The 56,809-nt window shown below is 68.7% G+C and carries 54 protein-coding genes (1 of these 54 cut by a window edge); 27 read left to right on the top strand and 27 right to left on the bottom strand.

The features are described from left to right. Nucleotides 1-123: the end of a D-alanyl-D-alanine carboxypeptidase family protein gene (locus tag ACZ6DT_RS05305; protein WP_465589022.1), read on the top strand. The gene continues 465 nt to the left of window position 1, outside the view; the window shows 123 of its 588 coding nt (coding positions 466-588); the start codon falls outside the window, past its left edge; its stop codon occupies nt 121-123. Nucleotides 124-244: 121 nt separating this feature from the next. On the opposite strand, the gene bla is transcribed toward ACZ6DT_RS05305, so the two are convergent. After that, nucleotides 245-1,162, bottom strand: a complete 918-nt coding sequence (bla, locus tag ACZ6DT_RS05300) for a class A beta-lactamase (RefSeq protein ID WP_465589019.1) — start codon at nt 1,160-1,162, stop codon at nt 245-247. 185 nt (nt 1,163-1,347) lie between these two features. Between bla and ACZ6DT_RS05295 the strand changes: the two genes are divergently transcribed. After that, entirely contained in the window at nt 1,348-2,589 is a 1,242-nt protein-coding gene (locus ACZ6DT_RS05295; RefSeq protein WP_465589016.1) for a thiolase family protein, read from the top strand. Next, entirely contained in the window at nt 2,589-4,700 is a 2,112-nt protein-coding gene (locus tag ACZ6DT_RS05290; RefSeq protein WP_465589013.1) for a 3-hydroxyacyl-CoA dehydrogenase NAD-binding domain-containing protein, read from the top strand. The genes ACZ6DT_RS05295 and ACZ6DT_RS05290 overlap by 1 nt, the downstream gene beginning before the upstream one ends. Nucleotides 4,701-4,859: 159 nt before the next feature. Here ACZ6DT_RS05290 and ACZ6DT_RS05285 read toward each other — a convergent pair whose 3' ends face one another. Then, entirely contained in the window at nt 4,860-5,405 is a 546-nt protein-coding gene (locus ACZ6DT_RS05285; RefSeq protein WP_465589011.1) for a permease-like cell division protein FtsX, read from the bottom strand. A 78-nt stretch (nt 5,406-5,483) separates the two neighbouring features. Here ACZ6DT_RS05285 and ACZ6DT_RS05280 point away from each other — a divergent pair, with 78 nt between their 5' ends. Beyond that, the gene (locus ACZ6DT_RS05280) at nt 5,484-7,085 is read left to right on the top strand and encodes a twin-arginine translocation signal domain-containing protein (protein ID WP_465589008.1); all 1,602 of its coding nucleotides are present in this window, start codon (nt 5,484-5,486) and stop codon (nt 7,083-7,085) included. A gap of 81 nt (nt 7,086-7,166) precedes the next feature. On the opposite strand, the gene ACZ6DT_RS05275 is transcribed toward ACZ6DT_RS05280, so the two are convergent. From ACZ6DT_RS05275 to ACZ6DT_RS05260, 4 genes are all read right to left on the bottom strand, one after another. Further along, the gene (locus tag ACZ6DT_RS05275; RefSeq protein WP_465589005.1) at nt 7,167-7,991 is read right to left on the bottom strand and encodes an aldo/keto reductase; all 825 of its coding nucleotides are present in this window, start codon (nt 7,989-7,991) and stop codon (nt 7,167-7,169) included. 26 nt (nt 7,992-8,017) lie between these two features. Continuing rightward, nucleotides 8,018-9,136 carry a sensor histidine kinase gene (locus ACZ6DT_RS05270; RefSeq protein WP_465589002.1) on the bottom strand — a complete coding sequence of 373 codons (1,119 nt, stop codon included), beginning with the start codon at nt 9,134-9,136 and terminating at the stop codon, nt 8,018-8,020. Beyond that, on the bottom strand, nt 9,133-9,810 hold the full coding sequence (locus tag ACZ6DT_RS05265; RefSeq protein ID WP_007033550.1) for a response regulator transcription factor: 678 nt from the start codon (nt 9,808-9,810) through the stop codon (nt 9,133-9,135). Before ACZ6DT_RS05265 ends, ACZ6DT_RS05270 begins: the two co-directional genes overlap by 4 nt. Before the next feature lie 65 nt (nt 9,811-9,875). Then, entirely contained in the window at nt 9,876-11,360 is a 1,485-nt protein-coding gene (locus ACZ6DT_RS05260; protein WP_465590503.1) for a PucR family transcriptional regulator, read from the bottom strand. Between the two features lie 111 nt (nt 11,361-11,471). On the opposite strand from ACZ6DT_RS05260, the gene ACZ6DT_RS05255 reads away from it, so the two are divergent. The 5 genes from ACZ6DT_RS05255 to ACZ6DT_RS05235 all read left to right on the top strand — a co-directional run bounded on the left by ACZ6DT_RS05255 (nt 11,472) and on the right by ACZ6DT_RS05235 (nt 18,622). Further along, the gene (locus ACZ6DT_RS05255) at nt 11,472-12,941 is read left to right on the top strand and encodes a sodium:solute symporter family protein (RefSeq protein ID WP_465588999.1); all 1,470 of its coding nucleotides are present in this window, start codon (nt 11,472-11,474) and stop codon (nt 12,939-12,941) included. 143 nt (nt 12,942-13,084) lie between these two features. After that, on the top strand, nt 13,085-14,038 hold the full coding sequence (gene speB, locus ACZ6DT_RS05250) for an agmatinase (RefSeq protein WP_465588996.1): 954 nt from the start codon (nt 13,085-13,087) through the stop codon (nt 14,036-14,038). Then, complete coding sequence (locus tag ACZ6DT_RS05245) at nt 14,035-15,684, top strand: thiamine pyrophosphate-binding protein (RefSeq protein WP_465588993.1); 1,650 nt, start codon at nt 14,035-14,037, stop codon at nt 15,682-15,684. The genes speB and ACZ6DT_RS05245 overlap by 4 nt, the downstream gene beginning before the upstream one ends. After that, nucleotides 15,681-17,087: an aminobutyraldehyde dehydrogenase gene (locus tag ACZ6DT_RS05240; protein WP_465588990.1), complete on the top strand. Its 1,407-nt coding sequence runs from the start codon at nt 15,681-15,683 to the stop codon at nt 17,085-17,087. Before ACZ6DT_RS05245 ends, ACZ6DT_RS05240 begins: the two co-directional genes overlap by 4 nt. 80 nt (nt 17,088-17,167) lie before the next feature. Beyond that, nucleotides 17,168-18,622, top strand: a complete 1,455-nt coding sequence (locus ACZ6DT_RS05235) for a purine-cytosine permease family protein (RefSeq protein WP_465588987.1) — start codon at nt 17,168-17,170, stop codon at nt 18,620-18,622. A gap of 670 nt (nt 18,623-19,292) precedes the next feature. On the opposite strand, the gene dxs is transcribed toward ACZ6DT_RS05235, so the two are convergent. After that, complete coding sequence (dxs, locus tag ACZ6DT_RS05230; RefSeq protein WP_465588984.1) at nt 19,293-21,197, bottom strand: 1-deoxy-D-xylulose-5-phosphate synthase; 1,905 nt, start codon at nt 21,195-21,197, stop codon at nt 19,293-19,295. Between the two features lie 217 nt (nt 21,198-21,414). Between dxs and ACZ6DT_RS05225 the strand changes: the two genes are divergently transcribed. The 4 genes from ACZ6DT_RS05225 to ACZ6DT_RS05210 all read left to right on the top strand — a co-directional run bounded on the left by ACZ6DT_RS05225 (nt 21,415) and on the right by ACZ6DT_RS05210 (nt 26,756). Further along, nucleotides 21,415-22,899 (top strand): aldehyde dehydrogenase family protein, encoded by a 1,485-nt coding sequence (locus ACZ6DT_RS05225; RefSeq protein ID WP_465588981.1) that lies wholly within the window; start codon nt 21,415-21,417, stop codon nt 22,897-22,899. Nucleotides 22,900-22,916: 17 nt separating this feature from the next. Next, the gene (locus tag ACZ6DT_RS05220; protein ID WP_465588978.1) at nt 22,917-24,428 is read left to right on the top strand and encodes an APC family permease; all 1,512 of its coding nucleotides are present in this window, start codon (nt 22,917-22,919) and stop codon (nt 24,426-24,428) included. Then, the gene (locus ACZ6DT_RS05215) at nt 24,425-25,978 is read left to right on the top strand and encodes a GMC family oxidoreductase (RefSeq protein ID WP_465588975.1); all 1,554 of its coding nucleotides are present in this window, start codon (nt 24,425-24,427) and stop codon (nt 25,976-25,978) included. Before ACZ6DT_RS05220 ends, ACZ6DT_RS05215 begins: the two co-directional genes overlap by 4 nt. Before the next feature lie 235 nt (nt 25,979-26,213). Continuing rightward, complete coding sequence (locus ACZ6DT_RS05210; RefSeq protein ID WP_465588972.1) at nt 26,214-26,756, top strand: DUF1062 domain-containing protein; 543 nt, start codon at nt 26,214-26,216, stop codon at nt 26,754-26,756. Nucleotides 26,757-26,840: 84 nt separating this feature from the next. Here the strand turns inward: ACZ6DT_RS05210 and ACZ6DT_RS05205 are convergent, their stop codons facing one another. From ACZ6DT_RS05205 to ACZ6DT_RS05195, 3 genes are all read right to left on the bottom strand, one after another. Continuing rightward, nucleotides 26,841-27,197 (bottom strand): hypothetical protein, encoded by a 357-nt coding sequence (locus tag ACZ6DT_RS05205; protein WP_465588969.1) that lies wholly within the window; start codon nt 27,195-27,197, stop codon nt 26,841-26,843. Nucleotides 27,198-27,314: 117 nt separating this feature from the next. Beyond that, entirely contained in the window at nt 27,315-28,520 is a 1,206-nt protein-coding gene (locus ACZ6DT_RS05200; protein ID WP_465588966.1) for a class I SAM-dependent RNA methyltransferase, read from the bottom strand. Then, a complete protein-coding gene (locus ACZ6DT_RS05195; RefSeq protein ID WP_465588963.1) occupies nt 28,517-30,592 on the bottom strand; it encodes an APC family permease in 2,076 nt (691 codons plus the stop codon). Before ACZ6DT_RS05195 ends, ACZ6DT_RS05200 begins: the two co-directional genes overlap by 4 nt. 145 nt (nt 30,593-30,737) lie before the next feature. On the opposite strand from ACZ6DT_RS05195, the gene ACZ6DT_RS05190 reads away from it, so the two are divergent. Further along, nucleotides 30,738-31,403 (top strand): potassium channel family protein, encoded by a 666-nt coding sequence (locus tag ACZ6DT_RS05190; protein ID WP_465588960.1) that lies wholly within the window; start codon nt 30,738-30,740, stop codon nt 31,401-31,403. Then, nucleotides 31,403-32,059, top strand: coding sequence for a potassium channel family protein (locus ACZ6DT_RS05185; protein WP_465588957.1), 657 nt, complete (start codon nt 31,403-31,405; stop codon nt 32,057-32,059). Before ACZ6DT_RS05190 ends, ACZ6DT_RS05185 begins: the two co-directional genes overlap by 1 nt. Before the next feature lie 147 nt (nt 32,060-32,206). Here the strand turns inward: ACZ6DT_RS05185 and ACZ6DT_RS05180 are convergent, their stop codons facing one another. Further along, nucleotides 32,207-32,935, bottom strand: a complete 729-nt coding sequence (locus tag ACZ6DT_RS05180; protein WP_465588954.1) for a DUF3159 domain-containing protein — start codon at nt 32,933-32,935, stop codon at nt 32,207-32,209. Nucleotides 32,936-32,944: 9 nt separating this feature from the next. Beyond that, nucleotides 32,945-33,325, bottom strand: coding sequence for an OB-fold nucleic acid binding domain-containing protein (locus ACZ6DT_RS05175; protein ID WP_465588951.1), 381 nt, complete (start codon nt 33,323-33,325; stop codon nt 32,945-32,947). A 103-nt stretch (nt 33,326-33,428) separates the two neighbouring features. Here ACZ6DT_RS05175 and ACZ6DT_RS05170 point away from each other — a divergent pair, with 103 nt between their 5' ends. Beyond that, complete coding sequence (locus ACZ6DT_RS05170) at nt 33,429-34,142, top strand: alpha/beta fold hydrolase (protein WP_465588948.1); 714 nt, start codon at nt 33,429-33,431, stop codon at nt 34,140-34,142. A 217-nt stretch (nt 34,143-34,359) separates the two neighbouring features. Here the strand turns inward: ACZ6DT_RS05170 and ACZ6DT_RS05165 are convergent, their stop codons facing one another. Both ACZ6DT_RS05165 and dut read right to left on the bottom strand, forming a co-directional pair. Next, nucleotides 34,360-35,013: a DUF3710 domain-containing protein gene (locus tag ACZ6DT_RS05165; protein ID WP_465588945.1), complete on the bottom strand. Its 654-nt coding sequence runs from the start codon at nt 35,011-35,013 to the stop codon at nt 34,360-34,362. Then, nucleotides 35,013-35,495 carry a dUTP diphosphatase gene (gene dut / locus ACZ6DT_RS05160; protein WP_465588942.1) on the bottom strand — a complete coding sequence of 161 codons (483 nt, stop codon included), beginning with the start codon at nt 35,493-35,495 and terminating at the stop codon, nt 35,013-35,015. The genes ACZ6DT_RS05165 and dut overlap by 1 nt, the downstream gene beginning before the upstream one ends. A 24-nt stretch (nt 35,496-35,519) precedes the next feature. Here dut and ACZ6DT_RS05155 point away from each other — a divergent pair, with 24 nt between their 5' ends. Further along, the gene (locus tag ACZ6DT_RS05155; RefSeq protein WP_465588939.1) at nt 35,520-36,014 is read left to right on the top strand and encodes a DUF3093 domain-containing protein; all 495 of its coding nucleotides are present in this window, start codon (nt 35,520-35,522) and stop codon (nt 36,012-36,014) included. Nucleotides 36,015-36,139: 125 nt separating this feature from the next. Here ACZ6DT_RS05155 and ACZ6DT_RS05150 read toward each other — a convergent pair whose 3' ends face one another. Beyond that, nucleotides 36,140-36,448: a DUF4193 domain-containing protein gene (locus ACZ6DT_RS05150; protein ID WP_005164528.1), complete on the bottom strand. Its 309-nt coding sequence runs from the start codon at nt 36,446-36,448 to the stop codon at nt 36,140-36,142. Nucleotides 36,449-36,901: 453 nt separating this feature from the next. On the opposite strand from ACZ6DT_RS05150, the gene cei reads away from it, so the two are divergent. Continuing rightward, the gene (gene cei / locus ACZ6DT_RS05145) at nt 36,902-37,585 is read left to right on the top strand and encodes an envelope integrity protein Cei (protein WP_465588936.1); all 684 of its coding nucleotides are present in this window, start codon (nt 36,902-36,904) and stop codon (nt 37,583-37,585) included. Between the two features lie 96 nt (nt 37,586-37,681). On the opposite strand, the gene ACZ6DT_RS05140 is transcribed toward cei, so the two are convergent. Then, nucleotides 37,682-38,500, bottom strand: a complete 819-nt coding sequence (locus tag ACZ6DT_RS05140) for an inositol monophosphatase family protein (RefSeq protein WP_465588933.1) — start codon at nt 38,498-38,500, stop codon at nt 37,682-37,684. 67 nt (nt 38,501-38,567) lie between these two features. Between ACZ6DT_RS05140 and ppgK the strand changes: the two genes are divergently transcribed. From ppgK to ACZ6DT_RS05125, 3 genes are all read left to right on the top strand, one after another. After that, the gene (gene ppgK / locus ACZ6DT_RS05135) at nt 38,568-39,329 is read left to right on the top strand and encodes a polyphosphate--glucose phosphotransferase (protein ID WP_465590500.1); all 762 of its coding nucleotides are present in this window, start codon (nt 38,568-38,570) and stop codon (nt 39,327-39,329) included. Nucleotides 39,330-39,575: 246 nt separating this feature from the next. Beyond that, nucleotides 39,576-40,976: an RNA polymerase sigma factor gene (locus tag ACZ6DT_RS05130; protein WP_465588930.1), complete on the top strand. Its 1,401-nt coding sequence runs from the start codon at nt 39,576-39,578 to the stop codon at nt 40,974-40,976. A gap of 92 nt (nt 40,977-41,068) precedes the next feature. Continuing rightward, the gene (locus tag ACZ6DT_RS05125; protein WP_465588928.1) at nt 41,069-41,590 is read left to right on the top strand and encodes a pyridoxamine 5'-phosphate oxidase family protein; all 522 of its coding nucleotides are present in this window, start codon (nt 41,069-41,071) and stop codon (nt 41,588-41,590) included. 169 nt (nt 41,591-41,759) lie between these two features. Here the strand turns inward: ACZ6DT_RS05125 and ACZ6DT_RS05120 are convergent, their stop codons facing one another. Genes ACZ6DT_RS05120 through ACZ6DT_RS05105 form a run of 4 tightly spaced genes read right to left on the bottom strand, consistent with a single transcriptional unit; the run spans nt 41,760 to nt 44,224 of the window. Then, the gene (locus tag ACZ6DT_RS05120) at nt 41,760-42,959 is read right to left on the bottom strand and encodes a hypothetical protein (protein WP_465588925.1); all 1,200 of its coding nucleotides are present in this window, start codon (nt 42,957-42,959) and stop codon (nt 41,760-41,762) included. 46 nt (nt 42,960-43,005) lie between these two features. Then, complete coding sequence (locus ACZ6DT_RS05115; protein ID WP_465588922.1) at nt 43,006-43,383, bottom strand: hypothetical protein; 378 nt, start codon at nt 43,381-43,383, stop codon at nt 43,006-43,008. Nucleotides 43,384-43,430: 47 nt separating this feature from the next. Then, the gene (locus tag ACZ6DT_RS05110; protein ID WP_465588920.1) at nt 43,431-43,637 is read right to left on the bottom strand and encodes a hypothetical protein; all 207 of its coding nucleotides are present in this window, start codon (nt 43,635-43,637) and stop codon (nt 43,431-43,433) included. Next, the gene (locus ACZ6DT_RS05105; protein ID WP_465588918.1) at nt 43,634-44,224 is read right to left on the bottom strand and encodes a hypothetical protein; all 591 of its coding nucleotides are present in this window, start codon (nt 44,222-44,224) and stop codon (nt 43,634-43,636) included. The genes ACZ6DT_RS05110 and ACZ6DT_RS05105 overlap by 4 nt, the downstream gene beginning before the upstream one ends. Nucleotides 44,225-44,334: 110 nt before the next feature. Between ACZ6DT_RS05105 and ACZ6DT_RS05100 the strand changes: the two genes are divergently transcribed. The 3 genes from ACZ6DT_RS05100 (at nt 44,335) to ACZ6DT_RS05090 (ending at nt 47,670) form a co-directional block, all read left to right on the top strand. Then, nucleotides 44,335-45,513 carry a sensor histidine kinase gene (locus tag ACZ6DT_RS05100; RefSeq protein WP_465588915.1) on the top strand — a complete coding sequence of 393 codons (1,179 nt, stop codon included), beginning with the start codon at nt 44,335-44,337 and terminating at the stop codon, nt 45,511-45,513. Continuing rightward, entirely contained in the window at nt 45,510-46,163 is a 654-nt protein-coding gene (locus ACZ6DT_RS05095; protein WP_465588912.1) for a response regulator, read from the top strand. The genes ACZ6DT_RS05100 and ACZ6DT_RS05095 overlap by 4 nt, the downstream gene beginning before the upstream one ends. Before the next feature lie 67 nt (nt 46,164-46,230). Continuing rightward, a complete protein-coding gene (locus ACZ6DT_RS05090; RefSeq protein WP_465590497.1) occupies nt 46,231-47,670 on the top strand; it encodes an APC family permease in 1,440 nt (479 codons plus the stop codon). Here ACZ6DT_RS05090 and ACZ6DT_RS05085 read toward each other — a convergent pair. From ACZ6DT_RS05085 to ACZ6DT_RS05075, 3 genes are read right to left on the bottom strand one after another with little or no spacing between them, the layout of a single operon-like run. Then, nucleotides 47,645-48,316: a DUF6885 family protein gene (locus tag ACZ6DT_RS05085; protein WP_465588909.1), complete on the bottom strand. Its 672-nt coding sequence runs from the start codon at nt 48,314-48,316 to the stop codon at nt 47,645-47,647. The two genes, ACZ6DT_RS05090 and ACZ6DT_RS05085, sit on opposite strands and share 26 nt — an antisense overlap. Next, nucleotides 48,313-48,729 carry a GNAT family N-acetyltransferase gene (locus ACZ6DT_RS05080; RefSeq protein WP_465588906.1) on the bottom strand — a complete coding sequence of 139 codons (417 nt, stop codon included), beginning with the start codon at nt 48,727-48,729 and terminating at the stop codon, nt 48,313-48,315. The genes ACZ6DT_RS05085 and ACZ6DT_RS05080 overlap by 4 nt, the downstream gene beginning before the upstream one ends. Before the next feature lie 46 nt (nt 48,730-48,775). Next, nucleotides 48,776-49,570 carry an EamA family transporter gene (locus ACZ6DT_RS05075; RefSeq protein WP_465588903.1) on the bottom strand — a complete coding sequence of 265 codons (795 nt, stop codon included), beginning with the start codon at nt 49,568-49,570 and terminating at the stop codon, nt 48,776-48,778. A 339-nt stretch (nt 49,571-49,909) separates the two neighbouring features. On the opposite strand from ACZ6DT_RS05075, the gene ACZ6DT_RS05070 reads away from it, so the two are divergent. The 3 genes from ACZ6DT_RS05070 (at nt 49,910) to ACZ6DT_RS05060 (ending at nt 51,675) form a co-directional block, all read left to right on the top strand. Then, nucleotides 49,910-50,089, top strand: a complete 180-nt coding sequence (locus ACZ6DT_RS05070; protein ID WP_016332937.1) for a DUF7455 domain-containing protein — start codon at nt 49,910-49,912, stop codon at nt 50,087-50,089. A 136-nt stretch (nt 50,090-50,225) separates the two neighbouring features. Next, nucleotides 50,226-51,089, top strand: a complete 864-nt coding sequence (locus ACZ6DT_RS05065; protein WP_465588900.1) for an alpha/beta fold hydrolase — start codon at nt 50,226-50,228, stop codon at nt 51,087-51,089. Continuing rightward, entirely contained in the window at nt 51,070-51,675 is a 606-nt protein-coding gene (locus tag ACZ6DT_RS05060; RefSeq protein ID WP_465588897.1) for a TetR/AcrR family transcriptional regulator, read from the top strand. Before ACZ6DT_RS05065 ends, ACZ6DT_RS05060 begins: the two co-directional genes overlap by 20 nt. A 57-nt stretch (nt 51,676-51,732) precedes the next feature. On the opposite strand, the gene ACZ6DT_RS05055 is transcribed toward ACZ6DT_RS05060, so the two are convergent. From ACZ6DT_RS05055 to ACZ6DT_RS05040, 4 genes are all read right to left on the bottom strand, one after another. Continuing rightward, nucleotides 51,733-52,914 carry an ROK family protein gene (locus tag ACZ6DT_RS05055; RefSeq protein ID WP_465588894.1) on the bottom strand — a complete coding sequence of 394 codons (1,182 nt, stop codon included), beginning with the start codon at nt 52,912-52,914 and terminating at the stop codon, nt 51,733-51,735. An 11-nt stretch (nt 52,915-52,925) separates the two neighbouring features. Continuing rightward, nucleotides 52,926-54,386 carry a sugar ABC transporter permease gene (locus ACZ6DT_RS05050; protein WP_465588891.1) on the bottom strand — a complete coding sequence of 487 codons (1,461 nt, stop codon included), beginning with the start codon at nt 54,384-54,386 and terminating at the stop codon, nt 52,926-52,928. Nucleotides 54,387-54,409: 23 nt separating this feature from the next. Next, on the bottom strand, nt 54,410-55,183 hold the full coding sequence (locus ACZ6DT_RS05045; RefSeq protein WP_409493228.1) for an ATP-binding cassette domain-containing protein: 774 nt from the start codon (nt 55,181-55,183) through the stop codon (nt 54,410-54,412). Between the two features lie 88 nt (nt 55,184-55,271). Next, the gene (locus ACZ6DT_RS05040; RefSeq protein WP_465588887.1) at nt 55,272-56,405 is read right to left on the bottom strand and encodes a sugar ABC transporter substrate-binding protein; all 1,134 of its coding nucleotides are present in this window, start codon (nt 56,403-56,405) and stop codon (nt 55,272-55,274) included. Between the last annotated feature and the right edge of the window lie 404 nt (nt 56,406-56,809).

The raw sequence follows: 56,809 nt of genomic DNA, 5'->3' as shown, positions 1-56,809 counted from the left end.
AAGCACGGCGGCGCACTCGGCTGGTGCCGCCGCTACGACAACGAGAAGTGGCACTTCGAGTACGACCCCGCCTATAAGGCCGGCGGCTGCCCAGCCCTGCTCCCCAGCGCCACCGGCAACTAACGCGTAACTCGCGTGATTGGACCCGTAACTCGCGTGATTGAAGGCGGAACTCCTCCAATCACGCGAGTTACGCCTTCAATCACGCGAGTTACGTCTTCAGACACGCGAGTTCCGGATTCCTTCACGTGAGGGTTTCGGCCACGTACTTCGCGGCCTCGGCGAGCAGCGCCTGGTCGTAAGGGGCGTCCTTGGTCGCCTTGCTGGACATGATCGCCAGGACGATCGGCGCCTTGTCCGGCGGCCACACGACGGCGATGTCGTTCAACGTGCCGTAGTCGCCCGTCCCGGTCTTGTCGGCCACGGTCCAGCCGGACGGCAGGCCCGCCCGGATCCGCTCGGCGCCGGTGGCGTTGCGCTGGAGCAGGTCGCGGAGGAAGTCGCGTTTGTCGGCCGTCAGCGTGTCGCCCAGCACGATCTCGCGGTAGTCGGCGGCGAAAGCGCGCGGAGTCGTGGTGTCGCGAAGGTCGCCCGGGGTGGCCTCGGTGATGGCCGGTTCGACCCGGTCCATCCGTGTGACGGTGTCGCCGAGGCTGCGCGTGAACGCGGTGAGTTCGGCGGGACCGCCGAGGTCCCGCAGCAGCAGGTTGCCCGCGGTGCCGTCGCTGAACCGGACGGCGGCGTCGCACAGCTGGCGGATCGTCATGCCGGTGGCCACGTGCTGCCCGGTGACCGGCGCGTGTTTCATCAGGTCGTCCCGGGAGTAGCTGACCCGGGTTTCCAGATGCGACAACGGATTGCGCTGCAGGACGGCGGCCGCCGCGACCCCTTTGAACGTCGAGCAGAACGCGAACCGCTCGTCCGCGCGATGCTCGACCGTGCCGCCGCCTCCGGTGTCGAGCGCGTACACGCCGAGCCTGGCGTCGAACTTCTTCTCCAGCTCCATCAACCGGTCGTGGAATTGCCGGGAGGGAGAAGGCGGGGGCGGCGCAGGAGACGAAGGGCTCGGAGGCGGTGTCCCGCGAGTGCAGGCGGCCAGCGATACGACGACCGCCATCCCCAGCAACGCACGACGGGTGACGGCCGGCCCCGGCGATGTCATCGTGATCCCTCCCCCTGATCACTTCGAACATAGCAACTTCCCCACCACCCCCGGATCGGCCAAGCGGCCGACCCGAGCGCACCCGAGAGTGTGCCTTCCCCCACTCGACCGGGCCACCATCCTGGTTACCGACGGGTAACCGGGGCTAGGGTGCGGACAGGACTACCTCTACTTCAGGAGCATTCGTGGCCGCAGGAGCAACACCGCTCGCGCCGAACGCGCGGTCGGTACGCAATGTCGCCTTCGTCGAAGGGGTGCGAACGCCCTTCGGCAAGGCAGGCGAAAAAGGCATGTACGCCGGCACCCGTGCCGACGACCTCGTCGTCAACGCCATCCGTGAACTGCTGCGGCGGCATCCCGGGCTGCCGCCCGAACGCGTCGACGAGGTGGCGATCGCCGCCACCACCCAGATCGGGGACCAGGGCCTGACCATCGGCCGCACCGCCGCGCTGCTGGCGGGCCTGCCCAAGTCGGTGCCCGGCTTCGCGCTGGACCGCATGTGCGCGGGCGCGATGACCGCGGTCACCACGACCGCGAGCGGCATCGGCTTCGGTGCCTACGACATCGCCATCGCCGGCGGCGTCGAGCACATGGGCCGCCATCCGATGGGCGAGGGCGTCGACCCGAACCCGCGCATCATCGCCGACAAGCTCGTCGACCCGACCGCGCTCGTGATGGGCCAGACCGCGGAGAACCTGCACGACCGGTTCCCCGAGATCACCAAGCAGCGCACCGACGCCTTCGCCGCGCGCAGCCAGGAGAAGTACGCCGAAGCCGTGAAGACCGGCAAGATCGGGCCCGAGCTGGTCCCGGTCGCCACCCGTTCGAAGGAACTGGGCTGGGGTCTCGCGACCGAGGACGAGCCGCCGCGTCCGGGCACCACGGTCGAGCAGCTCGCCGGGTTGAAGACGCCGTTCCGCCCGCACGGCCGGATCACCGCGGGCAACGCGGCCGGTCTCAACGACGGCGCCACCGCGGCGCTGCTCGCCGACGAGGACACCGCCCGCGAACTCGGCCTGCCGATCGGCATGCGCCTGGTCGGTTACTCCTTCGCCGGCGTCGAGCCGGAGGTCATGGGCATCGGCCCGGTGCCGGCCACCGAGAAGCTGTTCAAGCGCACCGGCCTGTCGATCGACGACATCGGCCTGTTCGAGATCAACGAGGCGTTCGCCGTCCAGGTGCTCGCGTTCCTCGACCACTTCGGCGTCGCCGACGACGACCCGCGCGTCAACCAGTGGGGTGGCGCGATCGCCTGCGGCCACCCGCTCGCGTCGTCCGGTGTCCGGCTGATGACGCAGCTTTCACGTCAGTTCGCCGAGCGCCCCGACGTGCGCTACGGCCTGACCACCATGTGCATCGGCATCGGCATGGGCGGCACCGTGATCTGGGAGAACCCGGGCTACAACGGCTCCGAGGGGGCGAAGTAATGACTTTCACCGCTGAGCGAGCGAAAGCCGCTTTCCCCGACGAGGTCGTCACGAACGCGGTCACGCGTCTGGTGAAGGTGCCCGGTCTCGACAAGCCGGTCGCCCTGATCACCCTGGACAACGGCCACGACCACACCCGGCCGAACACCTTCGGCCCTCAGGGCCTGGTGAGCCTCAACGCCGCGATCGACACCGCCTTCGCCGCGGAACCCGCCGCGATCGCGGTCACCGGCAAGCCGTTCATCTTCGCGGTCGGCGCCGACCTTTCCGGTATCGAAGCGGTCGCTGATCCGGCGCTGGCGCGGGAAATCGCGCAGACCGGGCACGACGTGTTCCGGCGGCTCACCGAATCCGAGATCCCGACCTTCGGGTTCGTCAACGGCGCGGTGATGGGCGGCGGGCTCGAACTCGCGCTCTCCTGCCACTACCGCACGCTTTCGGAGAACACCGCCGCGATCGCGTTCCCCGAGGTCTTCCTCGGCCTGTTCCCGGGCTGGGGCGGCACGCAACTGCTGCCGAACCTGATCGGGCCGGACGCCGCGGTCACCGTGATCATCGAGAACGCCCTGGCGCAGAACAAGATGCTCAAGGTCGCGCAGGCGGCGGAGCTCGGCATCGTCGACGAGGTCTTCGGTTCGGCCGATTACCTCGAGCAGTCTCTGCTGTGGCTGGCGAAGGTCGTCAACGGCGAGATCACCCCCGCCCGCCGCGAGATCGACCGCGGCGCCGGCTGGGACGCCGCGATCGCCCGCGCCAGGGCCCTTGTGGACGGACGCACCAAGGGCGCTTCGCCCGGCGCGACCAAGGCCGTCGAGCTGCTGGAGCTGGCCCGCGAGAACGATCTGGACCGCGGCTACGCGGCCGAGACCGACGGGCTCGCCGAACTGCTCATGGACGACACGCTGCGTGCCGGGCTGTACTCGTTCAACCTGGTCAACAAACGAGCCAAGCGGCCGGCCGGCGCGCCGGACAAGTCGCTGGCGCGCAAGGTGAACAAGGTCGGCATCGTCGGTGCGGGCCTGATGGCCAGCCAGATGGCGCTGCTGTTCGTCCGCCGTCTCAAGGTGCCGGTGGTGCTCACCGACGTCGACCAGGAACGCGTCGACAAGGGTGTGTCCTATGTGCACGATGAGATCGACAAGCTGCTGGCCAAGAAGCGGGTTTCGCCGGACGGCGCCAACCGGCTGAAGGCACTCGTCACCGGCTCGCTCGACAAGACCGCCTTCGCCGACGCCGACTTCGTGATCGAAGCGGTGTTCGAGGAGCTGGGCGTCAAGCAGAAGGTCTTCGCCGACCTGGAGCAGTACGTCTCCCCCGAGGCGATCCTGGCGACGAACACCTCGTCGCTGTCGATCACCGCGATGGCGTCGCAGCTCAAGCATCCGGAACGGGTGGTCGGGTTCCACTTCTTCAACCCGGTCGCGGTGATGCCGCTGCTGGAGATCGTCCGCGCGGAGAAGACCGACGACGCCGCGCTGGCCACCGCGTTCGCTCTCGGCAAGCAGCTCAAGAAGTCGAGCGTGCTGGTCAAGGACGCGCCCGCGTTCGTGGTCAACCGGTTGCTGCTGCGGTTCCTCGGCGAGGTGCTGGTGACCGTCGACGAAGGCACGCCGTTCGAGGTCGCGGACAAGGCGCTCGAGCCGCTGGGCCTGCCGATGACGCCGCTGACGCTGATGCAGCTGGTCGGCCCGGCGATCGCCCTGCACGTCGGGGAAACCCTGCACGAGGCGTTCCCGGACCGGTTCACCGTCAGCGAGAACCTCGACCGCTTCGTCAAGGCGGGCAAGAAGGGCGTCTGGCAGTGGGACGCTCACGGCAACGCCACCGTCGACCCCGAGGTGGCCGAACTCTGGCAGCGCGGTGACTCCCCGTCGACCTCCGAGCAGGTGCGTGACCGCGCGCTGGCGGCGATCGCCGAGGAGGTCCGGATCATGCTCGACGAGGGCGTGGTCGCCGAGGCCCACGACATCGACCTGTGCCTGATCCTCGGCGCGGGCTGGCCGTTCTGGCTGGGCGGCATCACGCCGTACTTGGACCGGGCCGGAGTGTCCGAGAAGGTCAACGGCAAGCCGTTCCTGGCGCCGGGTGTGGCGAGTGTGCCGCTCTCCTGAGCGTGAGTGAAAGGCCACCGTCGGCGATCTCTTGATCGCCGACGGTGGCCTTTTGCGTTTTTCGTGGGTTTTCTGGCGAACGACTGCGTTTTCGTGAACACTTCGAGGCGGTCAAGGACATCCCCTGTCTCCCCGCCATCCCCCGGGGAGACAGGGGTGTCAGCGTTCTCCGGAAGGCGGGCAGGGCGGAGGCGTGACCTTCATCCGCGCGGCGATCGGCGCGGGATCGAGCACGTCGACTTTGTTCGCGTCGGGGAACCGCTGCCGCAGCTCGTTCGCCCACGCTTCGGGGTCGGTTCCGGCGACGGGGACCAGATGCACGACCGCCGGCAGGGCATCCGGCGTCGTGTTCTCCAGCAGCTCCGGCTTGCTCGCGAAAAGCTCCTTGAACCGCTCATAGGCCTGCTGTTTGTTCTCGGTCAGCACGCGGCGCGCATTCGGATCCTCCCGGAGCTTCTCCGCCGCGGAGGTCATGTCCTGGTCGGTCTCGACGTAAATGACCAGCTGGAGGCCGCACAGTTCCCGCTTCCCCAGCGGGACGGGTGCGGTGTCCCGCGGCAACGCCGCCGGGGCGGGCGGCTCGGAGACCCGGTTCAGGACGACGACGGCCGTCGTCACGACAGCGGCGAGGACGAGGATCGCGACGGCTCCGAGTACCCAGAGCGATCGGCGGGACGCTCTGGGTCTCTTTCTCTCTTCTTCCACAGGGACGATCATCACACGGCGCCGCGCGTTGGCCGTCCGGACACCGCGCGTTCAGCGAGGCTCTTTAGCGTGCCGCCGGTGAACAGTGAAAAGCCCGGCGTCGACCGCCGCGGATTCCTCAAGCGTGCGGGCCTCGTGTCCGCGGCGGCCGCGGGTGCGCCGCTCGCGGCCACCACCCCGGCGGAAGCCCTCGACCTGGATCTCGACATCGATGTCGACCTGCTCTTCGGCCGGGACCGCTACCGGTGGCTGGTGGGCGATCACCACATCCACACGCAGTACTCCTACGACGCGATGTACACAGTGGACGGAATCGCCGATTCGGCTCTCCGGCACGGGGCGGACTGGGCGGTGATCACCGATCACGGCCACGCGACGCACGAGAAGTCCTCGGTGGAGCGGACGAACGCCGCGATCCGGGCAGCACAGCGCGAACACCGCGATCTCCTGCTGTGGCAAGGCATGGAGTGGAACGTGCCGGGCGCCGAGCACGCGACACTGTTCTTCCAGGCGGGCGCGGACCAGGCCGCGAAGCTGCGCGAGTTCGAACGCGCCTTCGACTGGCGGCTGACCGGGACCGAACCGGGCACGCCGGACAACGAGGCGCTGGCGGTCAAGGCCATCCGCTGGCTCGCCGCCGAAGAGCGGGCCCGCCGGATCCACGCGCCGGTGGTGGTCATCAACCATCCGCTGCGCAACGGCCGGATCGCCCCGCACGAGATCCGCGCGCTGCGCGACGCCGCGCCCGGCATCGTCATCGGCATGGAAGGCGCGCCGGGCGCGCAGGCCGACGGCTTTCCGAAACCGCTCGGGAGCGGCGGTGGCGCGCGCGGCGGTTACGGCAACTCCCCCGGTTCGAACTCATGGCCGGGCTTCCCGGAGTCGGCTTACCGCACCTACGGCGGCTTCGACTGGAGCACCGCGACCGTCGGCGGACTCTGGGATTCGCTGCTGGCCGAAGGAAAGCCGTGGTGGATCACCAGCAACTCCGACTCGCACTACAACCGCGGCGATACCCACGTCCGGCCCGGCGTTCCGGACGGGTACTACGACGAGCATGGCGCTTACCCCGACCCGATCGACACCGGTGTCCCGCAGACTCTGCCCCCGTACGCGGACTTCGCTCCCGCCGAGTTCAGCCGGACCGTCGTCGGCGTGTCCCGCCGAAGCCACGAAGGCGTGCTGGAAGGCCTCCGCGCGGGACGCGTCTGGGTGGTGCACGGCGGACTCGCGCAGGAACTGGAGTTCGGCGCGTACAGCGGCTGGAGTTCGGCGACGATGGGCGGCAGGCTGCGGGTCCGGCGCGGATCCGACGTCACGATCGTCGTCTCGGCGAAACTGGCGGCCCGGCCGAACGGTGGTGGCGCGATCCCCCGGCTCGCGCGACTCGACCTCGTTTCGGGACCGGTGACCGGCCCGGCCGCCGACCGGGACGCGCGGACCGCTCCGGGCACGCGGTTGGCGCGGTCCTTCGAACCGCGGTGGGCGCCGGGGCGGCGGGTGGCCTTCCGGCACACCTTCCGCGACGTGCGCGAGCCGTTCTTCGTGCGGACGCGCGGCACGGACGGCAAGAAGCACGTGCCCGGCGGCATCGAACCGAGCGCCGACGTGATCGGGCAGTCGAACCCGTTCGAAGACCTGTGGCTGTACGGGAACCCGATCTTCGTGGACGTGCGGTAGGCGGTTCGCGGATGTCATGAAGGGGGTCGTTCAGGACATTTTTCGTCCTGAACGACCCCTTTCATGACACTTCCGGAAGCCTCAGGCGCCCAGTTCGTCCGGATCCGGTCCCAGCCGCTTCCCCTGCTCCAGCGTCGCGATCGCGGCAACGTCATGCGCGTCGAGGGCGACGTCGAAGACGTCCATGTTCTCCTTGATCCGTTCCGGCGTGACGGACTTCGGGATCACCAGGTGGTTCATCTCGATATGCCAGCGCAGCACGATCTGCGCCGGGGTCTTGCCGTGCTTCTTCGCGATCGTGGTGATCTTCTCGTCGGCGAGCAGGTCCCCGCCGCGCGCCAGCGGGCCCCACGCCTCGGTGAGGATCTCGTGCTTCTCGTGGAAGTTCCGGAGCAGCGGCTGCTGCAGCCACGGGTGGCATTCGATCTGGTTCACCGCGGGGACCGTCCCGGTCTCCTCGATCAGCCGCTCCAGATGCGGGATCTGGAAGTTCGAGACACCGATCGCCTTCGCCCGGCCGTCGGAAGCGATCTTTTCCAGCGCCCGCCACGTTTCCACGTACTTGTCCTGCGACGGCAGCGGCCAGTGGATCAGGTACAGATCGACGTACTCGAGACCGAGTTCGCTCAGGCTGGTGTCGAAGGCACGCAACGCCGACTCGTAGCCGTGCTCGGTGTTCCACAGTTTCGTGGTGACGAACAGTTCCTCGCGGGGCAGCCCGCTGGTGCGGACGGCCTCGCCGACACCGCGTTCGTTGGCGTACAGGGTCGCCGTGTCGATGGCGCGGTAACCCGCCTCGATGGCGGTGCGGACCGCGCCGACGACCTCGTCGTCGCCGATCTTGTACACACCGAACCCGAGCTGGGGAAGGGACGTTCCGTTGTTCAGCCTCATGCTGGGGACCATCCTTGAACCGTAACCCCAGCGGCGGGTCAGGGCAGAGCGGGCAGGTGGACCGTCACCGAAAGACCGCCGCCCACAACGGGTTCCGCCGACACCGTGCCGCCGTGCGCCTGGACGGCGGCCCGCACGATCGAGAGCCCCAGCCCGGCGCCGGTGCGGGCGGTCCTGGCGACGCCTGCCCGGCGGAACGGCTCGAACAGTTCGGGGACCGCGGCCGGGTCGAGCAGGCCGCCGGAAGACCGCACCCGCAGCACCGACCACTGTGGACCGGCCTGCGTGACGACGTCCAGCCAGCCGCCCTCGACGTTGTGCCGCACGGCGTTCTCCAGCAGATTGCCCGCGATCCGTTCCAGCAGCGCGGGATCGCCGAAGGTCGGCGCGCCCTGGGTCGCGAATTCGGTGCGGAGACCGCGTTTCCCGGCTTCTGCCCGCACCGCGCGCCACGCGCTCGCGACGATCACCGCGAGATCGACCGGCTCCCTGGCCACCAGTCCCGCGCCGTCGGTGCGCGCGAGCAGCAGCAGCGAACCGACCAGCCGCTCGGCCCGCTCGGTCGCGTCGCGGACGACACCCGCCATCCGGCGTAATTCGGCTTCGTCGGCTTGCTCGTCGGCGAGGGTGACGTCGAGTTCGGTGCGGATGACCGCGAGCGGCGTCCGCAGTTCATGGCTGGCGTTCGCGACGAAATGCCGTTGCGCGTCGAACGCGGCCTGCAACCTGTCGAGCATGTCGTCGAAGGTCTCGGCCAGTTCGGCGAGTTCGTCCTTGGTGCGGACCTCGCCGATCCGCTCCCCCATCGATTCGATCGACAGTCGCCTCGCCGTCCCGGTGATCTCACGCAGCGGCCGCAGGACCCGCGCGGTGAACGTCCACGCGAGGATCCCCGCCGCCAGCACGACGAAACAGAACGCGGCAGCGCCGAACAGCAGCACACGATTCCGGGCGTACACGCGCAGATGGTCGGTGACGGCGGAAGCGTCGACCTCGACGCCGTCGACCCGCACCGTGGTGCCCGGCGGCAACCGCGGAACCGCGGATACCGCGTCACCGACCAGATTCCAGGCCAGCCAGAGCAACAGGAGGCTGACCAGTGCCACCAACCCGGTCGCGAGCAGCGTGACCCGCGCACGCAGGCTGCGGGCGTTCACCCGCGTGCGGTCCCCTGCTCCGGCACCCGGTAGCCGGAGCCGACGACGGTTTCGATGATGCCCGGCTCGCCGAGCTTCTTCCGCAGTGTCATCACGGTGACCCGGACGGTGGTGGTGAACGGGTCGGCGTTCTCGTCCCACACGCGTTCGAGCAGTTCCTCACTGCTGACCACCGAACCGGCGGCCGACAGCAGCACCTCCAGCACGCCGAACTCCTTGCGGGTCAGCTCGACCGGACCGCTCGCGCGGCGGACGGTCCGCCTCGCCGGATCCAGTTCGACGTCACCCGAAGTCAGCAGCGGCGGCGCGGCCGGGGTCGCGCGGCGGCCCAGCGCCCGCACCCGCGCGACGAGTTCGGGGAAGGCGAACGGCTTGGCGAGATAGTCGTCGGCGCCGAGGGAAAGCCCGTCGACACGGTCCGAAACGGAACTGCTCGCGGTGAGCATCAGCACGCGGGTCAGCTCGCCGGACGCGACGATCTCGCGGCACAGGTCGTCACCGGACATCCCGGGCAGGTCGCGGTCGAGCAGCACGACGTCGTACCGGGTGACGGCGGCCTTCTCGTGCCCGTCGTCACCGGTGAGCGCGATGTCCACCGCCATCCCCTCACGCCGCAGGCCGCGTGCGATCGCGTCGGCGAGGGGTTCTTCGTCTTCGACTACCAGAATCCGCACGACCCTACGTTGCCACAGAATCCTGAGAGTGACCTGATTGGAGTAAGCGGCGGTGACCGTTCGCCTCACCCCCACCTCAACGCGAACCACAGCCGCATCCGGATCTCCGGATCCGCGAGGTCCACCCCCAGCGCCCGTTCGATCTGCCCGATCCGGTGCCGGACGCTGTTGCGGTGCACGCCGAGTTCGGCGGCCGTCCGGTCCCAGCCGCCGTGGTGCGCGAGCCAGGTCCGCAGCGTGTCGACCAGTTCGCGGTCGCCCTTCCGATCGAGTTCGCGCAGCGGCGCCAGCGCTTGGGCGGCGAATCCGGCCGCCGCGTCCGGAGCGATCAGCGCGTCCAGCCCGAGCCCGGACGCCTCCGCCACCACCGGCCGTTCCAGCGCGGCGGCCCGCCGCAGCAGCAACTCCACTTCGGCGCCCGCCTCGGGAAGCCGGTCGGGCGGGACGGGCGAACCCACGACCGCGAGCCAGCCGTCGGCACGGAGCCGGTCGAGGTCGCCGATCTCCGGCGCCTCCCGGACGATCGCGGTGAAGCGTGGCCCGGGCAGCAGTCGCACGAGCGGGGTGTCGAGCCGGGCGCGCAGCCAGTCGTAGCGCGCGGCGACCTCGGTCGGCCCTCGGCGGTAGGCGATCCCGGCGACCAGGCGGCGTTCGTCCCCGCCGACCACGTCGGTCTCGCCCAGCAGCAACGCCGTGGCGGTGGCACCCAGTCCGGCCGCGTCCGAACCCGCGCGGCCGGCCAGCCCGAGCAGCGCCGCCCCGACCGACAGGATCGAGCGGTCCGCGCCGTCGAACCGCTCGACGCGGCCGACCACGACCAGATGTGACGCCGTCGCCTGCGGGTACACCGGTTGCGCGACGACGTGCGTGCCGTCGGCCAGTTCCGTCGTCGCGCTGCGGATCCCCCTGCCCGCCCGCAGCGTGGTGACCAGTTCCCTGACCTCGTCCGGCAGCGGGGACGGCGCGCGGTGGACGGCGGCGAGGACGTCGCCGGCACCGACCAGCGCCACCCAGGCCCGCAGTCGTCCGGCCAGCGCGCTCGCGAGTTCGCCGAGCCCGTCGCCCGCCGCCCTGGTCAATGCCTCACGCGCGGCCGCGATCCGCCGCTGTTCCCGCTGCCCCGCTTCGGCGAGCGCGACCGACACCGCCCGGCTGATCGCGAGAAACGGCGTCCGCGGCTGCACGACGAGCAGCGGCAGCCCGTGCCGCGCGCACGACGACCGCAGCGCGGCCGGCAGGGTCTCGTGGGTGCCCGGCGTCAGCCCGAAGCCGAGCGCGGAGATCCCGCTGCCGGCCAGCCGCCGGACGTAGCGGTCGACCTCGGACGGCTCCACCGGCAGGTTCACCCCGGCGGTGAGCAGCAGTTCCGCCCCGAGCAGGTACGGCGCGGGGTCCCGGAGCTCGCTGACATGCGCCCAGCGCACCGGCGCGTCGAGCGCGCCCGGCCGCAGGGTCTCCACGACCGGGTCGAGTGCCAGTTCCGGGTTGCCGACCACGGCGCGTAACGGGACATTCACATCAGAGTCGAACGGATTGCGGCTTGGGGTCATTTCGTCCTCGATGTTCAATGACTTCGGACGGATCATCCCATGTCGTTCCAAGAGCGAACGAACCTACGGTGGCCCGAACGAAGCGAACCGCCCCGAGGCAAGGAGGACACCGTGGCCGGTGACTACGCGGTGATCGCGCTCTACATAGCGGGCATGATCGGGGTCGGCTGGTTCGGCCTGCGGCTGGCCAAGACCAAATCCGACTACCTCGTCGCGGGCCGCCGCCTGGGCTGGTTCATGTACTCGGGCACGATGTCGGCGGTCGTCCTCGGCGGCGCTTCGACGGTCGGCGGCGTGAAGCTCGGCTACACCTACGGCATCTCCGGCGCCTGGCTCGTGATCGCGATCGGCGTCGGCATCCTGGTCCTGCACACGCTGTTCGCGCGGCGGCTGGTGAAGCTGCGCGTCTACACCGTCGGCGAGATGCTCGACCTGCGCTACGGCGGCTCCACGAGCGCCATCTCCGGCGTCGTCATGTGGGGCTACACGCTGATGCTGACCGTCACCTCGACGCTGGCGTTCGCCACCATCTTCAAGGTTCTGTTCACCGTGCCGAGCTGGGTCGGGATCGCCATCGGCGGGTCGATCGTGGTGCTCTACTCGGTGCTCGGCGGCATGTGGTCGATCACGCTGACCGACATCGTCCAGTTCGTCATCAAGACCATCGGCATCCTCTTCATCCTGCTGCCGGTCTCGATCGTCTCGGCGGGCGGCTTCGACGGGATGGCCGCGCGGCTGGACGAGAGCTACTTCGAACTCACCGCCATCGGCGGCGACACGATCTTCACCTACTTCCTCATCTACAGCTTCGGCCTGCTGATCGGCCAGGACATCTGGCAGCGTGTGTTCACCGCGAGGACGCCGGGCATCGCCACCGGTGGCGGCGTCATCTCCGGTGTCTACTGCCTGGTTTACGGCCTCGCCGGCGCGTTGATCGGCACCGCGGCCAAGACGCTGTACCCGACGCTGGCCAGCGCGCAGGACGCCTTCGCGACCATCGTCGAGCAGCAACTGCCCGCCGGGATCCGCGGCCTGGTGCTCGCGGCGGCGTTGTCGGCGATGATGTCGACCGCCAGCGGTGCGCTCATCGCCTGCTCCACGGTCAGCACCTCGGACCTGCTTTCCAAGCTGGGCCTCAAGAAAGCCGTCAACGAGGTCGGCAGGAACCGCGTCACCACACTGGTCCTCGGTGTCGTCGCGATCGGCATCGCGATGGTCGTGGACGACGTCGTCAACGCGCTGACCATCGCCTACGACATCCTCGTCGGCGGTCTGCTGGTCGCGATCATCGGCGGGCTGGCCTGGAAACGCGGCACGCGTCAGGGCGCGCTCGCGTCGATGGTCGTCGGTACCGTCGTGGTCGTCACGTTCATGTTCGTCGACGGCGTCGAGGCCAACAGCCCGATCTACTGGGGCCTCGGCTCCAGTCTGGCGGTGTACCTGGTGGTCAGCTTCCTCACCCCGCGTACTTCCGACGAGATCCTCACCGTGTGGACCCGCCGGCTGAACGGCAGCGCGGTCGCCGAAGAAGAAGAGGCGAAAGCGAAACTCGATGAGGCCAAGGCGACGAAGGTTCCTTGATCTTTTGAGGTCGCGTGTCTTGGCCGACAGGCCCCGCTGTCGCGATGGCAGGGCGCCCTACCACCCAACCACCAGTTGACCGCGAAAGTCGCGTCCTGGCAGCGCGATAGCGGTCGCGCGATAAAGAATGAAGGAGACCCGCAGTGAGTGACACCGCCCCGATCGGCCCCGTCGACTCGTCCAAGGTGCCCCGGTTCGCCGGTTTCGCGACCTTCGCGAGGCTGCCGCGGATCGATCAGGTCGAGCGTGCCGATGTCGCCGTCGTCGGCGTGCCGTTCGACGCCGGGGTGTCCTACCGTCCCGGCGCGCGGTTCGGCCCCGCCGCGCTCCGTGAGGCCAGCAGGCTCCTTCGCCCGTATCACCCGGAACTCGACGTCTCGCCGTTCGCCGAAACGCAGGTGGTCGACGCAGGGGACATCGCGCTCAACCCGTTCGACATCGGCGAGGCGATCGAGACCTTGCAGGACGAGGCCGAGGCGCTGACCGCGAACGGGACGCGGCTGGTGACCATCGGCGGCGACCACACGATCGCGCTGCCGCTGCTGCGGGCGGCGGCGAAGAAGCACGGACCGGTGGCGCTGCTGCACTTCGACGCGCACCTCGACACCTGGGACACCTACTTCGGCGAGCCGTACACCCACGGCACCCCGTTCCGGCGGGCGTCCGAGGAAGGCATCCTCGACACCGAAGCGCTGTCCCACGTCGGCACGCGCGGCCCGCTGTACGGCAAGCGGGATCTGGAAGAGGACCGCCGCCTCGGATTCGGCATCGTCACCTCCGGCGACGTCATGCGCCGCGGGGTCGCCGAGACCGTCGACGCGCTGCGCCAGCGCATCGGCGGCCGCCCGCTCTATATCTCCGTCGACATCGACGTGCTCGACCCCGCGCACGCGCCGGGCACCGGCACCCCCGAAGCGGGTGGCATGACCAGCCGTGAACTGCTGGAGATCCTGCGCGGGCTGCGGGACTGCAACCTCGTCGGCGCGGATGTGGTGGAGCTGGCCCCGGCTTACGATCACGCCGAGATCACCGCCATCGCGGCCTCCCACGTCGCCTACGACCTGGTGAGCCTGCTCAGCCTGGGAAAGAGCGAATGACACAACGGATAGGCGGCGACGTCGTCGTCGAAACCCTCCGCGCGCTCGGCGCCGACACCGTGTTCGGCCTGCCCGGCCAGCACGCGCTCGGCCTGTTCGAAGCACTGCGGCGCACGGACGACCTGCGCGTGATCGGCTCGCGGGTGGAGAACAACCTGGCGTTCGCGGCCGACGGGCACGCCCGTGCCCGGCTCTCGGCGGACCCCGAAGGCCCGGTCCCGGTGACCCCGATGATCGTGTCGACCGGCCCCGGCGCGCTGCTGACTTTGGCTTCACTGCAGGAATCCCGGGCGGCGTCGGTGCCGGTGCTCGGCATCTCCAGCCAGATCCCGGTCGCCGGTCTCGGCGGTGGACGGCACGGGTACCTGCACGAACTGCCCGATCAGCAGGCCAGTTTCCGTGACGTCGTGAAGTCGGTGCACGTCGTACGCACCGTCAGCCAGATCCCGACGGCGCTGCGTGCGGCCTGGGAATCGGCCGCGACCGCGCCGTACGGCCCGGTGTGGGTCGAGATCCCGCAGGACATCCTGCTGGCGCCGACGGAGCTGCCGCGGATCGCGTCGGTGACGGCACGGCCCGCACCGCTGGAGCCGTTGCCGGAGCTCGTCACCGAGGCCGCGAATCTCCTTGGCGCGGCGAAGAATCCGGTGATCCTGGCCGGTGGTGGCGCGCTGCGCTCGGGCGCACGGGCGGAACTGAAGGCGCTCGCGGAGGCACTGCGCGCGCCGGTGCTGTCGACCTTCGGTGGCAAGGGCGTCTTCGGCTGGGATCACGAGCTTTCCGGGCAATCGTGGATCGAAGACTGGCACAGCACCGAATTCCTCTCGGCCGCGGACGTGCTGCTGGTCTTGGGTTCCGGGCTCGGCGAACTGTCCAGCAACTACCGCGAGTTCGCCCCGCGCGGCCGGATGATCCAGGTCGAAGCCGATCTCGGGAAGCTGGAGTCGAATTACCCGGCGCTGGGTATCCACGCCGACGTCCGCCTTGTCCTGCAAGGACTTCTGGAGCAAGTGCCGTTCCGCCGGTCCGACGGTGCCGCCGAAGCCGCGGTGGCGGATCTGCTGGCCAAGGTGCGCGAACGCCTCGACGCCCAGCCCCTCGATGCCGAGCGCAAGCTGATCGAAGACATCCGCGCGGCGGTGCCCGAGGGCACACAGACGTTCTGGGACATGACGATCGCCGCCTACTGGGCGTGGTCGGCGTGGAATCCCGAGGGCGCCCCGATGCACACCGCGCAGGGCGCGGGCGGGCTCGGCTACGGCCTGCCCGGCGCGCTCGGCGGCGCGGCGGCGACCGGCGGCCCGGTGCTCGCGGTGTCCGGCGACGGCGGCGCGATGTACGGGATCGCGGAACTGGCCACGGCCGTCCAGCACGGACTCGACGTCACGTGGCTGGTCATCGACGACGGTGGTTACGGCATCCTGCGCGAATATCTGACCGGCGTTTTCGGCCGGTCCACCGCCACCGAACTCGCACGGCCGGATTTCGCGGCGCTCGCGAGGTCTTTCGACGTCCACGCGAACGTGTCCTCTTTGGACACCATCGAGAAGGACCTCGCCGACGCGCTGAGCACCCCCGGTCCGTCGGTGGTCGTCCTCCCCGCTCTGCTGAAGATGTTCGAGCCGACCCACCTGGAGAAGGAATGACTCAGGTCCTCAATTTCGTCGACGGCGCCGAGATACCGGCGTCGGGCTCGCGGACACTCGACCTGGTGGATCCCACCACCGGTGAGGTCTTCGGCACCAGTGTCCTGTCTGAGCGGTCCGAGGTGGACGCCGCACTGGCCGCCGCCGAGCGGGCGTTCGAGGTGTGGCGCAAGAGCACGCCCGCCCAGCGCCAGCTCGCGCTGCTGAAGATCGCAGACGCGGTCGAGGCCCGTGCAGAGGAGTTCGCCGACCTGGAGATCCGTGAGACCGGCAAGATCCGGTCCGTGGTGCTCGACGAGGAGATCCCGGAGTGCGTCAGCGCGCTGCGGTTCTTCGCCGGTGCCGCACGGCAGCTCGAAGGCACCGCGTCCGGGGAATACCTGCCGGGGCACTCTTCGGCGATCCGGCGTGAACCGGTCGGCGTCTGCGCGCAGATCGCGCCGTGGAACTACCCGCTGATGATGGGCGTCTGGAAGATCGCCCCGGCGCTGGCCGCCGGGAACACCGTCGTGTTGAAGCCCGCCGAGACCACGCCGTCGACGGCCGTGCTGCTGGCGAAGGTCGCCGCGGAGTTCCTGCCGCGGGGCGCGTTCAACGTGCTGTGCGGCGACCGCGACACCGGCCGCGCGCTGGTGAAACACCCGATCACCGAGCTCGTGTCGATCACCGGGTCGACCCGCGCGGGCATCGACGTCGCCACCGTCGCGGCCGCCGACCTCAAACGCACGCACCTGGAACTCGGTGGGAACGCGCCGCTGCTGGTCTTCGGTGACGTGAACCTCACCGAGGCGGCGGAAGGCATCGTCGGCGCGGCGTTCTACAACGCCGGCCAGGACTGCACCGCGGGCAGCCGGGTGCTGGTGGACGCGGCGATCCACGACGAGTTCGTCGCGGAACTGACCAAGGCCGCCGCCGCGCAGGCACCCGGCCGGGACTTCGGCCCGCTCAACAGCGAGGCGCAGTTCCGCCGGGTGCGCGGTCTCGTCGAACGGCTACCGTCGCACGCCCGCGTGGAGACCGGCGGCGTCCCCGCCGGTGACCGCGGGTTCTTCTTCTCCCCCACCGTGATCTCGGGCCTGAAGCAGGACGACGAGATCGTGCGGGAGGAGATCTTCGGCCCGGTGATCACCATTCAGTCCTTTGTGGACGAAGACGAGGCGGTGCGCCTTGCCAACGGCGTCCCCTATGGGCTGGCGTCGTCGATCTGGACCAATGACCTGGCACGCGCGACCCGCGTTTCGGGTGAACTCGACTTCGGCTGCGTCTGGGTCAACACCCACGGGCCGCTGGTCTCGGAAATGCCCCATGGCGGCTTCGGGCACTCGGGCCACGGGAAGGACCTCTCGTCCTACTCCTTCGCCGAGTACACCCGCGTCAAGCACGTCATGACCCGCTTCGCCTGACCGCGTTTCGTCCTCTGAACGCGGTACTTGCGTGTGCAAGGACCGCATTCAGAGGACGAAACGCGCACTTGGAGGTCCCCATGGGTGACAAGGTCACCGTAGTCGAGCAGCACGGCATCGCGCCGATCCCGCCCGAGGAGCAGACGTCGCGGCCCCGCGACCTGTTCCGGATGGCGTTCGGCGGCGCGAACACCTTCGCCACCATCATCCTCGGGACGCTCCCGATCGCCTTCGGCCTGAGTTTCCGGGCCGCGGTGGCGGCCACCGTCGCGGGCGTGGTCGTCGGCGCGCTCGTGCTCTCGCCGATGTCGTTGTTCGGCCCGCTCACCCGGACCAACAACGCCGTCTCCTCGGGCGCGCACTTCGGCGTCGTCGGCCGCTGTGTCGGTTCCTTCCTCTCCCTGCTGACGGCGATCACGTTCTTCGCCATCTCGGTCTGGGTGAGCGGCGACGCCGTCGCCGGTGCCGCGCAACGGCTTTTCGGCTTCGACGGCGGCGAAGTGCTCCGCGGCGTCGCGTACGGCGTCATCGCGATCGCGACGCTGGTGGTGTGCATCTACGGCTACCGGTTCATGCTGCTGGTGAACCGGGTCGCCGTCGTACTGGGCACGGCGATCATGCTGCTCGGGATCGTGGCCTACGGCGGCACCTTCGACCCGGGTTTCGCCGGCACCGGCGCCTACGCCCTCGGCGACTTCTGGCCGACCTGGATCCTGGCCGCGCTCACCACTATGGCGAACCCGATCTCGTTCGGCGCCTTCCTCGGCGACTGGACACGCTACATCCCCGCGCGCCACAGCCGCCGTTCCCTGCTGGCCGCGCCGTTCCTGGCGCAGGTGGCGACCCTGCTGCCGTTCGGGTTCGGCATCGCCACCGCGACACTGGTCGCGGATCCGGCCGACTACATCACCGGCCTGACCGCGATCTCCCCGCTCTGGTACGCCATCCCGCTGATCGTGGTCGCGCTGATCGGCGGGCTGTCCACCGGCACGACTTCGCTCTACGGGACCGGGCTGGACTTCAGTTCGATCTTCGTGAAGCTGAGCCGGGTACAGGCGACGCTGTTGATCGGCTCGCTCAGTGTCGTGTTCATCTTCGTCGGCAACTTCGTGCTGGACATGGTCTCGAGCATCAACGCCTTCGCCACCCTGATCGTGCTGTGCACCTCGCCGTGGATGGTGATCATGATGATCGGTTTCGTGCTGCGGCGCGGGTTCTACGACCCGGACGACCTCCAGGTGTTCAACCAGGGCCGCAAGGGCGGCCGCTACTGGTTCACCCGCGGCGTGAACTGGCGCGCGATGGCCGCGTGGATCCCGGCGACGACGCTGGGTCTGCTGACCGCCAACACCCCGATGATCGCCGGGCCGTTCAAGGACATCGCGGGCGGCGTCGACGTCAGCATGGTGGTGACCCTGTGCACGGCGGCGATCGCGTATCCCGTGCTGGTGAAGCTCTTTCCCGAACCGCGGGAGGTCTACGCGTACGCGGAGCCCGTCGCCACCCCTGTGGTCGCGATCGCCCAGGAGGCCTAGCGCGCCCCTGGCTTCTTGTGAGTGGCTCGGTCCGTGAAGGCCTCCTTGAGGGACTCTGGGTCCCTTAAGGAGGCCTTCACGGACCCCTTGAGCGTTTCCTCGGGCGGGTCACGAGACCCATCGCGTTTCGCCGCTCAGGTCGTCTGAAGTACATGAAGGCCCCTTTCCTTGCGTCTAGCGCAGGGCCCCGGCAAAGTCGCATAGCCGCTGGTCGAGTGGGTGTTGCGGTGACAGAGGCGGGCTCGTCACAGTCGCCTGACATCTTTCTCGACTGTCCACATAGGACGCATCCAGGGCTACGGTGCCCGATTTGGGCGTTTTTCGACCAGGTCGTGAGTGAAAAAGAGGGTTCTAGCCCTAAATTTCACTCACGACCCAGTCGAAAAACGTACATAAATGCATCAAATGGACGTTCAGCGGCCGGATAATGTCCTTTGTGGACACTTGACGCTCAAGGCACCCTGTCATCCGCTCTCGTCGGAAGTCCAGTTCGGATCACCGAAAGCGCCACCGACCAGCGGCTATGCGACTTTGCCGGGGCCCTGCGTCTAGCGCAAGGAAGGGGGCCTTCATGTACTGAGGGGACGCCCTGACCACTTACATCGCCCAGGAGGCCTCGGGCACCGGCTCGGCGCCCGACGGAAGGCGTAGCGCGCTTTCATAGCGCTTGTCAGCGGTGCGTGTCCTCCGGCGCCGGCGTCCGGCTCGCCAGGTTCGCGGACCACTCGGTGACCCGCCGCGCGACGTCCTGCGCGGTGAGCCCGATCCGGGCCAGTACCTCTTCGCGCGAACCGTGGTCGTGGAACACCTGTGGCACCGCGAGGTCCCGCAGCGGCACGTCGCATTCGGCGTCGCGGAAGAGCGCGGCCAGCGCGGAGCCGAAACCGCCGTGCCGTCCGCTGTCCTCGACGGTCACGACGAGCTTGTGCCGCTCGGCCAGCGCCACCAGTTCAGCGGGCGCCGGGACGACCCAGCGCGGGTCCACCACGGTCACGCCGATGCCCTGATCGGCCAGCCGGTCCGCGGCGGCGAGCCCGAGCATCGCGAACGCGCCCACGGCGACCAGCAGGACGTCGGCGTCGCCGTCGGGTTCGCGCAGGACGTCCACCGTGCCGACGCGTTCGACGGCGGGGACGGAGTCGATCACGCCGCCCTTGGAGAACCGCAGCGCCGTCGGCCCGTCCTCGACCGCGACGGCCTCCCGCAGCTCCTCACGCAGCGTGCCGGCGTCGCGCGGCGCGGCGACCCGCATGCCCGGCACCATGCCGAGCAGTGAGAGGTCCCACATGCCGTGGTGACTCGGCCCGTCCGGCCCGGTGATACCCGCCCGGTCCAGCACCAGCGTCACCGGCTGCCGGTGCAGCGCGACGTCCATCAGGACCTGGTCGAACGCCCGGTTCAGGAAGGTCGAGTAGACCGCGACGACGGGGTGTTTGCCGCCCATCGCGAGCCCGGCGGCCGAAGTCACCGCGTGCTGCTCGGCGATACCGACGTCGTACCAGCGATCGGGATATGCCTCGGCGAACTTGTGCAGCCCGGTCGAACGCAGCATGGCCGCGGTGATCGCGACGACGTCCTCGCGGTCGGCGCCGATCTTCACCAGCTCGTCGGCGAAGACGCCGGTCCAGCTCGGGCCCTTGACCGGCGGCAGGCCGGTTTCCGGGTCGATCGGATCGGTCTGATGCATCTGGTCGGCCTGGTTGCTCACCGCGGGCTCGTAGCCGTGGCCCTTTTCGGTGACCACGTGCACGATGACCGCGCCGCCGAAGTCGCGCGCGCTCTGGAACGCCTTCTCCAGCGCCGCCAGATCGTGCCCGTCGACCGGGCCGAGGTACTTCAGGCCGAGGTCGGAGAACATCATCTGCGGGCTCAGCGCGTCCTTGATCCCCGCCTTCGCCGCGTGCAGCGCCGCGTAGATCGGCTTGCCGAGGACGGGGGTGTGCCGAAGCAATTCCTTGCCGCGGTCCAGGACGCGCTCGTAGCCCGGCTTGAGCCGCAACGACGCGAGGTGGTCGGCCACGCCGCCGATGGTCGGCGAGTACGAGCGGCCGTTGTCGTTGATGACGATGACGACGGGGCGGCGCGGGTTCGCGGCGATGTTGTTGAGCGCCTCCCAGCACATGCCACCGGTCAGCGCGCCGTCCCCGACGACGGCGATCGCGTGCCTGCCGCCCCCGCCCAGCTCGAACGCCTTCGCCAGACCGTCCACATAGGACAGCGCGGTCGACGCGTGGCTGTTCTCGACGAAGTCGTGCTCGCTCTCGCAGCGCGCCGGGTAGCCGGTGAGGCCGCCGAGCTGGCGCAGCTTGCCGAAGCCGTCATGACGGCCGGTGACGATCTTGTGCACATACGCCTGGTGACCGACGTCCCACACGATGGCATCGCTCGGCGAGTCGAAGACCCGGTGCAGCGCCATCGTCAGCTCGACCACACCCAGGTTCGGGCCGAGGTGACCACCGGCGAGCCGCACCTTTTCGACGAGGAAGTCCCGGATCTCCGCGGCCAGCTCGCCGAGCTGTTCCGGGTTCATCCGCTTCAAGTCGGCCGGTCCGTGCACGGACTCGAGCAACGTCACTCTCCCACCTCGCCTGGTTCCTCTTCCGCCGTTCCGACCAGTCTACGGAGACTCCCTGAGAGTCTTCCGTCCGCCGCGTCACGGGTCACATGTCAGAAAATCACCACTCGCCACCCGACGGTGTGAACATGGTCTCTTTTGCCAAGTAGCGGTCACGTCGGGTGGCCGTGATAATCGCTGATCGACGGTTGAGCAGGAGCCGGTTGCGGAGGGCTTGATGGCGGACTTTTTCATCGGTGGCGAATGGGTCGACGCGGTCGGCGGTGGTCGCCGGGAGATCCGCTGCCCCGCGGACGGATCGCTGGTCGCGGAAGTCGCCGAAGGCACCCGTGAAGACACCGAAGCGGCCATCGCCGCCGCGAGGAAGGCGTTCGACACCGGCCCGTGGCCGGGCACGCCCGCTCCCCAGCGCGGTGACCTGCTGTTGAAGGCCGCCGACCTGCTCGATCGCGACGCCTCGGCCTTCGCCCGCGCCGAGTCGCTCGACACCGGGAAACGGCTGGTCGAGAGCGAGTACGACATGGCCGACATCGCCGCGTGCCTGCGTTACTTCGGCAAGCTCGCCGCCAACGACGCAGGCCGCGTGGTCGACACCGGCAACCCGGACGCGTTCAGCCGGATCGTGCACGAGCCGGTCGGCGTCTGCGGGCTGATCACGCCGTGGAACTACCCGCTCCTGCAGACCATCTGGAAGGTCGCCCCCGCGCTCGCGGCGGGCAACACGTTCGTCCTCAAGCCCAGCGAGCTGACCCCGCACACCTCGATCCTGCTGATGAAGCTGCTGACCGAGGCCGGGCTGCCCGGCGGCGTCGCGAACCTCGTGCTCGGCGCCGGCGCGCAGGCCGGGGCACCGCTGTCCGAGCATCCCGACGTCGATCTCGTGTCGTTCACCGGCGGCCTCGCGACCGGCAAGATCATCGCCGCCTCGGCAGCGGGCACCATCAAGAAGGTCGCGCTGGAACTGGGCGGCAAGAACCCGAACGTCGTCTTCGCCGACTCGGACTTCGACACCGCCGTCGACTACGCGCTGACCGCGGTGTTCCTGCACTCCGGGCAGGTCTGCTCGGCGGGCGCGCGGCTGATCGTCCAGGAGGAGTGGCACGAGAAGTTCGTCGACGAACTCGTCCGGCGCGCCGAATTGATCCGACTGGGTGGACCTTTCGACCCGAAGGCTGAAACCGGTCCGTTGATCTCGGCCGCCCATGTGGAAAAGATCGAACGCTACGTCGCCGCGGCGCTGGCAGAGGGCGCCGTGCTGCGTACCGGTGGCAAACGCCCCGACGATCGCGAGCTCGCGAAGGGGCACTATTACCTGCCGACCATCCTCGACAACGTGAAGCAGGGCAGCAGCTCCGTCGTCGACGAATCGTTCGGCCCGGTGCTCACCGTCGAGACCTTCACCGACGAGGACGACGCCGTCCGCATCGCCAACGACACGCACTACGGCCTCGCGGGCGCGGTGTTCACCTCGGACGCCTCCCGCGCGCAGCGGGTCGCGAACCGGCTGCGGCACGGCACGATCTGGATCAACGACTTCCACCCGTATCTGCCGCAGGCGGAATGGGGCGGCTACAAGCAGTCCGGTTTCGGGCGTGAGCTCGGCCCGACCGGACTCGCCGAGTACACGGAGGCGAAGCACATTTATCAGAATCTTCGGCCCGCACCACAGCGCTGGTTCTCCGGGGAGCCCGCGTCCAACTGAAGAGGGGAAAATTGCCGATGAGCAATCCTTCCGATGACGGCCTCGCCGGTTTCGGCTACAAACAGGAACTCGAAAGAACGCTCGGCAATTTCCACACCTTCGCCGCCGGGATCAGCTACATCTCGATCCTGACGGGCACCTTCCAGTTGTTCTACTTCGGCTTCAGCTTCGGCGGGCCGGCGTACTGGTGGTCGTGGCCGATGGTGTTCGTCGGCCAGCTGATGGTGGCGCTGTCGTTCGCCGAACTGGCCGCGCACTATCCGGTCGCCGGTTCGATCTACAACTGGTCGAAACGGCTCGGCAGCCCGCACGTCGCCTGGATGGCCGGGTGGATGATGCTGACCGCCTCGATCGTCAGCATCGCCGCGGTCGCGCTGGCCTACCAGATCACGCTCCCGCAGATCTCGTCGTTCTTCTCCTTCTCCGGCGACGGCGCGGTGAACGCGGTCATCCTCGGCACCGTCCTGATCCTGTTCACCACGCTGGTGAACGCCTGGGGCGTCAAACTGATGGCGCGGATCAACAGCGCCGGGGTGTTCATCGAACTGATCGCCGCGGTCCTGCTGATCGTCGCGCTCGCGGTCAACATCACGCGAGGCCCCGAGGTCGTCATGCAGACCAACGACACCGGCGCCGACCAGCCGTGGGGGTACTTCGGGGCGTTCCTGGTCGCCTCGCTCGCGTCGACCTACGTCATGTACGGCTTCGACACCGCCAGCTCGCTCGGCGAGGAATCCCACGACCCGCGCAAGAACGCGCCCAAGGCGATCCTGCGCGCGCTGATCGCGTCGTTCGTCATCGGCGGGCTGATCCTCATCCTCGCGCTGATGGCCGTGGGCGACATCAACGACCCGCGGATCGCGACCGGCGGGCTCCAGTTCATCGTGCTCGACGTCCTCGGCAGCACGATCGGCACGATCTTCCTGCTGGCGGTCGTCATCGCGATCACCGTGTGCAACCTGGCCGTGCAGTCGGCGGCGATCCGGATGATGTTCGCGATGGGCCGCGACAACAACCTTCCCGCCGGCAAGCATCTGGCCCGGGTGTCGCCTAAGACGAAGACGCCCGTGATCCCCGCGATCGTGTCCGGGGTGATCGCGGTGCTGATCCTGGTGGTCAACGTCGGCCAGCCGCAGATCTTCACGGTGATCACCAGTATCGGCATCATCATGATCTACCTGGCATACCTGCTGGTCACCGTTCCGATGCTGGTCAAACGCCTGCGCGGGCAATGGCCTCCGCTGAAGGGGAAAGGCACCAAGTACTTCTCGCTCGGCAAACTGGGGCTGCCGGTCAACATCCTCGGCGTGCTGTGGGGCGGTGCGATCGTGGTGAACCTGGCCTGGCCGCGGCGCGAGGTCTACAACGCGACCGAGCCGTATCACTGGTACCTCGAATGGGGGGCCGTGCTGTTCGTCGGCGCGGTGGCCGCCGTCGGTTTCGCGTACTACTGGTTCGTCCTGCGGCACAAGAGCGGCGTCCTGGCCGATCACGCCGCGGAAGCACTTCCCGAGGAGGCAGCACAGTGACCGGAGAGTTCGACTACATCGTCGTCGGCGGCGGGACGGCGGGTTCGGTGGTCGCGGCGAGACTCTCGGAAGATCCGGACGTCACCGTGGCGCTGCTGGAGGCCGGACCGTCCGATGTGGACGATCCGGCGGTGCTGGAACTGACGAAGTGGATGGCGCTGCTCGAATCCGGCTACGACTGGGACTACCTGGTCGAACCGCAGGAGTCCGGCAACTCCTTCCTGCGCCACGCCCGCGCGCGGGTGCTCGGCGGCTGCTCGTCGCACAACTCGTGCATCGCCTTCTGGGCGCCGGCGGAAGACCTCGACGAGTGGTCGTCGCTCGGCCTGTCCGGCTGGTCGGCCAAGGACATCTTCCCGCTGTACAAACGTCTCGAGACCAACGACGGGCCCGGCGACCACCACGGCCGCTCCGGTCCGGTGACCATCCGCTCGGTGCCGCCGAACGACCCGACCGGCGTCGCGCTGCTGCAGGCCTGTGCGCAGGCGGGCATCCCGAGGACGGAGTTCAACTCGGGCAAGACCGTGACGCACGGGGCGAACTGGTTCCAGATCAACGCGCGCGAAGACGGCACGCGGTCGTCCGCCTCCGTGTCGTACCTGCACCCGATCATCGGCGAGCGGCCGAATCTGGAGATCATCACCGGTGCCCGCGTCCGGCGGCTGCTGTTCGACGGCAAACGCTGCACCGGCGCGGAATACCTGGCCGACGACCTGATCCACGGTGTCCCGTTGCGGGCGAGGCGCGAGGTCATCCTGTCTTCGGGCGCGATCGACACCCCGAAACTCCTGATGCTTTCGGGAATCGGTCCCGCCGAGCATCTGCGTGAGGTCGGGGTGGAGGTGCTGGTGGACTCCCCCGGCGTCGGCGAGAACCTCCAGGATCACCCGGAGGGGGTCATCCAGTGGGACGCGCTGCAGCCGATGACCACCGAATCCACGCAATGGTGGGAAATCGGCATCTTCACCACCACGGAGGAGGGGCTCGACCGGCCGGATTTGATGTTCCACTACGGCTCGGTGCCGTTCGACATGAACACCCTCCGGCAGGGATATCCCACCACGGAGAACGGCTTCTGCCTGACACCGAACGTCACCCGGTCACGGTCGACCGGCACCGTGCGGCTGCGCAGCCGGGACTACCGGGACAAGCCGAAGGTGGACCCGCGCTACTTCACCGACGAGCACGACATGCGCGTGATGACCTTCGGCATCAAACTGGCGCGCAAGATCGCCGAACAACCCGCGCTGGACGAATGGGCGGGCACGGAACTGGCGCCCGGCAAGGACGTCAAGACCGACGACGAGATCGCCGACTACCTGCGCAAGACGCACAACACGGTCTATCACCCTTCGTGCACCGCGAAAATGGGTGGTGACGGGGATCCGATGGCCGTACTGGACGCGCGGCTGCGCGTCCGGGGTGTGGAAGGTCTGCGCGTCGCGGACGGTTCGGCCATGCCATTCCTGGTCGCGGTCAACCCGTGCATCACGACGATGGCCATCGGGGAGAAGTGCGCGGACATGCTGAAGGAGGACGCGCGCTCCTGAAGCTTGCTTGAATGAGGCCCCCTGGTTTCGGCCAGGGGGCCTTCGCTTTGCCCTGGAAAACCAGTGGAGCGACCTCTTCTGGGCCATTACCGTGCTGCCGGACCACGTCGTCGAGCCCGAGGACCTGCCGTTGTACACCCTGTGAGACCTCCCGAGCGCTGATTTCGTCGCGTGTCGCGCCTTGGCGCCGCGCTTCTTTTTGCTGCGGACTTCTCACTGGAACGGGTGTATTCCTGTGCTCGAAAACTGGGTGGTCGTACCCACCTGCCTCCCTCTCGTCCTCCGCCGTTGCCACGCTTGCGCGTCCGGACGCTTCCGGGCGAACGGCAAATTCCGCGTCAACGCCAACCACAAACTCATCGACGCCTGGCTCCTCGCGCGCTGCACCGGATGCGGGGACACCGCGAAGCTCACGATCCTGGAGCGGGTGAACGTGCGCTCCGTACGTCCTGAACTGTTGAACCGGCTGCACGAGAACGATCCCGATCTGGCGTTCGAACTGCTCCAAGATCCGGTCGTGCGGCGCCGTAACCGCGTCGCCCTCGACTGGGACAACGCCTGGCGTCTCGAAACCGGTTCCACGTGCCACGGGGACTCGGTCGACGTCGCGGTTCGCTTCGCGGCGCGGATCCCGGTCCGGCCGGTGCGGCTGATCGCCGAGGGTTGCGGCCTTTCACGGGCCGAGGTCGAGAGACTCATCGACGAAGGCAAGGTGCTTTCGGCCGTGCGGTTGCACGGAAAGGTTTCCGGCGACTTCACCTTCGCGCTGAAACGCTGAGTCCGGGGTGTCGTGAGTGGTGAGGACCCTCAGCACTCACGATCACCTGCACCGAGCCACCCGGCCACTTTTCTTCCGAGAGAGTCAGATGGAAACGACGGCCGGGGTGCCCCGATCACCGTTCATCTGCTGCAGCGCCCACGCCTGCCCGAATTCCGCCAGCGCGGGACCCGCCCAGTAGGCGGGAATACTGATTCCCTTCCACAGCGGCATCTTCGGCCCGTTCAGGGTGCCGTGGCCGACCTGCACCTGGACCGCACCCTCCACCCAGGTGAAGACGAAATGCGCATACATGAACATCCACGCTTGTCTGCCCAGCAGATCGCGCGCGAGCACCGGCCCCTCGGATGGGTACGGCGCCGTGTAGATCACTTGCTTCCGGCCGTTGCGGTAGCTGATTTCCTCCGCCGTGACACCGGGAGGAAGTATCGACGGTTCCATGATGCGAACTTGAGTTCCCTTATCGTTTTCGGAATTTGAAACTCAAGTTAGCGAGCACTTCGACACCTGGACAAGCCGAACGAAGCCGATCCATTCCGACGGATTACAGCTTCCGAATTATTGCAGCAACGCAACGCATTCGACGTGGTGCGTCATCGGGAAAGCGTCGAAAGCGCGCAGGTCCACCAGCCCGTATCCGTGCTCCGCGAACAGCGCGATGTCGCGAGCCAAGGCGGCGGGGTCGCACGCCACGTAGACGATCCGATCGGGTGAGCCTTCCACAATGGACTCGACGACGGCCTTGCCCGCCCCCTTGCGAGGCGGGTCGAGGACGACGACGTCGACCGGTTTCGGGGCGTCGGCCAGCAGGTGCTCGACGCGGCCGGAGCGCCAGCGGACCTGCGGGAGGTCGGCGAGGTTCTCCTCGCCGTCGGCGACGGCGCGGCGGCCGGATTCGATGGCGAGCACGCGGCCGCGCGGGCCGGCCTGCTCGGCGAGCACCGACGCGAAGAGGCCGACGCCGGCGTACAGGTCCCATGCCACGCCGTCGCGCGGAGCCTCGGCCCATTCCGCGACGACGGCGGCGAGCGTGTCGGCGGCGGCCGGGTGGACCTGCCAGAAGCCGTGGGCGTCGAGGCGCCAGTCACGGCCGGCGGCGTGCTGTACGGCGAGGCCGCCCGCCAACTGCCGCGACTTGGTCTTTCCGTGGACCGTCGACAGGTCGCGGACGTGCACGTGCCCCTCGCCGTCCTTGGTGACCTCGATTTCGCTGCCGGGCCGCCAGTTCCGCGACACGACGTCGTCGAGCGCGCCGGGGACGGTGATCGGGCAGCCGTCGACGGCGATCACACGGTGACTGTGGTGCGCCCGGAAGCCCGCTTTGCCGTCCTTGCCTGCGACGAGCCGGACGCGGCTGCGCCAGTCCAGCGGTCCACCGTCGAGCGCTTCGACGACGATGGCGCGCTCGATCCCGGCCAGCCTCTTCAGCTGTTCCGCGACGACCGCGGCCTTGAGTTCACGCTGGTGACCGGGAGCGGCGTGCTGCCAGTCGCAACCACCACATCCCCCCGGCGCGGCGAGCGGGCACGGCGGCTCCACCCGTTCCGGGGATGCCTCCAGTACCTCGATCGCGTCGGCACGGCAGAACGACCCGCCCTTGTCCTCGGTGACCGAGGCCAGGACACGCTCGCCGGGCAGCGCGTGCCGCACGAACACGACCCGTCCCTCCGCCCGCGCGACGCAGTGCCCGCCGTGCGCGACCGCGCCGACCTCCAGCTCGATCGTTCGCCCGAGCCAGGTGCCGGTCGACGCGTCCACACTCATTCTGCTTCGTCCTTCTGCTTTTCAGGTTGTTCGACCACCGGGGGGAATCCACGCGGCGCGTCATTTTTTTCGGGTTGTTTGAGCACCGGGGAGAATCCACGCCGCACGTCGCCTGCCGCCGGACGTGCCTTCCGGTCGCGTTTGATCGCCTTTTCCGACGATTCGAGCTGCCACGGCACGCTCGTCACCATGACACCGGGCTGGAACAGGAGCCGCCCCTTGAGCCGCAGCGCGCTCTGGTTGTGCAGGACCTGCTCCCACCAGTGCCCGACCACGTATTCGGGGATGAACACGGTCACCACGTTGCGCGGATTGTCGCCGCGGACGCGCTTCACATAGTCCAGCACGGGCTTGGTGATCTCGCGGTACGGCGATTCGATCACTTTCAGCGGCACCTTGAAACTGTGGTCGCCCCAATCCTGGACGAGTTTGCGCGTCTCGGCGTCATCGACGTTCACCGTGACCGCTTCGAGGACGTCCGGCCGCACGGCCTTGGCGTAGGAAAGCGCGCGCAGGGTCGGCAGGTGCAGCTTCGAAATCAGCACGATCGCGTGGTTGCGCGAAGGCAGTACGACCGGTTTGCGGTCCATCTCGCGCAATTCCTCGGCGACCCGGTCGTAATGCCTGCGGATCGCGGTCATCAGGATGTAGATCGCCACCATCGCCGCGATCGCGATCCAGGCGCCGAGCAGGAACTTGGTGACCAGCACGATGACCAGCACCGTGCCGGTCATGGTGAGGCCGATCGCGTTGACCGTCTGCGAACGCCGCATCCGCCGCCGCACCGCCGGATCGGTTTCCCTCGCCAACAACCGGTTCCAGTGCCGGATCATGCCCGCTTGGCTGATCGTGAAGGAGACGAACACGCCCACGATGTAGAGCTGGATGAGCTTCGTGACCTCCGCGTCGAACGCGATGATCAGCACCAGCGCGAACGCCGAGAGGAACAGGATGCCGTTGGAGAAGGCCAGCCGGTCACCCCGGGTGTGCAGCTGACGTGGCAGGTAACGGTCCTGGGCGAGGATCGAGCCGAGTACCGGGAAGCCGTTGAACGCGGTGTTCGCGGCCAGCAGCAGGATGATGCCGGTGGCGAAGGAGATGTAGTAGAACGCGGGGGTGAAGTCGGCGAACACCGCCTGCGCGATCTGCGCGACGATCGTCTTCTGCTCGTAGCCCGCCGGGGTGCCGGTGAGCTGCGTTTCCGGGTGCTCGGCGAATTTGACGTCGGTGATGATCGCCAGCGTGATGATGCCGACCAGCATCGTCACCGCGAGCACGCCCATCATCAGCAGTGTGGTCGCCGCGTTCTTCGATTTCGGCTTCTGGAACGCCGGGACACCGTTGCTGATCGCCTCGACCCCGGTCAGCGCCGCCGCGCCGGAGGAGAACGTGCGCAACAACAGGAAGAAGAAGGCGAACCCGGTCAAAGAGGCTTCTTCGTGCAATTGGAAATCCGCGCTCTCGGCCCGCATGTCGGCGCCGGAGGCCGCCTCGATCAGGCCCCAGATCACCATGCCGAGAATACCGAGGATGAACCCGTAGACCGGAATGGCGAACGTTTTGCCCGATTCGCGTACTCCGCGCAGGTTCAACGCGGTCAGCACGACCACGATGACGACCGCGACGATCACCTTGTGCTGTGCGACCCACGGCACGGCCGAGCCGATGTTCGCCACCCCGGACGACGTCGACACCGCCACCGTGAGCACGTAATCGACCAGCAACGCACTGGCCACGGTGAGCCCGAATTTGCCGCCGAGGTTGGTGTTGGCGACTTCGTAGTCACCGCCGCCGCTGGGATAGGCGTGCACGTTCTGCCGGTAGGAGGCGACCACGACCAGCATGACGACCGCGACGGCGACCCCGATCCAGGGCGCGAAGGCGTACGCGGACAACCCGGCGACGCTGAGGGTCAGAAAGATTTCCTCAGGCGCGTAGGCGACGCTCGACAACGCGTCGGACGCGAAAATCGGCAGCGCGATGCGCTTCGGCAGGAGCGTATGCGAGAGGCGGTCACTCCGGAATGGGCGTCCGAGGACGAGGCGCTTCAATACGGTCGGGAACTTCGACACCGCAGAAGCGTAGCTGCGGCGCGCAGCGGCTCCGTTGAGGGTGGCGGTGGGGAGGAAGGTTGGAAGGTGCTCACGGTAGGTTCGGCGCTGGTGTGTCTGGGTACCTGCGGACGGGTGAAACGTCCGCGAACTAAGGAGGCAGGGCGTGCACGTGGTGATCATGGGATGCGGCCGGGTCGGCGCATCCCTGGCCGCGGCGCTGGAGCGGCTGGGGCACGACGTCGCCGTCATCGACAAGAGCAGGCAGGCGTTCCGGCGGCTCGGGAGTGATTTCCACGGTCAGCAGGTGGTCGGCGTCGGCTTCGACCGGCAGGTGCTGATCGAGGCCGGGATCGAACGCGCGGGGGCCTTCGCGGCGGTGTCCAGCGGCGACAACTCCAACATCATCTCGGCGCGCGTGGCCAGGGAGAACTTCGGCATCGACAAGGTCGTCGCCAGGATCTACGACCACAAGCGCGCGGCGGTCTACGAACGGCTCGGCATCCCGACCGTGGCGACCGTGCCGTGGACGACCGACCGGTTCCTGCGCACCCTGCTTCCCGACGGTGTCGCCTCCGAGTGGCGAGATCCTTCGGGCAGCGTCGCGCTCCTGCAACTCCCGTTGCACGAGGGATGGGTCGGGCGCAGCGTGCGCGAACTGCAGGACACCACCGGCGCGCGGGTCGCGTTCATGATGCGGTTCGGCACCGCCGTGCTGCCCGACACCAAGGCCGTGATCCAGGCCGACGACGTCGTGTACGTCGCCGCGAAATCGGGCACTGTCAGCGACGTGACCACCGTCGCCGCTCGCGAACCGGAAGAGGAGAACTGATGCGGGTCGCGATTGCCGGGGCCGGCGCGGTGGGCCGGTCGATCGCCGCGGAGCTGATCGATGGGCGGCATCAGGTGATGCTCATCGAACGTGAGGCCGACCAGTTCGAGCCGCACACCGTGGAGCAGGCGGATTGGGTGCTGGGCGACGCGTGCGAGGTGTCGATCCTGGAGGAGTCCGGGATCGAGGAGTGCGACGTCGTGATCGCCGCGACCGGCGACGACAAGGCGAACCTGGTGGTGTCGCTGCTGGCGAAGACCGAGTTCGCGGTGCGCCGGGTGGTGGCCCGGGTGAACAACCCGGCCAACGAATGGCTGTTCAACGACGCCTGGGGCGTCGATGTCGCCGTGTCGACCCCGCGGATGCTCGCGGCGATGGTCGAGGAGGCGGTGAGCGTCGGCGACCTGGTGCGGCTGATGACGTTCCGGCAGAGCCAGGCGAACCTCGTCGAACTCACCCTCCCGGAGGAGACGCCGCTGGCGGGCAAGTCGGTCAGCGAGATCAACCTGCCGCGTGACGCGGCGCTGGTGACGATTCTGCGCGGGGACCGGGTGATCGTGCCGCAGCCGGAGGATCCGCTCGAGCCGGGTGACGAGCTGCTGTTCGTCGCGACTTCCGACGTGGAGCCGGAGATCCGGACCGCTCTGGGGTACTAGAAGCGGGGGTACTAGAAGCGGGGGTACTAGAAGCGGGGGTACTGAACGGTCCTTTCACGCTTCCTCAAATGCTAGGAACGGTCCTTTCCTTGCGAAATTCGCAAGGAAAGGACCGTTCCTAGCATGGGGGGCTTGACAGGCGCGGGGCTAGTTCTCCACCCCGGGCGCCTGGGCGTACTTCTCGCGCAAGCGAGCCTCGACCTCGGCGTCGGTCTCTTCCTTCGGGGCCTCTTCGGCCTGCGCCTTGAGGTGCTTGTCCGACCGCCGCACCGCCCACACGACGGTGAGCAGGCCGAGCGCGTACAGCGGGTATCCCATCGCGATCTTCGCGAAGGCCAGCCAGCCGGTGTAGTCCTCGTCGTACAGCCAGCGCTGCACGACGAACCGGGCGCCGAAGATGAGCGCCATGGCGCCGGTCGCGATCGAATAGGCGATCAGCGACTTCTTGTCCTTGCGCCAGGCGTGGCCGCTGCCGTTGAGCGCGTTCCACACCACCCCGGCCAGCGGCCAGCGGACGACGATCGACAGCACGAAGACACCGAAGTAGACCAGGCTCGTCCAGATGCCGAACAGGAAGAAGCCCTTGGCCGAACCGGTCCGGTAGGCGATGAACGCCGCGATCGCCACCCCGAAGAATCCGGAGATGGCGGGCTGGAGTGGTTCCTTGCGCACGATCCGCAGCACGGTGATGGCCACCGCGCTGCCCACGGCGGCCCAGATCCCCACCGTGAGCCCGAAGATCGCGTTCGCGATCACGAACACGATGACCGGCAGCGAGGAATAGAACAGTCCTGACAGCCCGCCCATCTGTTCCAACAGGGTGGGCTGGGGCTTCTTGTCGTCGGTCTTCTGCTCGCCGCCGGCGGGTTCAGTCACGATGCGGGATCAACTCACAGGGCTCTGAAGTTCGTAATAGGGGTTGTAAAGCACCTTCTGACCATCACGTTCGGCCATCCGGCCGCGCACCTTGATGGTTCGCCCGGGTTCGATTCCGGGGATCCGGCGGCGTCCGAGCCAGATTAGCGTCACACCCTGGGTGCCGTCGAACAGCTCGGCCTGGAGCGTCGCCGCCTCGTTGGTCGGGCAGAGCTCCACGCTGCGGAGCCGCCCGAGCACCGTGACCTCTTGACCCGACCGGCAGTCACAGGCGCGCTGCGCTCCGCCGGCTTCGGATTTTTGGGACAGATCGTCGGCGTCGAGATCGTCGACGTCGCTGGTCAGCTTACGGACCAGCCGGCTGAAGTAGCCGCCGTCTTTGGCGGACATAACGGTGCTCCTGTGCTCCGGGGCCCCCGACTCGAACGGCCCGTGCGTAATCCAGCGTAACTGTGCTCGGACCAGGACAACGGGTTTGGGAGAAGATCGCAACGTGACCTCCGCTATTCCGCCTACGACGGCAGTAGTACTCCCCGGCACCGGGTCCGACGAAGTGTTCGTGCGCAGCGTGTTCTCCGGTCCGCTGCGGGCGCTCGGCATCCGGTTGCTCGCCCCGCCTCCGCCCGCGGGTGACCGTCTCGCGGACGGCTACCTCGAGGAGCTGGACAGGCTGTCCGGTGAGCACGGCCCGCTGCTCGTCGGCGGCATCTCGTTCGGCGCGCATCTCTCGGCGGAGTGGGCGGTCCGCAATCCGGGCCGCTGCACCGGCCTGCTGGCCGCGCTCCCGGCCTGGAACGGCCCCGCCGGACAAGCACCCGCGTCGCTCGCCGCGCGGCTGTCAGCGGATCTGGTGGCCGAAAACGGGGTCGGGGGCGCACTGGCGAAATCGGCGGACGGCGTCCCGGACTGGCTCTCGGCGGAACTCGGCCGCGCGTGGCGGCGGCACGGTGCCGGGCTGGCGGCGAGCCTGCGGACGGCGGCGGCCCGGCCCGCCCCGGCGCTCGAAGACCTGAACGGACTCGGCGTGCCCGCGGGGATCGGCGCTTGCGTGGACGACCCGATCCACCCGGTGGAGGTCGCCCGCGCCTGGGCGAAGGCCCTGCCGCGCGCCGAGGTCGGCGAGTCGACACTCACCGCCCTCGGCGCGGACCGGGAATCACTGGGCCACGCAACCGTCCAAGCCTGGCTGAAAGCCCAAACCCATTAGCCGCACGAGACGGCCTCCCGCCCGAACGACAGCACCGAACGACAGCACCGAACGGTCTCCCCAAGGGCGCCCCGCGCCCGACGGAGACTTCACCCGTCGCGCGCCCTCTTTCGGGCCGAAGGCCCACGAAAACGCGTTGAAGGGGCGCCTCCGCACCAACGTGAGTCGCGTACGAAACGACGCCCCTTCGGCGCGCTTTTCGTCAGCGCGCGACAGACTAGCTCTGCTGCTCGGCGATGTGCTGTGCGACGGCGTCGGGCAGCGTGATGGTCAGCGGGGTGCGGACCGGCATCGGCGCGTCACCGCGGTCGACGATGGTGTACCGCACGATCTCCCGCAGCACCGCGGGCGCCTGGGACGCCTGTGACTGCGGACCGGCGATGACGCCGCGGAGCATCCAGCGCGGACCGTCGACCCCGACGAACCGCAGCGCGACGTCGCCGACGATCGCGGACAGCTCCAGCCCCCACTCACCCATGCCGACCGAGACCTTGGCGCCGTCGGCGCGCAGCTGCTCGGTGAGTTCGGTGCTGACGTCCTTCCACAGACCGCCGGACCGAGGCGCCGCGTAGCCGCTGACGGTGATCTGGCCCTGTTCGGTGACGACGTGTACCGCGCGGACGCCGCCGCTCTCCGGGTCCATCTCGACCTGGACCTGGGAACCGTCGGGTACCGGTACCTTCACCGAACCGAGGTCGATCCTCGGGATGCCGTCCTCGGGCGCGTCGGCGATGTCGAAGGGGCCGTCGGAGGTCTCCGACAGCTGGGACTCGATCTCCTCGTCGGTGGCGTTGCCGGGGCGCTCGTCGACCTCGGGCGCGGCGTGCCGTCCGCTCGGCTTGGCCTCGCGCTTGCGTCCGAAAATCCCCACTAGTTCTCCGTTCCTTCCCTGGCTCCGGCTCCCAGTGTGACGTGTCCGCCCGTGGAGCCATACCCTCCCTCGCCGCGCTCGGACGGCTGGAGTTCGGCGACCTCGACGAACTCTGCCTGTTCGACCCGTTGCACGACCAGCTGCGCGATCCGGTCGCCGCGGGTGAGCACGACCTTCTCGGAGAGATCATGGTTGATCAGGCAGACGCGGATCTCACCGCGGTACCCGGAGTCGATCGTGCCCGGGGTGTTGACGACCGAGAGGCCGACGCGGGCGGCGAGACCCGAGCGTGGGTGGACGAACCCCGCGTACCCGGGCGGCAGCGCGATCGCGACGCCCGTTCCGACGACGCCGCGTTCGCCGGGCGCGAGTACGAGATCCGAGGTGGTGACGAGGTCGGCGCCCGCGTCGCCGGGGCGTGCGTAGGCGGGGAGGGGGACCGACGGATCGATCCGGGAAAGCAGTACCTGAACGGTGGACACGGGCGGCGAGACTACCCTGAACCCGTGGGTGAAAGCGTGAGCACGGCCGAAGGCGGCGCCGTCAAGCATTCAGAGCGGCTCTACGTCCCGTGGTGGGGCTGGCCGTTGCCGCTGCTGGGCGGCGGGCTGCTGGCGGCGGAGATCGACATGGGCTATCCGGGGCTCCGCGGCTGGCTGCCGTACGTGGTGCTGATCCCCGCGGTGATCGCGTTGATGGTTTCGCTCGGCCGGTCCCGCGTCCGGGTGACCGGTGGCGCCGAGCCGGAGCTGTGGCTGCGCGACGCGCATCTGCCGCTCAAGTTCGCGGGCGACGTCGACGTCATCGACAAGGAAGCGAAGCGCAAGGCACTCGGCCGCGACGCCGATCCGGCGGCCTTCGTGCTGCACCGGGGCTGGGTCGGCCCGGTCGTGCGGGTCTGGCTCACCGATCCCGAAGACCCGACGCCGTACTGGCTGTTCAGCACCCGGCACCCGGAGAAGGTGGCCGCGCTGCTGCGGCGGACCGCTGCGAAGTCCTAGGCAAAGGCTCGTGCTCTTCAAAGGCTCGTGCTTTCAAAAGGAAAGGGGGCCGGCCACTCGGCCGGCCCCCTTATTCCTGTTCGAACCCCGAAACCCCTGTCGCGCCGTCCCCTGTGCCCGTAGGCTCAGGCGCAGTCGCGGCAGATGAGCCGTCCGCCACTCTCTTCCGCCAGCCTGCTGCGGTGATGCACCAGGAAGCAGACGGAACAGGTGAACTCGTCGGCCTGCTTGGGCACGACCTTGACGGTCAGGTCCTCCCCGGAAAGTCCGGAGAGGTCCGCGCCCGGCAGCTCGAAGTTCTCGGCGGTCGCGTCCTCGTCGACGTCCACGACGCCGGACTGATTTTCATTGCGCCTTGCCTTGAGCTCTTCCAACGAGTCTTCGGCCAGCTCGTCGGCTTCGCTGCGGCGCGGAGCGTCGTAGTCGGTCGCCATTTGTCCCTCACCCCTGCGATGCTTCGATGTCAGATGGCCCGGACCCGCGAGCGCGCGGCTCGTGAGTCCTTCGTGCCGCTGGTTAACGTCCCAGCGCCCCTGTTTGTGCCCGGCTGGGCAGTGAGCGAGGTCTCTCTTTTGTGCCTCTTACTGCCGCCTGAGCCCGCGAAGGGTAGCTCACGCCGATACTGGCTCTGCAACGAGTCAGACATTGCCGGATCCACGTCACCCAACAGGGGGAACCCTGCTGTCAAGACGCCTGTCGTCCGATTCGGTTGCCCCCACGTCGGGTACCTCACCGCTTGGACCCGGCCGCTTGCCCGGAGCAGGCATCGCGTGGTGCTATCCGGAGGCCCGCGCCGATCACCTTCGCCGTAACGCATAGGCTGATCGGACACGATGGTGGGATGAAACACCGTCCGGGGATCCGGGCTTTGGGGAAGGGACTGGCAGGTGGCGTCGGGGAACGGCATCGGGGACCGCGGGGCGAGGCCGTATCGCAAACACAACCCGCTGCCCGCGCTCATCGTCATCGGGGTGATGGCACTCGGCGCGGTCATCGTCTGGGTGAATGTCGTGGCGAGCAACGCCGACATCGATGCCAAGATCCGCTGCGATCCGCCGCCCGTCCCGCAGCAGGGCGTCACCTACACGCCGCTGGCGCACGACGGCCTCGACGACCGGGCGCCGGTCCCGCCGGACAAGGTCGCCGTCCAGGTGCTCAACGGATCCCAGGTCCGCGGCCAAGGCGGCATCGTCACCAGCACACTCCGGGAACTCGGTTTCTCCCAGGTGCTCGAGCCGGACGTCGACCCGGCCTACAAGAACGCCGAAGCCAAGTGCCGCGGCCAGATCCGCTTCGGCGAGAACGGCGCGGCCGCGGCCCGCACGCTGAGCCTGGTGGTCCCGTGCGCGGAATTGGTCAAGGACAACCGCAAGGACGCTTCGGTCACGTTCACCACCGGCACCCTGCTCGGCGACGTCCGCCCGAAGGCGGAAGCGCGCCAGGTCCTCGACCAGCTCACTCGGTGGTCGAAGGCGCAGCAGGGCAGCGGCGGCGGTGAGCAGTCGGCCGGCGGCGGTACCCCGGTGATCGACCAGACGCTGCTGAAGGCCGCTCGCGAAGCTCCCTGTTAAAGCTCTTTCAAGCGCTAAAGCTCTTTCAAGCGCCATGAACGGTCCGTTACTTGCAAAATTTGCAAGTAACGGACCGTTCATGGCGCACGCTGAGGCTCAGATCACGCCCGCACCCGAGTCGAGCAGCGCCTGACGCAACGGGCCCTCGATCGACGGCGCCACCGCGAAGGTCGCGTCCGGTCCCAGCTCGGCGTCCTCCCCCGGCAACGACACGAGAGCACCCGCCTCGGCGGCGATGAGCGCCCCCGCGGCCCAGTCCCAGTGCCCGAGGCCGTGTTCGACGTAGGCGTCCAGCCAGCCCGCCGCGACCGCGCACAGATCGAGCGAGGCGGCCCCGTTGCGCCGCACGTCCCGCACCCTGGTCGCCAGTTCCGCGACGAACCGGGCCTGCTTCGTCCGCCGTTCCACCTTGTAGGCGAACCCGGTGCCGACGAGGGTCAGATCGAGCCGTCGCGGGGCGTTGACCGACAGCCGCCGCCCGTCGAGGAACGCGCCCTGCCCGCGCGCGGCGGTCCAGCGGCGACCGCTGACCGGTTCGACGACGGCGCCGGCCACCGACACCCCGCCCACCTGTGCGGCCACCGACACGGCGAACCACGGCAGCCCGTAGAGGAAGTTCACCGTCCCGTCGATCGGGTCGACCACCCAGGTCACCCCGTCGCCGGCGATCCCGCCGCCTTCCTCGCCGAGCACGGCGTCGTCGGGGCGCAGTTCGGCGAGCCGGGCGCGAACCAGCCGTTCCGACTCGTGGTCCACCGCGGTCACCACGTCGGTGTCGGCGGATTTGGTGTCCACGCGCACCTCACGGCCCGCGTTCATCCCGGTCCAGGCCTCGTGGACCAGTTCGGCGGCCTCGCCCGCGACACGCTCGGCGACACTCTTCAGCAACGTCTCGTCAACTCCCACGTCCGCCATGTCACCACATCCGGTTAAAGTCTCCGAGGCAGGCTTCTGAATCGTGCGAGAAGGGACCACGTCCGTGGTGGAGGCGACCCGAGGTTTCGGTATCGACATCGGCGGCAGCGGGATCAAGGGCGCGCTGGTCGACTTGGCGGAGGGACAGCTGATCGGCGACCGGATCCGCATCGACACGCCGAAGCCGTCGACCCCCGAGGCGGTGGCGGACGTCGTCGCCGAGATCACCGCCCAAGCGGGATGGGACGGCCCGGTGGGCGTCACCCTGCCCGCGGTGGTCAAGAAGGGCGTCGCGCACACCGCGGCGAACATCGACCGCGAATGGATCGGCACCGACGCCGACGCCCTGTTCGCCAAACGCCTCGGCCGCGGCGAGGACGACATCGCGATGCTCAACGACGCCGACGCCGCCGGAATGGCCGAGATCCGCTGGGGCGACCCGATCGCGAAACGCGGCGTGACGGCGCTGCTGACCTTCGGCACCGGCATCGGCAGTGCGGTCTTCCAGGACGGCAAGCTCGTGCCCAACACCGAATTCGGCCACATCGAGGTCGACGGTTTCGACGCGGAGAAGAAGGCCGCGGCGTCGGCGAAGGACAACGAGGACCTCTCGTATCCCGAATGGGCGGAACGGGTGAACAGGTATCTCTCCGTGCTGGAAAATCTGATCTGGCCGGATCTGTTCATCGTCGGCGGCGGGGTCAGCAAGAAATCGCACAAATGGGTTCCGCTGCTGGACATCCGCACCCCGGTGATCGTCGCGTCGTTGCAGAACAACGCGGGCATCGTCGGCGCGGCGGCCGCCGCCGCGGAGGGCATCGAGCACTGACGCGCCCACGCTGACATCCGCGCCACGGATGTCACTTCGGCGGGTCGCACGGCGTGTCGCGCCCGCCGGGTGGTGGTCCGCGCCGCGACGCTGTCACGTATCGTCGTTACAATGGAACACGGCCCCCGGCGGCGGCACCCACCAGAACGAGGGAAATCGCAGGCCGAGGGGTGTTCCCCGACGTTTGAGGCAGCCGAGACCATCACGCCTCGGCTCGTCATGATCGACCGCTGCGAAAGGGCGTAAGTGGCAGCCGCAAGAACCGCAACCCGAAGCGGGACGAAGACAGCGACCGCAGCCGGCGAGCCGGCCGACGAGGCAGCCACCGACGCGGCGAAGCCCGCGGCGCGCAAGACCGCCGCCAAGGCGGCAGGCGCGAAGAAGGCCCCGGCGAAGAAGGCTCCGGCCAAGAAACCCACCACCAAGGGTGTCAAGACCGAAGACGGCGATCCGGAAGACGGTCCGGTAGAGCTCGACGAAGCCGAACTCGAAACCCCGGATCTGTCCGACCTGGAAGAGGTCGAGGTGGACGTCGTCGACGCGACGGTCACCGAGGAAACGGAAGAGGACGCGGAGTCCGAGGAGGACGTCGAAGAGACGCCTCCGCGCGGGCGCCGCACGACGGCCGACAAGAACGCCGGAAAGACCTCCGACCACCCGGACTTCGTCTGGGACGAGGAAGAGTCCGAGGCGCTGCGCCAGGCCCGCAAGGACGCCGAGCTCACCGCTTCGGCCGACTCGGTCCGCGCGTACCTCAAGCAGATCGGCAAGGTCGCCCTGCTGAACGCGGAGGAGGAGGTGGAGCTCGCCAAGCGCATCGAGGCCGGGCTCTACGCCGCCGAACGCGTCCGCAACGCCGAGGAGGAGGGCGAGAAGCTCGTCACCCAGATGCGGCGCGACCTCAAGTGGATCGTGCGCGACGGTGAGCGGGCGAAGAACCACCTCCTGGAGGCGAACCTCCGGCTCGTGGTCTCGCTGGCCAAGCGCTACACCGGCCGTGGCATGGCGTTCCTGGACCTGATCCAGGAGGGCAACCTCGGTCTGATCCGCGCGGTCGAGAAGTTCGACTACACCAAGGGCTACAAGTTCTCCACGTACGCCACCTGGTGGATCCGTCAGGCGATCACCCGCGCGATGGCCGACCAGGCCCGCACCATCCGTATCCCGGTGCACATGGTCGAGGTCATCAACAAGCTCGGCCGTATACAGCGTGAACTCCTGCAGGACCTCGGTCGCGAGCCCACCCCCGAAGAGCTCGCGAAGGAAATGGACATCTCCCCGGAGAAGGTCCTCGAGATCCAGCAGTACGCCCGCGAGCCGATCTCGCTCGACCAGACCATCGGCGACGAGGGCGACTCGCAGCTCGGTGACTTCATCGAGGACTCCGAAGCCGTCGTCGCGGTCGACGCGGTGTCGTTCACGCTGCTGCAAGACCAGCTCCAGTCGGTGCTGCAGACGCTGTCCGAACGTGAGGCGGGTGTGGTGCGGCTGCGGTTCGGCCTCACCGACGGCCAGCCGCGCACGCTCGACGAGATCGGCCAGGTGTACGGGGTGACCCGTGAGCGCATCCGGCAGATCGAGTCGAAGACGATGTCGAAGCTGCGTCACCCGTCGCGTTCGCAGGTGCTGCGCGACTACCTGGACTGATCCCAGGCTCACGAAAGACCCCGTCGCCGTTCCGGTGGCGGGGTTTTTCGCGTCCGGTGTCGAATCGCGGCTCGCTCGTTCGACGCGTGGGTATGACGACGAACCCGATTTCGACCAAGAACCTCGACCGTTACGGCTCCGCGGAGCTGCCGTGGAGCCGTCCGCGCGAAATCCTCGCCGAGGACACGCCCACCGCCGATCTGACCTTCTTCGTGACGACCGTGCGTCCCGACGGACGCCCGCACTCGGCGGGTGTCGGTGCCGTCTGGGTGGACGACGCCCTGTATTTCAAAGGCGGGCCGGAAACCCGTCGGTCCCGCAACCTGGCGGCGAACCCGGCGTGCGCGGTTTCGGTGCGACTGCGGGGAATCGACCTCACGATGGAGGGTGAGGCGCACCGGGTCACCGACCCGGCGACGCTGGAGCGGGTGGCGGCGGTCTACCGGACAGGCGGTTGGCCCGCGTCAGTGGAGGGCGACGCGCTCACAGCTTCCTTCAGCGCGCCCAGCGCGGGACCGCCACCCTGGTACCTCTACCGCCTCACCCCGCACCGCGCGATCGGCGTGGCCGGCGCCGAACCGCACGGCGCCACGCGCTGGGACTTCGCCCACTGACCGCAGGTGGGCCGTGTCGTGTCTTTGCCTGATGCCGGGTGTAGTACATGAAGGCCCCCTTCCTGTACCTAGGCGCAAGGAAGGGGGCCTTCATGTACTGGGGAAGATCCGGGGCTTTGGCCTCGCTAGATACCTCGGCCCTTACCCAAATCACTCACGACCGGGCCGGTCAGGGCCTGCCGGTCAGGGTCGTCCACGGCACGTGCACCGTCACCCGCTCCCGGAGCTGCTCGTTCATCAGCCACAGCTCCCCTGTCGCCGGCCAGTACGAAAGGTTCTGCGAGTTCACCGGCGCCTTGCCGCTCAGCCGCGACGTCGAGGTCCCGCCGACCCCGCCGTGCAGGCACGACGGATGGTCGCCCGCCACCCCGGCGTACTCGGGGCATACGCCGGTCATCACGAAATACCCGTTGCGCGCCACCGCTCCCTGCATGCCCCACACCGGCGACACGAACCCTTCCTTCGCGTGCACGGTCCCGTCGGCCGACACCTTGGGCAGGCCGGTCGCGCGGTCGAACGGCCACCGCAGCACCCGGCCGCCCGCGGCCTTCGGAAGGTGCTCCGAGGTCACGATCGAGCCGTCACTGTGATCGAACGACATCGTCGAGAGACACGGCCGCGTCCCGGGAGCGTGGGTGCAGGTGCCGCCGCCGGGATACCAGTACGCGCCGATCTGCGGCATCGCGTAGTCGTAGAAGGCCGCGTGGTATTTGCCGTCCGGGCCCTTCCCGACTACGCCGGAGCTGTCGTCGACCTTCCAGAAGTGCGTCGTGTCGAAGACCCGCACCACTCCCCCGGTGGTCGCGACGAACAGCCGGTTCCCGATCCAGGTCATCCCGTGCCCGTGCCCCTGCACGACGGCGAAGTTGTCGTTCGACGTCGGTTCCACGAGCAGCACGTGCCGGTAACCGAACCCGGTGGCGTCCACAAAGGACAGCCGGACCATGGTGTCGCCGGGGGTGTGCCAGGAGGCCGCCACGACCCGTTTCCCGCCGACCTTCCCGGTCGCCGCGTCGGCGTCACCCGAACCGGTCAGCCCCTGCGGGATCCAGTCGTTGGTCTTGTCGTCGTTGGCGTCCTCCCAGCAGAAGCCCGCCGGTTTCAGCGCCGCCGCGAGATACGTGCCGTGGCACAGCGGCCGCGCCTTCCGGTTGGCCGACGACAGGATCTCCGGCAGGCCGCGCGGCGGGAGGTGTTTCTCCAGCGCGGCGATCCGGGCGCCGTAGGCGTCGAAGGTCGAACCGGACGTCCAGCGGAAGCCGTCGACCGTGGCCGCGTTCATCCTCGGGAACGCGGCCGCGGCGGAGGCGACCCCGGGGATGAGCGCGAACACCAGCAGCAGTGCAGCGAGAAGTCCCAGCCTCTTCATGCCCGCCAGCCTCCCGGCCACGCGCATACATTCGATACAAACGCCGTCAGGACACCGAAAGTCCGCGCTCGGCCAGGGATTCTTCGACACGCAAGCGTTCGACCCCACGGTCGAAGCCCTCCGGTAGCTCGTCCAGCCGGTGGTCGACCTCGACCTCTCGGCAGGCCTGGACGAGCAGCGCGTCGTACGCCTGCCTGGTGCCGTACCGGCGGACGGCGGAAGCGCCGGAAGGAAGTTCCGCCAGCAGCCGGTGCACCCGGCGGAGATCGGCGGCGAGCTTCTCGATGGGCGGCCCGGCCGGGACCTCCGGTTCCCGGCGCCGCCGCCACCGGCGCAGCACGGCGGGCACCTTCAGCGCGCACCAGAAGAGAACCGACGGCGCCACGGCGACAACGGTGTACAGCGCGACGGGCCCGGTGGCCATGACTCATGGTAATCCGCACGCGGCCCCCGGAGAAGCCGCGAATCCGGCTACGACCGGCGGCGTTGCTTACGCGCGCGTTCGGCGAACAGCACCCCGACGCCCGCGGCGACCATCAGCACGCTCACCACGATGTGCATCCCCGGCGGGAGCAGGTGGAGCTGGACGAACCAGCTCGGATTCGTGCTGCCCAGCAGCCGGTTGATCAGCCCTCCCCCGCCCTGCACCAGCAGGAGGATCCCCAGTAGTTCGATCATCGTCGCGCCCCTTCCGAAACTCGGTCGTCGTCCTTGGGTGAAAGCTGCTGCCACAGCGGCCCGGTGGCGAACCAGATGGCTGTCACGACCCCCAGCCGCGGCAACCAGCCCCACAACGGCGCGACCTGTTCGCCGTTGCCCACCAGGAAGATCAGCCCCAGCAGCACGGCGGCGGCGATCCCGCACGCCAGTACGCATTTGCCCCACTCACGCCATTCGACGCGGGCCTTCTCCCGCCCCCTCGGCTTGGGCGCCGGGGGCGGCCCGCCGGCGAACCGGTGCGCGAACCGCACGTCGGCCCACCGGATCATCGACGGCCCGAACGCCACGCTGAAGCCGAGGTACACCGCGGCGAGACCGTGCACGAAGTTCGCCTTGCCGCCGCCTTGGAGGTCGAGCACCGTCGCGACCAGCACCACGATGTCGATCACCGGGGTGAGCGCCAGCAGCACGGTGCTCGTCCGCTTGAGCCGGAGCAGGTAGCGGGCCAGCAGGCCGGCTCCGATGGCGACCCAGAAACCGATCTCCCCGGCGGCGATCACCGCCGCCATCGGATTCTCCGCGAAAAAGTCCCAGATCTTGTTCACCCTTCGAGCTTCGTCTCCGATGGCGGTCCGGCGCGTCGGTGAAGGGCAGGAGATCATCGTCATCAGTTCGTAGGACCCCGCCGCCCGCCCCGATGTGCTGGGATGGACCGGTGCCCACGTTGGTCCCGCGCTTGAGTCACCTTCCGCAGTGGAAGCAGGACCTCGTCATCGCGCTCGGCACCTGGCTCATCGGCGCCCTGGTCTATCTCAGCGGGATGCAGGTGCTGCTCAACGGCCCGGACACGACACCACTGTGGATCCGGTTGACCGAGCTGACCGTGCTGTGCGCGCTGGAGATGCTGCGCCGCAAGGTTCCGTGGGCGCTGCTCGGCGCGTTGGTCGTGGTCGCCGTGGACGTGGCAATCAGTCCTTCGCTGCCGATCCTCGTCGTCTTCACCGACTTCCTCTACGCGACGACGCTCTACGGTTCACGGCGGACCAGCAGGACGATGATCGGCATCGCCGCGATCGGGACGCTCGCGGTGGTCTGCCTGGCGCTCGTCCTCTCCTCGCAGTGGCGGACGGCGATCCTGGTGGCGTTCGCGTTCCTGCCGTTCCTCGTCACCCCGGTGTGGTGGGCGGCGAACGTGCGGCAACAGCGGGACATCGCCGACAACGAACGGGCGAACGCGGTCCAGCTGGCCACGATCGGCGAACTGGACCGGAGGGCCGCCGTCGCCGGGGAACGCTCGAAGATGGCGCGGGATCTGCACGACGTCATCGCCGGGCATCTCTCGGCGATCGCGATCCAGTCCGAGGCCGCGTTGTCGATGGCCACCGCCGACCCGAAGCTGTCCAGGAAGGTCCTGGAATCGGTGCGGGAGAACAGTGTGAACGCGCTGGACGAGATGCGCGCCATGATCGGGCTGTTGCGCGCGGACACCGAGATCGAGCCGACGGCGCCCGCGCGGCTGGCCGAACTGTCCAAATTGGTCGAATCGGCGCGGGCGAGCGGGCTGGAGGTCGAACTCGGCTCCGTGCCGGACCCGTCGTCCCCGCTGCCCGCCGCGGTCGATCTGACGGCGTACCGGATCGCGCAGGAGGCGCTGACCAACGCGGTGAAACACGCCCCCGGCGGACGCGCGGTCCTCGACATCCGCTCGCGCGGCGGCATACTCACCGTCGAGGTGCGCAACGATCTTCAGCCGGGCCGCCTCGACGACGGCGGGACCGGACTCGGCCTGCTGAACATGCGGGAACGCGCCGCCGCGGTGGGCGGCACCCTCGCCGCCGGGCCGTCCGGCGGTGGCTGGCTGGTCCGCGCCGAACTGCCTCTGGAGGGGTCTTGACCATCAAAGTCCTGGTCGCCGACGACCACGGCGCGATCCGTGCCGGGTTGATGATGATCCTCGGGAACGCCGAGGGCATCGAGGTGGTCGGCGAGGCCGCGGACGGTGCCACCGCCATCCGCCAGGCGAAGGCGCTGAAGCCGGACGTCGTGCTGATGGACGTCCGCATGCCCGGCGTCGACGGCATCGCCGCCACGCGGGAACTGACCGCGGCGGGATTGTGCGAAGTACTCGTGCTGACCACCTTCGATCTCGACGAGTACGTCCACGCCGCGCTGCGGGCGGGCGCGGCCGGGTTCCTGCTGAAGTCGGTGGAGGCGTCGAGGCTGATCGAGGCGGTGAAGCTGGTCGCGGCGGGCGAAGGAGTGCTCGCTCCGCAAGTCACGCGAAAGCTCATCGCCGCCTTCGCCGCGGGGACACGCGAACCTTCCCTCGTCCCCGCCGGGCTCGGGGACCTGACCGAACGCGAGCGCGAAGTGCTGGCGTGTCTGGGCGGCGGGCTGTCCAACGCGCAGATCGGCACCCGGCTGCACATCGGCGAGACCACGGTGAAGACGCACGTTTCGCGGGTGCTGACGAAACTGGACCTGCGGTCGCGAGTGCAGGCGGCGATCCTCGCGCAGGAGAACGGCGTCGTGCTGGAGGGGTGAACTCCCATCGATCTGCGAGTCGGTCGGTGATCTTCTAGCGTGACTTTTCATGCGGCGAACTCTGGACGTGGACGAGGTCCTGCAACGGCAGGATTCCGGTGAGCTGAAACGCCGTCTGCATGGGCGCGACCTGATCGGCTTCGGGGTCGGCATCATCATCGGTACCGGGATCTTCACCCTCGCCGGAGTCGAGGCGAAAACCCACGCGGGCCCGTCGGTCACACTCTCGTTCGTGCTCGGCGCCGTGGTGGCCGGGATGGCCGCCCTCTGTTACGCCGAACTCGCTTCCAGCGTGCCGACGGCGGGCAGCGCCTACACCTACGCCTTCGCCACCCTCGGCGAGACTTTCGCCTGGATCATCGGCTGGGATCTGTTGCTGGAGTTCGCCCTCGGCGCGGCCGTCGTGTCACGCGGGTGGTCCGGCTATCTCGCGAATCTGATGGGGCTCTCCCCCGACTGGTTCGGCGAAGACGCGAAGGTGAACATCGGCGCTGTCGCGATCATCGCCGTGCTGACCGTGATCGCCGTCCTCGGCATCAAGGAGTCGGCGCGGGTGACGAATCTGCTCGTTCTGGTCAAGGTCGCGGTGTGCGTGCTGATCCTCGCCGTCGGCGTGTTCTACATCCGCGGCGAGAACCTGACGCCGTTCATCCCGCCCGCGCAGGCACCGGCGGAGACGGCGAGCACCCTGCATCAGCCGATCGTGCAAGCCGCGCTCGGGCTCGAACAGTCCGTCTACGGAATCGCCGGAATGGTGACGGCCGCCGCTGTCGTCTTCTTCGCCTATACCGGTTTCGAGGCGCTCGCCAACCTCGGCGAGGAGACCGTGAACCCGAAACGCGATCTGCGGGTCGGCATTCTCGGCGCGCTCGGGGTCTGCGCGCTGCTCTACATCGGTGTCTCGCTGGTGCTGACCGGGATGGTGCCGTTCGCCGAGATCGACGCGGGCGCCCCGCTCGCCGACGCCTTCGACCGGGTCGGGCAGCACTGGGTGGGCGCGCTGATCTCGCTCGGCGCGGTCACCGGACTGACGTCGGTGATGATGGTGGAACTGGTGACGATCGGCCGGATCGGGTTCGCGATGGGCCGCGACGGCCTGCTGCCGAAGAAGTTCGGCACGGCGCATCCGCGCTGGGGCACCCCGCACCGGATGACCATCGCCGGTGCCGTGCTGATCGCGGCGCTGGCCGCGTTCGTGCCGATCTCCGAACTCGCCGACATGGTCAGCATCGGCGCGCTGTCGGCGATGATCATCGTCGCGCTGGCCGTCCCGGTGCTGCGCAAGCGCCGTCCGGATCTGGAGCGTCCGTTCTCCGTGCCGTTTTCGCCCTATCTGCCCATCGTGGCGGCGCTGGCGTGCTTCTACCTGATGCTCAACCTGGACGTGATGACCTGGCTGCGGTTCGCCGCTTGGCTGCTGCTCGGTCTGCTGATCTACGTCTTCTACGGGCGCGGGCATTCGCGCTTCGCGAAGGACGAAGTCAGCTCCACAGACCTGCCGTCGTGATCGCCGCGACGGCGGCCTCGGTGTCGGTGTCGTCCACCACGACCAGCATCCGCTTCAGCGCGGCGGCCACCCATTCCACCGGCTGGTCGTGCAATCCGTTGTCCCCCAAGGACGGATAACCGTCCATAATGGACACCAAGGTTCCTTCGGCGCCGATGCGCATTCCGGTCGCCAGCACGCGATGCCCGGCGGCCGCGCGCCAGCGGGACGACCACAGCGGCGGGAGACCCGTGTCGAGGTAGTCGAGCAGCGCTCGCGCCGGCGTGTCGTGCGCGCCGAATTCGGCCGGGTCGACCTCCGCGATCAACGCGACCCTCGGCAGCCGCCACAACGCGGCCAGGAGCATGAACACCGACCGCGGCGACCGGTTCCCGGTGGCGGGCACCGCGGCGAGCCGCCCGCCCGACAGCGTCCCGATCGCCCGCGGCAGTCCCTCCGGCGTAGTGCCCGCCAGCGCGGCGACCTCGTCCTGACCGGCGACGTCGAAGCCCGCCGCGCGCAGGGCGGCCAGCGCCGCGAACGGCCCGGCGAGCCCGTCCTTCTGCGGGAGTTCGGCCCGTGCGACGGCGACGAGATGCTCGCCACCGGGCAGCCAGCGGCGGCCGGACAACCCCGTCCGGTCGCCGTCGATTCCGGAGGACCTCACTCGTCGAACGTCCACGACCGCATGATGAACGGGCCGTCGTTCGACGCTCCCGCCGAGGCGTAGGTCGCCAGCGCGGCCTCGTTGTCCCTTTCGACCCCGACCCACATCCCGCGGCAGCCACGCTCCCGGGCGATCCCGGCCAGCGCGTCGACCAGGTCACGGCCGATTCCGCGGCGCTGGTAGTCCGGGCTGACGTCGAGTTCGTTGAGGAACATCTCGGTGCCCTTGTCCGGATGCGTCACCTCGGTGCCGGTGATCATCCCCGCGGGTTCGCCGTCCTCGTAAGCGATCAGGAGATGGTTCTCCTCCGCCGCGAGGAACTTCTCGGACGCCGCCTGTTGCGCCGGTCCGTCGAACAGGTGCTGAGCGGCGACGACCTCTTCGACGGTATCGGCCCGCCGGATCTCGGCCACTTGTCCTCCTGGTGCTCGAAGCGCCACAGATTGGTCAGTATCCCGCTCAGGAAGGCGCCGGGCCATCGCGTTTCCCCGGCGAACGCAGCGCGACCCCGGCGACGACGGCCAGCGTGCCGATCGCCTCGGGCGGGGTCGGCACCTGCCGGAGCCACAGGAAGCCGATCAGCCCCGCCGTGACCGGCAGCAACGCGAGGAGCAGCGCGAACCGCGCCCGCCCGGCCTTGCGCAGGACCACTTGGTCGAGCGCGTACGGCACGACGGTCGAGAGCACGCCCACCCCGATGCCCAGCAGCAGCAGACGTGGCGAAGCCCACACGGCGCCCGTGCCGAACGCCAGCGGCGACAGCACCACGGTGCCGACGGCGAACCCGACGGCCAGCCCGTCGATCCCGTTCCCGCCGACCGCGACCCGCTTCCCGAGCAGGATGTACCCGGCCCAGGCGGCCGCGGCGCCCAGCGCGAACAGCACGCCGAGCAAGCTGCCTTCGAGGCGGACGTCCGCGATGGCGATCACCCCGGCCGCCACCAGCAGCAGCGCGAAGACGTCGCGACGGGTGCGCGAACCGATCGCCGCCACCACCACGGGCCCCGCGAACTCGATGGCGACCGCGGTGCCGAGCGGCAACCTCGCGATCGCTTCGTAGAAGAGCACGTTCATCCCGGCGGTGACGATGCCGAACGCACCCGCGAGCAGGAACGTGCGCCCGGTCCACGCCGAGCGGGGTGGCCTGCGCCACGCCAGGAGGACCACCGCCGCCCCGAGACAGCGAAGCCAGGCCACCCCCGCGGGGGAGGCGACCGAAAAGAGACCTACGGCGACGGCCGCACCGACGTACATGGAAATTCCGCTGAGAACGAACAAGACCGGCGCCGGCACGCTCGAAAGACGGTTCCGGAGGACTGCGATACCCACCTCCGCATGGTGCCTGACGTGGGAAAAGACGGTTCGGCGGGGCGTCTTCTCCCACGTTGCGTGATTACGCTACGGCATACGAGGTAATTACCAGTGACAAATGAGACACCCGCACGGGAACACTTGCGGGTCGCCAAACGTCTGGAAGAGTGGAAGCACGAACACGGCGGGGCCGGGAACGAACGTTGCCGGCATCAGTGCCGAAGTGGTCGTAGCTGGATCGATGGCACCGGGCCACCGGTGCCGGGACGGAGGGAGACTCCAATGACTTCACCGACGCTCACCCGCCCCGAACTGACCGCTGCCGACCGATGTGACCGGTGTGGAGCTGCGGCCCAGGTTCGGGCCATTCTCAGCACCGGTGGCGAGTTGCTCTTCTGTGGTCACCACGCCCGCGCACACGAAACGAAGCTCAAGGAAATGTCCGCGGACATTCAGCGGTAGCCCACCAGTCCACGACCACCCGGCGGCCGGCCGCTCCTCATGGAGCGCGCCGGCCGCACTGTTTTGTTTCAAGGCTCCTGGGGCGAGGCACCCCGGGCATCTTCCAAAACATACATACTGCATGTATGTTGTGCCCATGACGACCAGCGACTTCCTCGGCGAGGTGCACGAGGCCGACCTCGGTGTCGCCCGCATCCGCTACCGTGACCGCGGCGAAGGCCCTCCCGTGGTCTTCGTGCACGGCCTGCTCACCAACGGCCTGCTCTGGCGGAAGGTGGCCCCCGCTGTCGCCGACGCCGGCTTCCGCTGCCTGACCCCGGACTGGCCGCTGGGCTCGCACGAGATCCCGGTCCCCGGCGCCGACCTGAGCCCGCCCGGGGTCGCCGCGCTCATCGCGGGCTTCCTCGAAGTGCTCGACCTGACCGACGCCACCGTGGTCGCGAACGACACCGGCGGCGCGCTCACGCAACTGCTCATGACCACGACCCCGGAACGGGTGGGCCGGGTCGTGCTGACCCCGTCGGACTCCTTCGAACGCTTCCTCCCACCGATGTTCAGAGGGCTGAGCACGCTGGCGCGCCTCCCCGGCGGCGTCCCGACGATGGTCCAGGCGTTGCGCTGGAGGTGGCTGCTGGAAACGACGGACTTCCTCTGGCTGGCCAAACACCCGGTTCCCGGCCACATCCTCGACGCCTACCTGCTGCCCAGCCGCCGTGACCGGGCGATCCGCGAAGACCTGGCGCGATTCCTCGCCGGGGTCGACAACCGGTACACCCTGACCGCCGCCGAGCGGCTGCCCGCCTTCGAAAAGCCCGTCCTGCTGGCCTGGGCACCCGAAGACCGGCACTTCCCGTTGTGGCTGGGCGAGAAGCTCGCCGGAGTCCTGCCGAACGCCGAACTGAAGACGATCGAGGACTCCTACGCCTTCGTGCCGGAGGACCAGCCGGAGCGGCTGAGCGGCATGATGGTGGAATTCCTGCGTGCCCACGCCACGACGTAGCCAGACCGAACGATCGCAATCGACGCGAGCCGCGTTGATCACGGGGGCGCGGACGTTGTTCGCCGAACAGGGTTACGCCGCCGTTCCCACCGACGAGATCGTCCGGGCGGCGGGTGTCACCCGTGGCGCGCTGTACCACCACTTCGGCGACAAACAGGGGCTGTTCCGCGCCGTGATCGAGCAGATCGAAACGGAGATCACCGAAGAACTCCGGACCGTCCTGCGAGCGACGGACGATCCGTGGTCGGCCGCGCTGGGCGCGCTGAGCCGGTTCCTGGACCTGTGCCTGCGGCCCGAGGTGGTGCGGATCGCGCTCACGGACGCCGTGTCGGTACTCGGCTGGCAGGAATGGCGTGAGCTGGAGAACCGGTACGGGCTGGGCCTGATCACGGAGGTCCTGGAGGCCGCCGCCACGGACGGGTTGCTGATCGACGCGCCGATCCCGGAGCTGGCGCAACTGACGCTGAGCGCCTGCGCTGAGGCGGCGCTGATGATCGCGCACGCCGAAGACCCCGAAACGGCGAAGGAGAAGTCCCTCGCCGCCCTGGTGGCCCTGCTGTCAGGCCTCCTGAAAGACCGCGTTTAGTCCTCTGGATGCGATCGTTGCGTGTGCAAGTACCGCATCCAGAGGACTAAACGCGAGCTAGACGGTGTCCAAGATCATCTCGAAGGCGGCCTCGGCCGCGCCCAGCAGCTTCACGTCGGCACCGAGCGCCGAGCTCACGATCTGCGTCCCGCCCACGGCGCGGCTGACCAGGCTCCGCCGCCGGACCTCGGCCGCCACCGACCGCACGACCGACTCGGGCAGCACGGTGAGCAGATCGCCCAGCACGACCAGTTGCGGACCGAGCAGGTTGACCACGTTCACCAGGCCGAGCGTCAGCCATTCCGCGAACTCCGAGAGCCGCTCCTCGGCCGCGTGCGGGTCTCGGCCCAGTTCGCGCAGTTCGAACATGATCGCTCCGCGCGGGGTGTCCTCGGGCAGGTCGAGCGCGCGGCACAGCGCCGCCTCGCCGACCTCGGTCTCCCAGCAGCCGCTGGACCCGCAGTAGCAGGGACGGCCGCCCGGCCGGATCGCCATATGCCCGATCTCACCGACGTACCCGGCGCCGCCGCGCAGCGACGAGCCGTCCGCGATGATCCCTCCCCCGACGCCGACGTCGGCGGAGACGTAGACGGCGTCGGACGAGCCTCGCGCGGCGCCGCGCAGGTGTTCGGCGACGGCGCCGAGTTCGGCGTCGTTGCCGACCAGGATCGGAATACGCAGCACACCGCCGAGCCGTTCCCCGAGCGCCACGTCGGTCCAGCGCAGGTTGGGCGCCTCATGGACATGCCCGTCGGCCCGGCGGACGACGCCGGGCACGGACACCCCAGCGGCGATCGGCTGCACGCCGAGGTCGCCCGCTAACACGGTGGTCGACTCGATCACATGCGTGATCACCTCGTCGGCCTCCCGCATCCGGCCGTGGAGGTTCCAGCTGTTGCGCCCGAGGATCTGGCCGCCGAACCCGATCAGCGCGATCGCGACGTGTTCGACCTGGAGGTCGACCGCGAGCACCACCGCCGCGTGCGGCTGCGGCAGGACCAGGAGCGAGGGGCGGCCCGCCCCTCGTCCCGGCCTCGGGACCCGCTCCTCGACGACACCTGCTTCCGCGAGGCCGTCGACGAGGGTCTTGATGGTGCTGCGGTTGAGCCCCAGCTCGGTGGCCAGGGTCGCCCTGGTACTCGGGCCGCTGACGTGCAGCAACCGGAGCAAGGTCGTGCGGTTGTGCCTGCGCACCTCGTCTGGTCGTGCAACGGGTGTGCTGGTCACGGGCTTCATCATTCCATGCGGACTCAGCGCGGCGACGCAGCCGCGCGGCGACGGGACAGCGCGTCCACCGTGGCCGCGAGAAGCAGCACCAAACCGGTGACGATGTTGACCACCGCCGCAGACTGTTTCAGCAGGCCGAGCGCGTTCTCCACGACCGCCAGCACGAGACCACCGATCACCGCGTCGACGACCCGGCCCTTGCCGCCGAACAGCGACGTACCACCGATGACGGCGGCGCCGACCGCGAACAGCAGCGTGTTGAGGCCACCGGCCTGCGGGTCGACCGAACCGACCTTCGACGAGTAGACGATCGCGCCGATCGCCGCCACCGCCGAGCAGATGACGAACACCGAAGCGCGGATCTTCTCGACGTTGATACCGGCGCGGCGGGCCGCCTCGCGGTTGCCGCCGACGGCGTAGATGTGACGGCCGTACTGCGTGCGGTTGAGCACATAGGTGCCGAGCACCAGCAGGCCGAGCACGATCGGCACGACGTACGGGACGCCGGAGATGACGATGTTCGGGTTCGGCGCGCGGTTCAGGGTCAGCAGATAGGTCGCGATCGCGGCGACCACGCCGATCGCGCCGACCTTGAACAGCACCATCGGCGTCGGCTGGGTGACCAGGCCGCGTTTGAGCCGCGAGAAATGCTGGCCCAGTGTCACCGCGGCGAAACCACCGGCGGCGACCAGGAAGAGGATCCAGCTGCCCACAGTGGACAGATTGCCGTTGGCGACCTTGAACAACACGTCCGAGGTGCTGATGCCGAGCGTGCCGCCCTCACCGATGAACTGGAGGATGACACCCTGCCAGGCAAGGAAGAGCGCCAGCGTCACGACGAACGAGGGCATCCCGATTTTCGAGACGAGGAACCCGGTGAGGACACCGATAGCGCCACCGACGCTGATCGCGAGCAGCATCTCGATCCACGGGTTGGCCGCGGCTCCCGACAGCACCAGCGCGATGGCGAGCACGGCGAACCCGACGCCCGCCCAGATCCGCAGGATCACGCCGAGCAGCGCGGCGATCGCGAGCACGACGAGGAACGCGATGAACACGCCGTTCCCCATACCGCCCAACAGGTTTCCGTCGCGCACGTAATGCATCGCGAGGACGGCGGCGGTGACCCCGGACGCGGTACCCGCGGACAGGTCGATTTCGCCGAGCAGCAGTACGAACACGATGCCCATCGCGATGATCGCCTTGCCGGCGCCTTGGGCCATCAGGTTCGCGATGTTGTTCATCGTCAGGAAGGTGTCCGACAGCGAGGCGAACACGATCACCAGCACGAGCAGGCCGAGCAGCGCCGGGAGCGAACCCAGCTGCCCCGCCTTGAGCCGGGAGAAGTAGTCACCGACCGCCTCGCTCGTTGACATCGATGTCGTGTCGATGCCGAAGTCCGTGATGGCCGCCGACGAGTTGAGCGCGGCGGCCGCCGGCTTGCCCCCCTCCGGCGAGGCGGGCTTTGCGGGTGTCTCAGTCATTTCCGGTTCTTTCTCGCCTGGTTCTAGAGGACGGCGGCTTCGGGGCGGGCAAGGCCGAGGTCGCCGGATCGGCCGGCGGTGATCAGTTCCACGACCTGGCCGTGGGTGACGTCCTTGGTGTGCACCTCGGCGACGAGACGGCCGAGGTAGAGCACCGCGATGCGGTCGGCGACCTCGAAGACGTCGGCCATGTTGTGGCTGATCAGCACCACACCCAGGCCCTGCTCCGCGAGGCGGCGGACGAGGTCGAGCACCTGACGGGTCTGCGCGACACCGAGCGCGGCGGTCGGCTCGTCGAGCAGGACCACCTTCGAGTCCCACAGCACGGATTTGGCGATCGCGACGGTCTGCCGCTGCCCGCCCGAGAGGGCCGAAACGGGCGTGCGGACGGACTTCACGGTGCGGACCGAGAGCGAGGCGAGCGTCTCGCGGGCGGCCTTCTCCATGCTGGCCTCGTCGAGCAGCCATTTGCTGCCGCGTTCCCGGCCGAGGAACATGTTCTGCACGATGTCGAGGTTCTCGGCGAGGGCGAGGTCCTGGTAGACGACCTCGATCCCCAGATCCGCGGCGTCACGCGGGCCGTGGATGTGCACCGGTTCGCCCTGGAACTTCACCGTGCCCGAGTCGTAGCCGTGGATCCCGGCGATCGACTTGACCAAAGTGGACTTTCCGGCACCGTTGTCGCCGACCAGCGCGGTGACCTCACCGGCGCGCACGTTGAAGTCCACGTCGTGGAGCACGTGGACCGGCCCGAAGCTCTTGTTCAGCTGCTTCAGTTCGAGGATGGGTTCACTCATGGGGGTTCTCGAATTCTCCCGGCTGGAGACCGGGCCGGGGCGCGCTTGTCGGGAGAGCGTCCCGGCCCGGTCGTCTGGATCTAACGGGTCAGGAGATACCGAGCTGCGTGCACGCCGCGGCCAGGTCGCCGCCGCAGATCTCGGCCGCCTTGACGTAGCCCTGCGTCACGACCTCCTTGACACCGTCCTTGGTGGTCATCTTCGGCTCGAGGAGCACGGACTTGACCTCGCGGTTGCCCTTCGGGTCCTTCGCCTTGCCGGTGGCCAGCGCGTCGGCGCCCGCCTTGTCGCCCTTGGCCAGCAGCACGGCGAGCTTCGCCGCGGCTTCGGCCTCTTCCTTGATCGGCTTGAACACGGTCATGTACTGGTCGCCGCGCAGGATCGCCATGAGGCCGTCCGCGGTGGCGTCCTGGCCGGTGACCGGGACCTTGCCGTTGAGGCCGTTCTTCTTCAGCACGGTGATGACCGCGCCGGCGAGACCGTCGTTCGCGGCGACGACACCGTCGACCCTGCCCTTGTTGTCGGTCAGGATCTGCTCGAAGGTCTGACCGCCCTTCTGGTTGTCCCAGTTGTCGATGGCCTGCTCACGTACGAGCTTCAGGTCGCCGCTGGCGAACTTCGGCTGGAGCACGGACTTCTGGCCGTTGGCGAACAGCGTCGCGTTGTTGTCGGTCGGGGCGCCCTCGATCATGACGACCTCGGCGCCCTTCTTGTCCTTCAGCGCGTCGGCGAGACCCTGGCCCTGCAGCTGGCCGACCTTCTCGTTGTCGAACGAGACGTAGTAGTCGGAGCTGCCACCGAGGTTCAGGCGGTCGTAGTCGATCGTCGGGATGCCCGCGGCCTGCGCCTTGCGGGCGACCGCCGAGCCGACCTCGCCGTTGATGGCGGCGATGATCAGGACCTTGACGTTCTGCGCGATCATGCCGTCGGCCAGCGTGGTGAACTTCTGCACGTCGCCTTGGGCGTTCTGGACGTCGGCGTCGAAGCCCGCGTCCTTGAGCGCCTTGGTCAGGAACGGCTTGTCGAAGGACTCCCATCGCGCGGAGGTGGCGGTCTCCGGCAAGATGACGCCGACCTTGCCGCCGGCGGCGGCACCGCCCGGGGCGGGCGCGGGCTGCGAGGAGTTGCCGCTGCCCGAGTCGGCGGTGTTGGCGCCGCAGGCGGAAAGCACCAGGCCGGCGCCCACCGTCGCGGCGAGGAGGGTAAGGGTTCTGCTGCGCATCCTCGTTCCTTCTCCGATCTTGCTCGCGGGCGGCGATCCTGGAGGACCGGTCGCACCATCGCGCATATGTTGTGGGCGACAACATATGCCGCCGAATGTGTCTCGGGGAAGACGGCTGAATCGATTAAGCCGCATCAATTGGACACGGTTTGGCAACGTGGTCGTAGCAGGACGTACGAAGTCTAAGGTCGCTAACGGTGTGACCGCCACCACTCACGGTGCGTTACAAAGATGGCGCAGCGGCGCGATGACCGGGGCGTTCACCGGCGGGGGTGAGTCTCGTGCGTCGCCCGCCGAGGGCCTCAGGGGGTGGGGGGGGGGGGGGGGGGGGGGGGGGGGGGGGGGGGGGGGGGGGGGGGGGAGACACAGAAAGACCGGGGGGCGGGAGCTGCTCGACAAGTACC

The sequence above is a fragment of the Amycolatopsis sp. NPDC041971 genome, assembly GCF_055588925.1.
The sequence above is the reverse complement of the archived record's forward strand: the minus strand, read 5'-3'. Positions and strand labels throughout refer to the sequence as shown.

What these genes read in the sequence shown, in the direction of transcription:
- bla (WP_465589019.1), bottom strand. Translation starts at nt 1,162, where the DNA reads ATGACATCGCCGGGGCCGGCCGTCACCCGTCGTGCGTTGCTGGGGATG.
- ACZ6DT_RS05290 (WP_465589013.1), top strand. Translation starts at nt 2,589, where the DNA reads ATGACTTTCACCGCTGAGCGAGCGAAAGCCGCTTTCCCCGACGAGGTC.
- ACZ6DT_RS05275 (WP_465589005.1), bottom strand. Translation starts at nt 7,991, where the DNA reads ATGGTCCCCAGCATGAGGCTGAACAACGGAACGTCCCTTCCCCAGCTC.
- ACZ6DT_RS05260 (WP_465590503.1), bottom strand. Translation starts at nt 11,360, where the DNA reads ATGACCCCAAGCCGCAATCCGTTCGACTCTGATGTGAATGTCCCGTTA.
- ACZ6DT_RS05245 (WP_465588993.1), top strand. Translation starts at nt 14,035, where the DNA reads ATGACACAACGGATAGGCGGCGACGTCGTCGTCGAAACCCTCCGCGCG.
- ACZ6DT_RS05240 (WP_465588990.1), top strand. Translation starts at nt 15,681, where the DNA reads ATGACTCAGGTCCTCAATTTCGTCGACGGCGCCGAGATACCGGCGTCG.
- ACZ6DT_RS05235 (WP_465588987.1), top strand. Translation starts at nt 17,168, where the DNA reads ATGGGTGACAAGGTCACCGTAGTCGAGCAGCACGGCATCGCGCCGATC.
- ACZ6DT_RS05225 (WP_465588981.1), top strand. Translation starts at nt 21,415, where the DNA reads ATGGCGGACTTTTTCATCGGTGGCGAATGGGTCGACGCGGTCGGCGGT.
- ACZ6DT_RS05220 (WP_465588978.1), top strand. Translation starts at nt 22,917, where the DNA reads ATGAGCAATCCTTCCGATGACGGCCTCGCCGGTTTCGGCTACAAACAG.
- ACZ6DT_RS05205 (WP_465588969.1), bottom strand. Translation starts at nt 27,197, where the DNA reads ATGGAACCGTCGATACTTCCTCCCGGTGTCACGGCGGAGGAAATCAGC.
- ACZ6DT_RS05200 (WP_465588966.1), bottom strand. Translation starts at nt 28,520, where the DNA reads ATGAGTGTGGACGCGTCGACCGGCACCTGGCTCGGGCGAACGATCGAG.
- ACZ6DT_RS05185 (WP_465588957.1), top strand. Translation starts at nt 31,403, where the DNA reads ATGCGGGTCGCGATTGCCGGGGCCGGCGCGGTGGGCCGGTCGATCGCC.
- ACZ6DT_RS05175 (WP_465588951.1), bottom strand. Translation starts at nt 33,325, where the DNA reads ATGTCCGCCAAAGACGGCGGCTACTTCAGCCGGCTGGTCCGTAAGCTG.
- ACZ6DT_RS05150 (WP_005164528.1), bottom strand. Translation starts at nt 36,448, where the DNA reads ATGGCGACCGACTACGACGCTCCGCGCCGCAGCGAAGCCGACGAGCTG.
- ACZ6DT_RS05140 (WP_465588933.1), bottom strand. Translation starts at nt 38,500, where the DNA reads ATGGCGGACGTGGGAGTTGACGAGACGTTGCTGAAGAGTGTCGCCGAG.
- ACZ6DT_RS05125 (WP_465588928.1), top strand. Translation starts at nt 41,069, where the DNA reads ATGACGACGAACCCGATTTCGACCAAGAACCTCGACCGTTACGGCTCC.
- ACZ6DT_RS05120 (WP_465588925.1), bottom strand. Translation starts at nt 42,959, where the DNA reads ATGAAGAGGCTGGGACTTCTCGCTGCACTGCTGCTGGTGTTCGCGCTC.
- ACZ6DT_RS05115 (WP_465588922.1), bottom strand. Translation starts at nt 43,383, where the DNA reads ATGGCCACCGGGCCCGTCGCGCTGTACACCGTTGTCGCCGTGGCGCCG.
- ACZ6DT_RS05110 (WP_465588920.1), bottom strand. Translation starts at nt 43,637, where the DNA reads ATGATCGAACTACTGGGGATCCTCCTGCTGGTGCAGGGCGGGGGAGGG.
- ACZ6DT_RS05075 (WP_465588903.1), bottom strand. Translation starts at nt 49,570, where the DNA reads ATGTACGTCGGTGCGGCCGTCGCCGTAGGTCTCTTTTCGGTCGCCTCC.
- ACZ6DT_RS05070 (WP_016332937.1), top strand. Translation starts at nt 49,910, where the DNA reads ATGACTTCACCGACGCTCACCCGCCCCGAACTGACCGCTGCCGACCGA.
- ACZ6DT_RS05065 (WP_465588900.1), top strand. Translation starts at nt 50,226, where the DNA reads ATGACGACCAGCGACTTCCTCGGCGAGGTGCACGAGGCCGACCTCGGT.
- ACZ6DT_RS05055 (WP_465588894.1), bottom strand. Translation starts at nt 52,914, where the DNA reads ATGATGAAGCCCGTGACCAGCACACCCGTTGCACGACCAGACGAGGTG.
- ACZ6DT_RS05050 (WP_465588891.1), bottom strand. Translation starts at nt 54,386, where the DNA reads ATGACTGAGACACCCGCAAAGCCCGCCTCGCCGGAGGGGGGCAAGCCG.
- ACZ6DT_RS05045 (WP_409493228.1), bottom strand. Translation starts at nt 55,183, where the DNA reads ATGAGTGAACCCATCCTCGAACTGAAGCAGCTGAACAAGAGCTTCGGG.
- ACZ6DT_RS05040 (WP_465588887.1), bottom strand. Translation starts at nt 56,405, where the DNA reads ATGCGCAGCAGAACCCTTACCCTCCTCGCCGCGACGGTGGGCGCCGGC.